The organism is Streptomyces sp. NPDC038213 (genome assembly GCF_055600495.1).
Genome location: NZ_JBVJYM010000035.1, coordinates 1 through 56,548, shown reverse-complemented (window position 1 = coordinate 56,548; position 56,548 = coordinate 1). Strand labels below are relative to the sequence as shown.

The following is a 56,548-nucleotide window of genomic DNA, read 5'->3' as shown; positions in this document are numbered from 1 at the left end:
GGTGGCGGTGCTCGACGGGGTGCCGTACGCCGGTCTGGACAAGGAGCAGCTGGAGCGGGTGGCCACGGACGACTCCGTGCGGAAGTTCGGCCACCGGGACCTCGCCCCCGCCGTGGCGGCCGCCGCCTCCGGCGCCACCACGGTCTCGGCCACGGCCTTCCTGGCCGCGCGGGCCGGGCTGCGGGTGTTCGCGACGGGCGGGCTGGGCGGCGTACACCGGGAGTGGACGCGGTCGCAGGACGAGTCGGCGGACCTGGCGCTGCTGGCCCGCACCCGGATCACGGTGGTGTGCGCGGGGGTGAAGTCCATCCTGGACGTACCCGCCACGCTCCAGCGGCTGGAGACCCTGGGCGTGACCGTGCTCGGCTACCGCACGGACCGGTTCCCCGGCTTCTACCTGGCCGATTCCGGGGAGCCGGTGGACTGGAGGGTCGAGGAGCCCGGCGAGGTGGCCGCGGTGATGGCTGCTCAGGACGCGCTGGGCGGCCCGGAGTCGGCGCTCCTGGTGGCGCAGCCGGTGGCGGAGGCGGACCAGCTCGATCCGCAGCTGCACGACCGGGTGCTGGCCGAGGCCCTCGGAGAGGCCCGTGCGCAGGGGGTGACGGGGCAGGCGGTGACCCCGTTCCTGCTCCAGCGGCTGGTCGCACACACGGAGGGGGCCTCTCTGGAGGCGAACCTGGCGGCCGTGCGCGGGAACGTCCGGCTGGCGGCGCGGATCGCGCGGCACTGGGCCGAGCGGGTTCGGGGGTGAGCGGCGCCCTCCTGGTCGTGGGCGATGTGATCACCGACGTGGTCGCGCGGCATCCGGAGCCGCTGGCCCCGGCGACGGACACGGCGGCCCGGATCCGCACGCTGCCCGGCGGCGCGGGCGCCAACGCGGCCTGCTGGGCGGCCCGCTCCGGGGCGCCGGAGGTCCGCCTGCTGGCCTGCGTGGGCACGGATTCGGCGGACTGGCACGAGCGGGCCCTGCTCCGCGCGGGGGTGCGGCCCCGGCTGGTGGTGCACCCCGAGGAGCCGACCGGCACGGTGGTCTCCCTGGTCGACGGCGCCGCCGAGCGGACCTTCCTGACGGACAGCGGGGCGGCCCTGCTGCTCTCGCCCGCGCACTGGGCTCCGCAGCTCCTGGACGGGGTGGCGCACGTCCACCTGTCCGGCTACCTCTTCTTCGCGGGTCCGAGCCGGGAGCTGGCCCGGCTGGTCCTGGCCGAGGCCGCGGCCCGCGGGGTGCCGGCGAGCGTGGACCCGGCCTCGGCGGGCTTCCTCTCCGGCTACGGGCCGGAACGTTTCCTCGAAGCCGTAGCCGGTGCCCGGGTGCTGCTGCCGAACGCCGACGAGGCCCGGCTGCGGGCCGGGCTGCCGCCGGACGCCGGGGCGGCGCGGGCGGCGGCCGCGCTGAGCCGCCGGGTCCCCCTGGTCGTGGTCACGTGCGGATCCGCCGGGGCCGTGGTGGCGGAGGCCGGGGCGGTGACGGCGCAGGTGCCGGGCGTCCCGGCGGCGGCCCTCGACTCGACGGGCGCCGGGGACGCCTTCACCGGCGGATTCCTGGCCGCGCGGCTCGGCGGCGCGGCCCCGGCGGCGGCCGCCGCGGCCGGGTGCCGGGCGGGCGCGCAGGCGGTGGCGCTGGTGGGCGGCCGCCCGGGCTGAAACGGGGCGGGGCCGGGAGTATGCGGGGGTGGAGGGCGTACGGGACTGGGAGGCGTACGGACTGGAGGTGGACTGGGGGACGTACGGACTGAAGGGCGGACAGGCTGAGGGGCGTACGGAGCGGGTTCGCCTGCCCGGGTGCACTCCGCCCTCCCGCTCCCGGCCGTCAGACCGCGGGGAGCCCCGACCAGGCCGGGTGCCGCGGGTCGTCCGCCCGTACCAGCACGTCGGCTGCCGCCGCCGGGTCCGTCTCGGCCTCGTAGCGCGCGAAGGCGGGGAGGGTCCACTGCGCGTCCCCGTCGGTGCGGCGGGCCAGCGCCCCCGGGGAGAGCCGCACGTGCACGCCCAGGTCGAAGGGGAACCAGTGGCCGAACAGCAGCGGCCCGTGCAGGACCAGCACGCCGTCCGGGGGCAGTTCGACGTACGGGCTGCGGGTGGCGCGGTCGGTGGCGGGGTCCCACAGGTCCGGCAGGACCCGTCCGCTGCCGTCCGGCTCCAGCGGGCCGAAGACCTCGCGCCACAGGGCGGCGGTGTCGTACCAGCCGCCGAGGTAGCTGTCGGCGTCGTGCCGGCCGTGCTCGAAGCGGAGGGAGGCCGGGCGCAGGAAGCCCTCCGCCGCCACGACGAGGACCGGGCGGCCGCGCAGGCGCAGCCGTTCGGCGAGCGCGCGGGCGAGCGCGCCGGTGTCGGCCGCGGGCGCCCCGTCGACCGCCACGCGCAGCCGGGAGCCCGCAGGGGCCCCGGCCCGCACGGGCCCCTCCAGATGGCCGGCCAGGGCCTCCGCCATCCGCTCCCAACTGATCGCCTCCAGCTTCACCAGTCCATTGTCAGTGCTCACCCGTAGCGTTCTCGACGAGGGATCAGCGGCGGGAGAACACCGCCCGCCCGGCCTTGGGGAGGGTTCTGTCATGGCACGAGAGACGACGTACCTGGAGCTGTCGCAGGACGGCGGCGGCGCGCACAAGTTCTACGAGGTGACGGTGGAGGGCACGGAGGTGTCCGTGCGCTACGGGCGCATCGGCGCCGCCGGCCAGCTGCAGAGCTCCTCGTTCGCGTCGGCCGAGAAGGCCCGTGCCGCGGCGGCGAAGAAGCTCGGGGAGAAGGTCCGCAAGGGGTACGCCCCGGCGGTGCAGGGGCAGCGCGCCGCGCGGGCCGTGACCCGGCGCCAGGTGACCGCAGCGCCCTCCACCGCGCGGGCGGTGGCCCCGGTCCTGTGGCGCTTCCGGACCGGCGACGCGGCCTTCGGGATCCACGTGGACGAGGACCGCTGCTGGGTGGGCAACCAGGCCGGCGACGTGTACACCCTCAGCCACGGCGGGGAGGTGCTGGCCCGCTACTCGCTGCCGGACGGGGTCAAGTGCCTGGTGGCGGACGAGTTCTGGATCTACGCGGGCTGCGACGACGGCACGGTGTACGACCTCTCGTCGAAGGTGCCGTTCGGGGCCTACGACATCGCGGCGGACGTGGACATCTTCTGGCTGGACATCCGGGAGGGCGTCCTCAACGTCGCGGACCGCAACGGCGGTCTGACCGTGATCGACCATGAGGACGAGTTCGCGTGGTCGCGCCGCTCGCCGGGGTCGAGCGCCTGGATGGTGCGCGCCGACGACCGGGGCGTGTACCACGGGCACTCGGCGGGCGTGACGGCGTACGCGCCCGACGGCAGCGGGGAGTTGTGGCACACCGCCACCGACGGCGGGGTGCTGTTCGGCTGGCAGGAGGAGCACGCGGTGTACGCGGGCACCGGGCGGAACAAGGTGCAGCGGCTGTCGAAGGCCACGGGCGCCGTCGAGGCCTCGTACCAGTGCGACGCGGCGGTGTACTCGTGCGCGACCTCCCCCGACGGGCGGCACGTGTTCGCCGGGGACCTGGCCTCGTCCGTGTACTGCTTCGACGCCTCGGGCCGGCGGCTGTGGAAGCTGGGCACGGGCGGCGGGGCGGCCCTGTCGATGCAGTACCTGGACGGGAAGCTCTACCTGGTCACCACGGACGGTTCGCTGGTCTGCGTGGACGCGAGCGAGCAGGCCATCGCGGCGGCCCAGGAGGGCACGGTTCCGCAGGCCGTGGACGTGAAGTCCGCCGCGGCGCTGCCGGTGTCGCGGCCGGTGGCCTCGGCCGCCGCGGTGGCGACGGTCTCCGCGGCGCCGGCGGGCGGCGTGGTGGTGGAGTGCGTGCAGGAGAGCGGCCGGCTGCGGGTGCAGGTGGTCTCGGGCGGGTTCGAGACGGGCTGGAAGGTGCAGTTCCCGCGGGGCATCCGGGAGCCCGGTGCGCGGTACGTGGTCGACGGGCTGCACGCCTCTCCGGGGGGCTTCTACCGGGTGCGCGGGGAGATCCGCCGCCTGGTCTGACGGCACGGGCCGCAGTGCTGTGCATCCCCGGTGCGGCGCGACAGGTGAGAGGGGGGCCCGGCAGCGGTATCAACCTGCCATGGAACTGGTCGTGTTCGAAGCGCTGAAGCCGGTCCGGTGCGCCGAGTGCCGGCAGGGACCCCTGGACATGCTCGTCCGCGAGCGGGCGGTGCCGCGCTGCCTGGACTGCGCGGATCTCGGCCACCTCGTCTACCTGCCGCGGGGGAACGCGGCCCTCACCCGGCGGGCCCGCGAGGGCAGTTCGCTGTACGCGGTCGTGGTCCGCTACGAGAAGCGCAGGCGGCGGCACGAGCGGCAGGGGCTGCTCGTGGAGGAGGAGGCGCTGGCCCGCGCGGAGGTGCGGTGCCTGGCGGACTCCGAGGCCCGGGCCCGGCGCCGGGCCCGGGACCGGCTGCGCCGCGCCGCCGAGGACACCGTCTTCACGGCTGCGTTCGCGGCGGAGATACGCCGGCTGTTCCCGGGGATCCCCCCGGAGCGGGCCCGTGCGATCGCGGCGCACGCCTCGGTGCGGGGCAGCGGCCGGGTGGGCCGGACCGCGGCCGGCCGCGCGCTGGACGGGCGCGCGGTCGCGGTCGCGGTCCGGGCTGCCGTGCGCCACGCCGACACGGAGTACGACGCCCTCCTGATGGCCGGGGTGCCCCGGTACCAGGCGCGGGCCCGGCTGGCCCCGCGCATCGAGGCGATCCTCGCCTCCTGGCAGCACCCGGAGGCCGCCTGAGGCAGGGGGCGGCCCGCGCCGGGGCTCCCCGCCCCGCGGTTCAGGCCGCCTGGTCGCCGGGGCGGTAGCGGCGGTAGAGGAGTGCGCCGCCCAGCATCAGCGCCGCGCCGGCGGGCAGGACGTAGCCGAGGCCGCCGGCCCCGGTCTCGGCCAGGGCGGAGGTGCCGGGACGGGCGGGGCGGACCGGCGCGGGCGGCGAGGGCGGCGCCGGGGTGGCGGGCCGGACCGCGGGCGGCTGCGGGGGCTTGGCTCCGCTGCGGGGCGGTTCGGTGCCGTTGACGGAGGTGTTGCCGGTGGAGGGGTTGCCCACGCCGACCACGTTCACGGAGTTCCCGGAGAGGTTGACCGGGATCTCGACCGGGAGCTGGACCGCATTGCCGGAGAGCAGCCCCGGCGAATCCTTTCCGCGCGCCTCGGCCGCGGCGCCCCCGGCCCGCCCGGGTGCCGGTTTGGATCCGTACGGCGTCTTCCTGGGCGCATGGCCCTCGTTGACGCAGGTATTGCCCGCTGCGCTGTTGAGCAGGCCGGTCACGCTGACGGTGTTCCCGCACACGTTCACCGGCACGTGCACGGGCAGCTGGGCGAGGTTCCCGGAGAGCAGTCCGGGCGACCGCTCGGCCGCACCGCCCGCCTCCGCGTCCGCGAACGCGGCACCCGCCGTCCCGGCGAGCGAGAGGGCACCTCCCGCGAACACCGCCGCGATCACGCCGTTCCGACGACTCTGCCGCATCAGTTTCCCTGCCTTCCCGAGGAGTTGGGCGGATGCCCGCCCGCACCGGGACCAACGCGGTAAACCCATACGGGTTATAGAGCCGGTACGCATTTCACTCCATCGTGTACCGGGATCTCCCTACTTCATGATCGTCACCGAAGGGGGCCTGCGGCTCCGTGCGCGGCGGGCCGCTGGGCCACCAGTCCGTGGTCCCCGGGTCCGCGGTGTACGGGTACCAGAGGCCGTCGCGGCCCAGCCTGAGCTGGCGGGTCCCGGAGGTCAGCCGGTTCCGCTCGGGGCGGTACGCGCCCTGGCCCGCGGCCGCAAGTGCCGGCCCGGCCCGGTCGAAGGGCCCCGCGGGCGGGTCCCAGGGCTCCTCGAGGACCGCCAGCCCGGCCCGCCCGCCGAACCGCCAGGCCGAGGCCGCGCGCGCCAGCTCGACCACCGGGCGGCCGGTGGCGAAGGCCAGCTCGCGGTAGAGCGCGCGGGCCGGGCCCGTCAGCCCCGAGGTGGGGTGCGCGGCGGCCAGCCGGACGGCGTCCTGCCAGAGCCCCAGCCCCGCCATGGGGTCGGCGCCCGTGGTGAGCAGGGCGTGGGCGCGGGCGGCCGCGTCCGTCGCCAGCTGGTCCAGGGCGAGCGGGTCGGGGGCCCCGGCCCCCTGCGGATAGCCCGGCGGGTGCGCGGGGGCCGCGGGGACCGGCGGCGGTGCGGGCAGCGGCGGGCGGGTGCGCTCCGCGAGGGCGGCCCGGGCCGGGACCCCCGGGGGTCCGGCGGGGGCGGGGCGCTGCTCGCGGGCGGCATGGGAGGCGTTGCGCCGGGTCAGCTCGGCGGTCAGGCGGCTCTCGCCGCGGCCGCGCAGCAGCAGGAGGACGAAGGGGTCCTGGTCGAGCAGCCGGGCGACGCCGTAGCAGAGCGCGGCGGCGTGCTTGCACGGCGGGCGGACCTGGTCGGGGCAGGAGCAGCGCGGCAGCAGCTCCCCGGGGCCCGGCAGCAGCCCAGCGGCGAGGTGCTGCGGCAGGTCCCTCTCCAGGAGGGCGGCGAGTCCGGCCGGGTCGGCCGCGAGGGCTTCGAGGAGCTCCTCCCACCGCTCCTCGCCGAAGGTCCCGACGACGAGCTCGGTGCGGTACGGCCGGGCCCTGCTGCCCCGTACGTAGGCCACGACCCGCCCGGGGGTGACGGTCACGCCCTCCACGTGCCCCTGCGCTGCGTACGTGCGGCCGCGCTCCAGGCGTCCGGGGTCCCCGGCGGCGGCCTCCAGGGCGGCCGTCCACGCCCGTCCCCACCAGCTGTCCGCGGGTCCGGCGGGCAGGGCGGGGAAGGTGCGGCGCAGATCGTCGCGGGGGGTGATCACGAGGGCCTGCGCAGGGAGACGAGGTCGGACAGTTCGGCGTCGGTGAGTTCGGTGAGGGCGCTTTCGCCGCTGCCGAGGACGGCGTCGGCGAGGGCGCGCTTGGAGCGGAGCATGTCGGCGATGCGGTCCTCGACGGTGCCCTCGGCGATGAGGCGGTGGACCTGCACGGGCCGGGTCTGCCCGATCCGGTAGGCCCGGTCGGTGGCCTGCTCCTCGACGGCCGGGTTCCACCAGCGGTCGAAGTGGACCACGTGCCCCGCCCGGGTGAGGTTCAGCCCGGTGCCCGCCGCCTTCAGCGACAGCAGGAACACCGGCACCCCGCCCGCCTGGAACCGGTCGACCATCTCCTGCCGCCGCGCCACCGGCGTCCCCCCGTGCAGCAGCAGCGAACCGATCCCCCGCGCCGACAGGTGCGCCTCCAGGATCCTCGCCATCGACACGAACTGCGTGAACACCAGCACCGCCCCGCCCTCCGCCAGGATCGTGTCCACCAGCTCGTCCAGCAGGGCGAGTTTGCCCGAGCGGTGCGCCGTGCGCAGCCGGGCCGCGGGCAGGGCGGGGCCGCGGCCCGCCGGGCGGTCCTGGGAGACGGGCTCCTTCAGGTACTGCGCGGGGTGGTTGCAGATCTGCTTGAGCGAGGCGAGCAGCTTCATGACGAGTCCGCGGCGGGCGATGCCCTCGCTGGCCTCGATGCGGGCCATCGTCTCCGTGACGGCGGCCTGGTAGAGGGAGGCCTGCTCGCGGGTGAGCGCGACGGGGTGGTCCGTCTCGGTCTTCGGCGGCAGCTCGGGGGCGATGCCGGGGTCGGACTTGCGGCGCCGCAGCAGGAACGGCCGCACGAGCCGGCCCAGCCGGGCCACCGCGTCCCCGTGCCCCGGGTGCTCCCCCTGCTCGGCGGCGCGGGCGTGCCGGGCGCGGAAGCTGGTCAACGGGCCGAGCAGGCCGGGGGTGGTCCAGTCGAGCAGGGCCCACAGCTCGGAGAGGTTGTTCTCCACGGGCGTGCCGGTCAGGGCGACGCGGGCGGGCGCGGGCAGGGTCCGCAGGGCCTTGGCGGTGGCCGAGTACGGGTTCTTCACGTGCTGCGCCTCGTCGGCGACGATCATGCCCCACTGCTGTCCGGCCAGGGTGGCGGCGGCCGCGCGCATCGTGCCGTACGTGGTCAGCACGAAGCCGCCCGCGGGGGCCCCCGGCGGACCGGGGCGGCCCGGTTCGGCCAGGCTGCGGCTGCTGCCGTGGAAGCGGCGCACCGGGACCCCGGGGGCGAACTTCTCGATCTCGCGCTGCCAGTTGCCCAGCAGCGAGGCGGGGCAGACCACGAGCGTGGGCTCCGGCCGGGCCCGGTGCAGGTGCAGCGCGATCAGGGTGACCGTCTTGCCGAGGCCCATGTCGTCGGCCAGGCAGCCGCCGAGGCCGAGCGAGGTCATCAGGTCCAGCCAGGCCAGGCCCCGCCGCTGGTACCCGCGCAGGACGGCGGCCAGCCCGGGGGGCTCGGGGAGGGGCTCCAGGTCGGCCGTGAGCCGCGTGCGCAGGGCGGCGAGCGCGCCCACGGGGACCGCCTCCACGGTCTCGCCGTCGACCTCCGCCGCCCCCGTGAGGGCCGCGGCCAGCGCGTCGACGGGGTCGAGCAGGCCGAGCTCCCGCTTGCGCGCCTTGCGGACCAGCTCCGGATCCACGCGGACCCACTGGTCGCGCAGCCGCACGACCGGCCGGTGCGCCTCGGCGAGGAGGTCCATCTCGGAGGGTGTGAGCCGGTCCCCGCCGAGGGCCAGCTCCCACTGGAACGCGAACAGCTGCTGCGCGTCGAAGAACGAGGTGCCGTCCGCCGCGGAACCGGGCGCGGGCCGCACCACGGCCTGGGCCGTGAGCGTACGGGCGAACTCGCGGGGCCAGTGCACCGCGACGCCCGCCGCCGCCAGCCGGGTCGCGGCCGTGCCGAGCAAGTCCTCCAGCTCCGGGTCCGAGAGGGCCAGCACGTCGGGTACGGGCTGCTCCAGCAGCCGCAGCAGCGGCGGCCACACGCGGGCGGCCCGGCGCAGCGCGAGCACCGCGTCCACCCGGGCCCGCGGGCCGAATCCGTCGCCCGCGGTCCGCCCCGCCCACAGCAGTCCCGCGTCCGTCACCTGCGTGGGGTCGGCGAGGCTGTGCAGCTGCACGACGGCCGCCCCGGCCCGGCGCGGCCCGGAGGCGGCGCCCGCGCCGCCCCCGCCCTCCCCTGACGCGGTCCCGGCCCCGGGGTCCTCGGAGGGGTCGAACAGCCCGTACGCGGACAGGTCCAGCCGCAGCGAGACCCCGACCCCCTCGTCCGCCCCGGCCGCGACCTGCACGGCCCACTCGCGCAGCTCCGGCACCCGCTGCGGCTCCCGCGCCGCGAAGGGCCGGCCCGCCGCGAAGGGGGCCGCCGGCGTCCGCGGCAGGGTGTCGGCGACGGCGTCGAGGAAGGCCCGCAGAAGCGCCTCGGGCTGCGGGAGCTGGAGGGGCCTGCGGCCGGGCAGGGGGACGGCATGGGCCTCGTACGGCATCGCGGCGGCGATGGCCCGCAGATGGGCCAGGTCGTCGGCGGCCAGCGGTCCGGCCCGCCAGGCGTCCACGCCGTCGGCGCTCACCCCGGGCAGCAGCCGGCCCCGGGCCGCCAGCGCCAGGGCCTGGTGCGCGGCGGCGCCCCAGCAGCGGGCCGCGGGGTGGACCCCAGGCTCCGCGGGCCCGCCCGCACGCACCAGCAGCGGCAGGGCGGCGGCCACGGGCAGCACGACGGCCTCGGCCGTCCGGCTGCGGGCCCCCGCCCCGTACGCCCCCACGACCTTCAGGGGCTCCGCCGCGGCCTCCGGGGGCAGCTCCCCGGGCAGCGGCTCGCCCTCGGGGGACCAGAAGGCGATCCGGCCCTCCCGCGGCACGGCGGCGGGCAGGAACACCGCCGCCCGGCGCAGCAGCCCGCGCCCGGCCCCGGACCCGTCCATCACGACCTCCCTCCCCCGCGCCCACGCCACCGCCACACCCGCGGCGACTACTCACTGCGAGTGTAGGCAGCCCCACCGACAACGGCCCTGACCTGCCCGTACGCCCCGGAGCGGCAAGGCCGTCAGTCCGTGGCCCACCGACCCGACTCCGTGGCGTAACCGTAGGTCGGCCGCCCCGCACCACCGCTGGTGCGGAACGGGCGCCCGCCGTCGTCGACGCGGGTGGTCCCGGAGCGGCCCCCTGCCGTCCAGGCCAGTTCGAGGTACCAGTCGCAGTCGCAGCGCACGGCCGAGGCCTCCACCCGCAGCACCACCGGTTCCTGGGCCGAGACCTTCAGCGGCAGGGCGGGCACGGGCAGCGCGTTCTCCCCGTCGTGCCCCGGCACCGGGCGGGTCACCGGGCGCGGGGCGTCCAGGTTCACCGTGTACGCAGCCGGGGTGAGCGAGCCCCCGCAGCCCTGGGACATGGAGTACACGTTCCACGCCAGCGGGGCCCGCCGCCCCGCCACCCGCACGTGCAGCTCCTGGAGGACCACCGGGACGGAGCCGCGCCCTGTGACCGTGGCCTCGACGATCTGGCGGCCCGCGTGCACCGCGCGCTGCCCCTGCGCCCAGGCCTGCGCGTCCTGCGAGGCCGGCGGCGCGGGCACCTCCGCCGGTCCCCCGCGCACCAGGTAGGACTGGTCGCAGCCGTACAGCCATACGTGCGGGCGCACGCCCAGCGCCAGCGGCTGGGCCGGGACGGGTGCGGCGGAGCCGCCGGGAGCCGTGGGCGCGGCGGCCGACGGGCTCGTGGAGGCCGTGCCGGACGGGCCGCTGCGCGAGGGGCCGGGGCCGGCCGTGGCGCTCGCGGTGGCGCCCGGCGAGGCGCCGGGCGTGCCCGTGCCGGTGGCCGGGGCGCCCACCCCGCCGCCGCCCGGAACCCCGGCGGACGGGGACGCAGGAGCGCGGACGGCGCCCGTACGCGCGCCCGGACCGGAGGGCGCGGTGGCGGCGAGGGCCAGCGCGACCACCACCCCCACGGCCGCCCCGGCCCCGGCCACGGCGGCCGTCCGGCGGCTGCGGTACCAGCGGGCGGGGGCGGCGCCCGTACCCGGCCCGGCCCCGCGGGCCCCCGGGCCGGACCGGCGCGCCGCGTCCGCGGCGGGGAGCCGGGAGACCAGCGGTACGGACGCCTCCCCGCCCGCCCCCGGACCCGCACCACCGCCACCGGTGCGCGCGCCCGAACCCGCATCCGTACCGGCACCGGCACCGGGTGCGACGTCCTCTCCGCCCCCTGCGACCCCGGCCGTTCCCCCACCCGGCTCCGCATCCGGACGCACCTCGGTCACCGGCACGCGCTCCGCGCCCTCCGGCTCCCCCGCGACATCCCCGACCCCCGCCGCCGCCCCCGAAGTCCCCGAAGTCCGCGCACCCTCCACCGCGTCCCGGGCCGCAGCGCGCCGTCGGGCGTCCGCCAGCAGCCAGGCCCGGTGCAGTTCCACCGCCTCGCCCTGCGCCGCCCCGCACGCCCGCGCGAAGCGGTCGACGACCGCGAACTCCGCCGGGACCGCCTCCCCCTTGCAGTAGCGGTGCAGCGTCGACGTACTGGTGTGCAGCTTGCGCGCCAGGACCCCGTAGCTGAGCCCCGAACGCTCCTTCACCTCCCGCATCAGGCGCGCGAACGCCTCCGCCTCCGTGCTCTTCCCCGTCCCGCCCACGGCTCCCCCGTCCCGCCACGCCGTTCCATGCAAAGGGTGTTTCCCCAGCTCACAGCACGTATCTCCGTTCCAGTGTCCCGGATCGGCACCGTTCCATTGTCCGACACCCCGGCACCGGGAAAGTCTGTGGAGGCAGCCCGGGGGACGGGCCGCGACCCGGCACCGGCGAACAGCCCGGGAGCCGGGGACCACGACCTTCCGCACCATCTTTCAACGGGGAGATCCACCGTGTTCAAGCGCACCACCGCCATCGTCGCCGCGACCGCCGCCGCAGCCGCCGTCGCCGCCCTCGCCATCCCCGCGGCCAGCGCCGCCGGACCCGCCGACGCCGTCGCGGCGGCCCCGCGGGCGGTCACCGCACCCGGGTTCCTCAAGGGCACCGACCTCCCGCCCCACCCCTCCTCCCCCTGGTTCGCCGGCCCGGTGAAGAAGGGCCTGCCCGAGGGCGGGGTGTTCTGCCTGGAGAAGGCCCTCCCGACGGCGAACACCTGGCACCGCGTCTTCGGCACCGAGTACGACACGGGCGCCCGCCAGGTGTCCGTGCGGGCCGGCTCCGAGGCCAAGGCCAAGGCGCTCGCCGCCACCCTGGAGAAGCGGGCCGCGGCCTGCGCCGCCGACTGGCTGCGCAGGACTCCCGGCGGGATCGCCTCCTGGCAGGACTACGGCAAGCTCGCCGTGGAGGAGGGCGCACACGTGTACGGGGTCCACACCGGCGTTCCCGAGTCCGAGCACGGGGTGCACCTCTTCGGCATCGGCCGCGACGGCTCCACCGTCACCGTGGTCAGCTGGTCCCAGATGGGCGATCTGACCACGGCCCCCGTCAAGGCCTTCAAGAAGACCACGACCACGGCGGTCAACAAGCTCAACCCGTAATCCGGCAGCAGCCGAACCCGCAGCCGCCGCCCGGGTGTGCTGCGGGCTCAGCCGGGGAGACGATGTACGGAGAGGGCGAGGCGATGGCCCATGCGTACGGGAAACGAACCGGTGAACGCCCGCAGCCCCCTGCGGCTGCGCTTCTGGCTGAGCGTGTGGGGGCTGCTGTGGGCGGTCGCGGGCACCGCGGCCTTCGCCCTGTCCGAGCGGGCGGGCTGGGCGGTCACCTGCGCCGTGCTGACCCTGCTGATCGGCGCCGACCTGATGATGATCGTGCACCGCATGCACCAGGGCGCGCACTACCAGCCCGGCCCCGACGTCCCGCCGTACGAACCGCCCGGGGACCCGGACGGCAGACCACCGCACCCTTGAACCGCCCGGGGACCCGGACGACCCGGACAGCAGAGCACCGCGCCCCGAGGTCGTCCAGGCCCGCTCAGCCCTTGGCCGCGGCGCGCTCCCGCAGCTCCGCCCAGACCTTCGCGACCTGGGGTTCCAGCGCCTCCAGCGGCCCGTCGTTGTCGATCACGAGATCGGCGACGGCGAGCCGCTGCTCGCGCGTGGCCTGCGCCGCCATCCGCGCGCGGGCCTCGTCCTCCGTCATCCCGCGCCGCCCGGTGAGCCGCTCCAGCTGGGTCTGCGGCGCCGCGTCCACGACGACCACGAGCTCGTACAGCGGCGCGAGCCCGTTCTCCGTCAGCAGCGGTACGTCGTGCACGACGATGGCGTCCGGGCCGGCGGCGGCCTCCAGCTCGGCGGACCGGGCCCCGACCAGGGGGTGCACGATCGCGTTCAGGGTCTGCAGCCGCTCCCGGTCGGCGAAGACGACCGCTCCGAGCGCGGGCCGGTCGAGGGTGCCCTCGGGGGTGAGCACGGCCGCGCCGAAGGCCTCGACCACGGCGGCCAGCCCGGGCGTCCCCGGCTCCACGACCTCCCGGGCGATGCGGTCAGCATCGACGATCACCGCGCCATAGCCCGCCAGCAGCCGAGAAACCTCGCTCTTGCCGGCACCGATCCCGCCCGTCAGGCCCACTTTCAGCATGGGCCGAAGCTTAGACGGGGCCCGGCCGCCCGCAGCAGGCGGGCGGCCGGGCCCCGTCCGGTCCGGTCCGCTCGGCTGCGGCGGTGGCTGCGCCCGCCGCGTCCGCGCCCGCGCCTATGCCTCGCCCTCGCGCTCCGCGAGGAAGCGCTCGAACTCGCGCCCGATCTCGTCCGCCGAGGGGATCTCGGCGGGCTCGGCGATCATGTTGCCCCTGGTCTCGGAGCCGGCGGCCGCGTCGTACTGGTGCTCCAGGCCCTGGACGAGGGCGACGAGCTCCTCGTCCCCCTCGCGGATCTGCCGGTCGATCTCGGTCTGCGTCCGGTGCGCCTCCGTGCGCAGCGCGTGGGCCACGCCCGGGAGGACCAGGCCGGTCGCCGCCGTGATGGCCTCGAGCGCCGTCAGGGCCGCGTCGGGGTACGAGGAGCGGGCGACGTAGTGCGGCACGTGCGCCGCGACGCCCAGGACGTCGTGCCCGGCCTGGGCGAGGCGGAACTCGACCAGCGATTCGGCACTGCCGGGGACCTGGGCCTCGTCGAAGGGGCTGCGGTGCCCGGGCATCAGGTCGATGCGGTTGCCGTGGGGGGTGATGCCGACCGGGCGGGTGTGCGGGACGCCCATCGGGATGCCGTGGAAGTTGACCGCGAGGCGGACGCCGAGCCGCTCGACGATCTGCTCGACGGCCTTGGCGAAGCGCTCCCACTCCACGTCCGGCTCCGGGCCGGACAGCAGCAGGAAGGGCGCGCCCGTGGCGTCCTGGACGAGCCGGACCTCCAGGCTGGGCTCCTCGAACTCCGTCCAGTGGTCCTGCTTGAAGGTCAGCAGCGGGCGGCGGGCCCGGTAGTCCACGAGCCGGTCCGCGTCGAACCGGGCCACGGTCTGGTGGGGCAGCGTGTCGAGCAGCCGCTCGACGATCTGCTCCCCGGTGTCCCCCGCGTCGATGTACCCCTCGAAGTGGTAGAGCATGACCAGCCCGGCGGAGTCCTGGGCGAGCGCCAGGTCTACCACCGCCAGACCCTTGGCGTCCCATTCGTACAAACCCTGTGGATCAAGCACCGTCACCACTCCTCCTCGCGTCACTGCGAAGAACGTACGAGCGGCCGCAGCCATTCCCAGCAGGGCGAACACGCCTCGTACGTGCGCACGATGGGAGAACCCGCACGCGGCCGCACGCGCGGCTGAGGGGTCCTGAACCCGGTTCCTGAACGCGGTTCCGGAACGCGATAAGGCCCGCCCCCCTAAGGGGACGGGCCTTACCGTTTCAGCTCAGTTCACGCCGAGGCGTGCTGCTGCGCTGCTGCGATCAGCTCTGGCCGCCGGCCAGCTTCTCGCGGAGCGCGGCCAGGGCCTCGTCGGAGGCCAGGGCGCCGGAGGTGTCGTCCGACTCCGAGGAGTAGGAGCCACCGGAGATGCCCGCACCGGCGTTGCCACCGGCGGCCGGGGCGTCCTCGCCCGCGGCGGCAGCGGCCTCGTCGGCCTCGCGGCTCTTGATGACCTGCGCCTGGTGCTGCTCGAAGCGGACCTGCGCCTCGGCGTACTGGCGCTCCCACGTCTCGCGCTGGGTGTCGAAGCCCTCGAGCCAGTCGTTGGTCTCGGGGTCGAAGCCCTCGGGGTAGATGTAGTTGCCCTGGTCGTCGTAGGACGCGGCCATGCCGTACAGGGTCGGGTCGAACTCGACCGACGCCGGGTCGGCACCGAAGGACTCGTTGGCCTGCTTCAGCGACAGCGAGATCCGGCGGCGCTCGAGGTCGATGTCGATGACCTTGACGAAGATCTCGTCGTTGACCTGGACGACCTGCTCCGGGATCTCCACGTGGCGCTCGGCCAGCTCGGAGATGTGGACCAGACCCTCGATGCCCTCGTCCACGCGGACGAACGCACCGAACGGAACCAGCTTCGTGACCTTACCCGGGACGACCTGGCCGATCTGGTGCGTACGGGCGAACTGCTGCCACGGGTCCTCCTGGGTCGCCTTCAGCGACAGGGAGACGCGCTCGCGGTCCATGTCCACGTCGAGGACCTCGACGGTGACTTCCTGGCCGACCTCGACAACCTCGGACGGGTGGTCGATGTGCTTCCAGGACAGCTCGGAGACGTGGACGAGACCGTCGACGCCGCCCAGGTCCACGAAGGCACCGAAGTTGACGATCGAGGAGACGACGCCGGAGCGGACCTGACCCTTCTGCAGGGTGGTGAGGAACGTCTGGCGCACCTCGGACTGGGTCTGCTCGAGCCAGGCGCGGCGGGACAGGACCACGTTGTTGCGGTTCTTGTCCAGCTCGATGATCTTCGCCTCGAGCTCCTTGCCCACGTAGGGCTGGAGGTCGCGGACACGACGCATCTCGACCAGGGAGGCCGGGAGGAAGCCGCGGAGGCCGATGTCGAGGATGAGACCACCCTTGACGACCTCGATGACGGTACCGGTGACGATGCCGTCCTCTTCCTTGATCTTCTCGATCGTGCCCCAGGCACGCTCGTACTGAGCGCGCTTCTTGGACAGGATGAGACGGCCTTCCTTGTCCTCCTTCTGGAGAACCAGGGCCTCGATCTCGTCGCCGACCTTGACGACCTCGTTCGGGTCGACGTCGTGCTTGATCGAGAGCTCGCGGCTCGGGATCACGCCTTCGGTCTTGTAACCGATGTCGAGCAGGACCTCGTCCCGGTCGACCTTCACGATGACGCCGTCGACGATGTCGCCGTCGTTGAAGTACTTGATCGTCTCGTCGATCGCGGCGAGGAAGGCTTCCTCGTTACCGATGTCGTTGACCGCTACCTGCGGAGTGGTAGAGGTGGTCTCGGTGCTGCTCGTCATGTGGGAAAGGGCTCCGGTTACGGACAGAAAGTCGTAGGTACTGCTACGCCGGGAGCCCTTATCGCGTCTGCCTTAAGCCGGACAGCCAAGGAGGCCTCGAATCCGCCGGGGCGGGGAGGACCTCGAAAACCGAGGGGTTGCAACAGATACGAGCGCAGCCTGCTAGGTCTGAGGAGCACAGGCTCGCAGCGCAACTTGTAGCATACGGGGGCAGCCGGACAGGGTCAATGCGCGAAGGCGCCCACCCCGCCGGAAGACCGCAGGCCCGACCGCAACTCACGTGCGGTTAAAGGGCTGCACGCGGCAACGTGCTGCGAAGACTACGACGGACGGCCCGATGAACCAAGAGGATGACGCCACCGAAGGCGTGTACGAAGTCGCCGGTGCGTTCGGCAGTGGATTCGACCGGGAGACCGGCGGCGGATCCGGTGCGGAATCCGGTGAGGACGCCGCGGCCACCCGCCGTGAGGCGGGCGGGGCGGAGAGCAGCCGCGCGAACCGCGGCTGGTGGGACCGCAACGCCGACGAGTACCAGACGGAGCACGGGGCGTTCCTCGGCGACGACCGCTTCGTCTGGGGCCCCGAGGGGCTGGACGAGGAGGAGGCCGCGCTCCTGGGGCCCGCCGCCTCCCTCAAGGGGAAGAGCGTCCTGGAGATCGGCGCCGGCGCCGCCCAGTGCAGCCGCTGGCTGGCCGCCCGGGGCGCCCGGCCCGTCGCCCTGGACCTCTCCCACCGCCAGCTCCAGCACGCCCTGCGCATCGGCGAGGGCGACGTCCCCCTGGTCCAGGCGGACGCGGGGGCGCTGCCCTTCCGCGCCGGCTCCTTCGACGCGGCCTGCTCCGCCTACGGCGCCCTGCCCTTCGTCGCGGACCCGCTGCACGTGATGCGCGAGGTCCACCGGGTGCTGCGCCCCGGCGGCCGCTGGGTCTTCTCCGTCACCCACCCGATCCGCTGGGCCTTCCCCGACGAGCCGGGACCCGAGGGCCTGTCCGTGTCCGCCTCCTACTTCGACCGGACCCCGTACGTGGAGCAGGACGAGGAGGGCCGGGCCGTGTACGTGGAGCACCACCGGACCCTGGGCGACCGGGTGCGGGACGTGGTGGCGGGCGGCTTCCGCCTCGTCGACCTGGTCGAGCCGGAGTGGCCCGCCTGGAACAGCCAGGAGTGGGGCGGCTGGTCCCCGCTGCGCGGCAACCTCATCCCGGGCACGGCGGTCTTCGTGTGCGAGCGCGAGGACTGAGCCCCCTTGCCGACCCCGCCGAACCCGGCCGCCCCGCCGGCCTCGATACGCGCCGGGGCGCTGGCCGCCCTGCCCGTCCGCAGCGCCCTGCCCGCCCTGGTCCGCGCCCTCGACGGGCACGGCGCGGCCGTGCTGTGCGCCCCGCCGGGCACCGGCAAGACCACGCTGGTCCCGCTCGCCCTGGCCGGGCTCGTCCCCACCACAGGGGACGGGCCGGACGCGGGTGCGGGGGCCGGGGCGTCCGCGTCCGGCCCGGTGCGGCGCGTGGTCGTGGCCGAGCCGCGGCGGATCGCGGCCCGCGCGGCGGCCCGCCGGATGGCCTGGCTGCTGGGCGAGCAGCCAGGCGGCCGGGTCGGCTTCACGGTGCGCGGCGAGCGCGCCGTCGGCCCGGAGACGGTCGTCGAGGTGGTCACCACCGGCGTGCTCCTCCAGCGGCTCCAGCGGGACCAGGAGCTCGCCGGGGTGGACGTGGTCGTCCTGGACGAGTGCCACGAGCGGCACCTGGACGCCGACACCACCGCCGCGTTCCTCCTCGACGTACGGGCCGCGCTGCGCCCGGAGCTGCGGCTCGTCGCCGCCTCGGCGACCACGGACGCGGCGGGCTGGTCGCGGCTGCTCGGGGACGCGCCGGTGGTGGAGGCCGCCGGGGTCTCGTACCCGGTGGAGGTGGTCTGGGCCCCTCCGGTGCGGCCGGTGCGGCCACCGCACGGGATGCGCGTGGACCCGGCCCTGCTGGCCCACACGGCCTCGGTGGTGCGGCGGGCCCTGGCCGAGCAGGAGGGCGACGTGCTGTGCTTCCTGCCCGGCACCGGTGAGATCTCCCGGGTCGCGGCCCAGCTGGCGGGGGTGTCCGCGGAGGTGCTCCAGGTGCACGGGCGGGCTCCGGCGGCGGTGCAGGACGCGGTGCTCGCGGGCGGCTCCGGCCGCCGGGTGGTGCTGGCGACCGCGGTGGCCGAGTCCAGCCTGACCGTGCCCGGGGTGCGGGTGGTCGTGGACGCGGGGCTGGCCCGCGAACCGCGTGTGGACCACGCCCGCGGCCTCGGGTCCCTGACGACCGTACGGGCCTCCCGGGCCTCGGCCCGGCAGCGGGCCGGGCGGGCCGGGCGCGAGGCCCCCGGGGTGGTGTACCGCTGCTGGTCCGAGGCCGAGGACGGCCGGCTGACCGCCTTCCCCGCCCCCGAGATCAAGATCGCGGACCTGGCCGGCTTCGCCCTCCAGGCCGCCTGCTGGGGCGATCCGGACGCCGCCGGGCTCGCCCTCCTCGACCCGCCGCCGGCCGGGGCCATGGCCGCGGCCCGCGAGGTGCTGGCCGCGGTCGGCGCCGTGGACCCGGCGGGCCGCGCCACCCCGCGCGGGGTGCGGATGTCCCGGCTCGGCCTGCACCCGCGGCTGGCCCGCGCCCTGCTGGACGCGGCCCCCCGGGTCGGCGCCCGCCGGGCGGCGGAGGCCGTGGCCCTGCTCAGCGAGGAGCCGCCGCGGGAGTACGGCGACGACCTGGCGGCCGCCTGGCGCGGGGCCCGCCGCGGTGCGGACGCCTACGCGGCGCGCTGGCGCACGGAGGTGCGCCGCCTGGCCGGCGCGGTCCGCGGCGCGGACGGAGACGGCACGGTGGAGCGCACCGGGGACGGCGGCGGGGCAGGGGGCCCGGCCGGGGACGACGCGGTGGCGGGCCTGGTGGCCGCGCTGGCGTTCCCCGAGCGGGTGGCGAAGGCCCGCGGGGGCGGGGCCTACCTCATGGCCTCCGGCACCGGCGCCGAGCTCGCCGAGGGCTCCGCGCTGCGCAGCGCGCCCTGGCTGGCCGTGGCCGTGGCCGACCGCGGTGCGCACGCCGCGTCGGCGCGGATCCGGCTGGCCGCCGTACTCGACGAGGACACCGCGCGCGCGGCGGCCGGGCACCTGCTGGCGTCGGGCGAGGAGGTCCGCTGGGAGGACGGCGAGCTCGTCGCCCGGTCCGCGGAGCGGCTCGGCGCGGTCGAGCTGTCCGTGCGCCCGCTGCGGGACCCCGATCCCGCGCTGGTACGGGAGGCCCTGCTCGACGGGCTGCGCCGGGAGGGGCTCGGGCTGCTGCGCTGGACCCCGGAGGCGGCGGGGCTGCGGGCCCGGCTGGAGTTCCTGCACCGGGTGGCGGGCGGGGGCTGGCCCGAGGTCTCGGACGCGGCCCTGCTGGATCGGGCGGGCGAGTGGCTGGAGCCGGAGCTGTCCCGGGCCAGGCGCCGCGCCGACCTGGGCCGGATCGAGGCCGGCCAGGCCCTCGGGCGGCTGCTGCCCTGGGCCACCGGGGAGGCGCTGCGCCTGGACGAGCTGGCCCCGGAGCGGCTGGAGGTGCCGAGCGGCTCCCGGATCCGCCTGGACTACTCGGCGGAGCAGCCCGTCCTGGCCGTGAAGCTCCAGGAGCTGTTCGGACTGCGGGAGACCCCGCGGGTGGGCGGGGTGCCGGGGGTGCCCGTCCTCGTACACCTGCTGTCCCCGGCCGGGCGGCCCGCGGCCGTCACCGCGGACCTGGCGTCCTTCTGGCGCGAGGGCTACCGGGCGGTGCGGGCCGAGCTGCGCGGCCGCTACCCGAAGCACCCGTGGCCGGAGGACCCGGCGACCGCCGAGGCCACCCGGTACACGAGCGCCCGGCTGCGGCGGGGTTAGACCGTCCCTCCCGGATCCTGGCGGAGGCCCCGGCGGCCGTTGTCGGCGCCCCGCGGGCGGCGGGAGCGGGCCTCCAGCCAGAGGGCCAGGGCGAGGAGGGCGGCTCCGGTGGCGGCCAGGCCGACCGGTGCGTAGGTGTGCAGGACGAGGACCTTGGTGCGGTTCGCGGCCACCAGGTCGAGGGTGTGCCTGATGTAGTCCTCGCGCATCTTCACGTGCCCGTCGAAGACGACGAGCCGCTGGTCGGGGGCGCCCGCCGCGAGCTGTCCGCCGCGCAGCTCCTCGGTGTGGACCTCCTCGCCGTTGACGGGGGCGCCGGTCACCGGCTCCACCCAGAACATCCGCTTGGTCGTGTACCAGCGGGTGGTGCCCATGTTCTTCTCGATGGTCGAGGCGTCGAAGCCGGGGATCGGCATCTTCTTCGGGAAGGGCACCTTGGTCCACGGGATGGTCTGCTCGAAGTAGTAGACGTCCATGCCGCGGAACTTCCGGGGGCCGACGTAGTGGATCGGCGCCGAGGTGCGGGTCTGCGCGTCGAAGTACAGGTAGTCCCGCGGCTCGGTGAAGAAGGGCCACTTGAACTCGATGCCCTCGCGCTTGACCGGGTCCCCGTCGACCATCTCGCCGGTGGCGTGCACCGGGTCCTGGGTGTGCGCGTCGAAGATGTAGCGCTCGGGGATGGAGGAGACCATCTTCCCGTCGGGCCCGATCACGTGCGAGAGGGAGTCCCAGACCACCACGTCCCGGCCGGCGCCCGCCTCGATCTCCTCGGAGCGCTCGACGTTGCCCTTGAGGGTCTGCACGATGGTGATCTTGGGGACCTTCACGGGCTTGAGGGTGGAGTAGTCGAGGAGCGTGGCGGGCTTCGCCTCCAGGACCACCTCCTGGTACTGGCTGGGCGGGATCTTCGCGAAGCCCGGGTACATCCACCAGCGCAGCAGCGGGGCGAGCGCGGTGCAGAAGACCGCGAGGGACAGCAGGACGAGGCTTGCTCTGCGTCGCACGGCCGGACCCCCTCTCTACTGTCCGGGTGCCGCGGGCACGGTGGTGAGCAGCGGTTTGGGCGAGGTGCTGCCCTCGGGCGGTCCGACCGACACGGCGAGGAACACGAGGGCCACCGCGGCGGCCAGCCCGATGGCGGCGGCGACGAGTGCGCGCATGGCGGGGCCTCCCGAATCTGATACGGCGTCAGGGCTGGGGCACCGTAGCAATGCGGGGGCGAGATGAGAACACCGGTGCGCGGGCGTCCGCGCGCAGGCCGGTTCGGGCGTCCGCACGGGCTCTGCGGGACGTCCGTACGGCGCCCGTACGGGCCGCCGCGGGCGTGGTCAGCGGCCTTCGGCGGGGGCGGCGGGGTCCGGGGAGGCGGTGGGGGCCGCGGGCGTGGGGAGGGGGGCGGGGAGGTGCGAGGCGGTGGGGGTGGGGGTGGGGGTCGGGGCCGCGGTGGGGGTGGGCGTGGGGGTGGGCGTGGGGGTCGGGGTGGGCGTAGGTGTCGGGGTGGGCTTCGGCGTAGGGGTAGGCGTCGGCTCCGGGCTGGGGTCCGGCGTAGGCGTGGGGGTGGGGGTGGGCTTCGGCGTGGGCGTGGGCGTCGGCTCCGGGGAAGGCGTGGGCGTGGGCTTCGGGGTCGGGGTCGGCGTAGGCGTCGGCTCCGGGGAGGGCGTAGGCGTCGGCTCCGGGGCCGGGGTGCCCGGGGCCGGGCGGGTGTCCGGGACCTCGTGGGTGCCGTCGGCGTAGTACGCGTACCAGGACCGGACCGTGGCCAGGTAGGCGGACGAGCGGTTGTACGCCAGCACCGCCCGGTCCAGGTCCGCCGCGCGGCCCAGGTCGCGCCCGCCCGCGCACAGGTAGCGGCCCGCGGCGAGCGCGGCGTCGAAGACGTTGCCCGGGTTGCGGGTGCCGTCGCCGTCCCCGTCCTGGCCCCAGCCGGCCCAGGTCGAGGGGATGAACTGCATCGGGCCGACCGCCCGGTCGTACGCGGTGTCCCCGTCGTGGCGGCCGCCGTCGGTGTCGCGGATCAGCGCGAAGCGGGTGCCGTCGAGCACCGGCCCGAGGATCGGCGTGAGCGTGGTGCCCGCGCGGTCGACGAGGCCGCCGCGGGCGTGCCCCGACTCCACCTTGCCGACGGCCGCGAGGAGTTCCCAGCGCAGCCCGCAGCCGGCGTCCCGCTCCGCGACCGTGCGCTCGGCCCGCCGGTACGCGGCCAGGACGGTCGCCGGGATCCCCCGGCCGGCCTCGCCGACCCCGCGGAAGACCTGCTCTGCCTTCGGCGGGGCGGGCCGGACCGGCGGGGCCGGGGGCGGGGAGGCGGCGGGGGCCGGGGCGGGCGGGGCCGGCGGGGTGCCGGGCGGCTCCGGGGAGACCAGCGGCGGCAGGGCGGTGTAGTACGTGGAGCCGCGGGGCGCGGCGGCCGGTGCGGGGGCGGCCTGCTGCCGGGCGCCGGGCCGGTCGGCGGCCGCCGCGGTGCCCGCGTCCGGGCCCCGGGAGGCCGAGACCGCCCCGATGACCAGCGCGGAGACCAGGGCCGCGGCCCCGCCCCGGCGCAGTGCGCGTCCGATTCCGCCTGCCGCCATGGACCGGTCCCTCCCCCTCGAACGGCCGATTCGTCCGCGTGACCCTACGGCAACCGTCCTCCGTCCGACAGCACTTGACCGGCGGATCCCGGCAACTCCCCCGGATCCGCGGGGACCTCCCCGCCGCGTCCTCCGCAGCTTCACCGCTTCGCCACGGGATCCGCCGCCCGCGCATACTGAACTCCGGTGATCCACAGATCCGGTGGTCCACGAAGGGGAGCCCCATGCCGTTCACGCTCAGCCACGCGGCCGCGGTGCTGCCGGGCATCCGCCGCTCCGGCCGGGCGCGCGGCCCGCTGATGGCCTCGGCGCTGGTCGCGGGCTCCTTCGCGCCGGACCTGACGTACTTCGCCGCGAGCGCGGTGCCCGGCGGGATGGCCTTCGGGGACGTGACGCACTCGCTGCCGGGGGTGCTGACCGTGGACGTGCTGCTGACCGCGGTACTGGTGGGGGCCTGGCTGCTGCTGCGCGAGCCGCTGGCCGCGCTGCTGCCCGCCGCCCGCCGGCACCGGGCGTATGCGCTGGCCCGCGGGGAGGACTGGCGGGGGCGGAGCCCGCTGCGGCTGGCCGGCCGGTTCTGGGTGTCCGCGGCGGCGGGCTCGCTGACGCACGTGGTCTGGGACAGCTTCACGCACCACGACCGGTGGGGCACCGACGCCTTCCCGGTGCTGAACCGGACCGTGGCCGGCACCGGCCAGCCGCTGTACGCGCTCGTGCAGTACGGGGGCTCGGCGCTCGCGCTCGGCGTCCTGGGCTGGTTCCTGCTGGGCGCGCTGCGGGCCGTGCCCGCGGGTCCGCCGCCCGCGGCCGTGCCGGAGCCGGGCGGGCGGGTCCGGGCGGCCGTGCTGCTGCTGTGCGGGGCCGGGGCCGTCCTCGGGGCCGTGCAGCGGGTCCGGCTCTGGTACGCGCACAACGACCCGGCCGCGCTCGGCGTGCTCGACCACGTCCCCGCCGTGTGCTTCGGGGCGGGCGCCGGGCTCGGCGCGGTGCTGCTGGGGTACGGCGTGTGGTACCGCCTGCGCCACCGCGGGCCCGACCGCAGCCCGCGTACGCCGGTGCCCGTCCCCCCGCGCTGAGGGGACGGGCACCGCGCGGGGGCCGCCGGCCCCCGCGTACGGATCAGTGCGCCGCGGACTCCCAGTCGGGGCCCACGCCCACCGACACGTCGAGCGGGGCGCGCAGCTGGACGGCGGCCGCCATCTCGCGGCGGACCAGCTCCTCGACCCGCTCGCGCTCGCCGGGGGCGATCTCCAGCACGATTTCGTCGTGCACCTGGAGCAGCATCCGGGAGGCCAGCCCGGCCTCGGCCAGCGCCTTGTCCACGCGCAGCATCGCGACCTTCACGATGTCGGCGGCGGTGCCCTGGATCGGCGCGTTGAGCGCCATGCGCTCGGCGGCCTCGCGGCGCTGGCGGTTGTCGCTGTTGAGGTCGGGAAGGTAGCGGCGGCGGCCGAGCATCGTGGCCGTGTACCCCGTCGCACGGGCCTCGTCGACGACCCGCTGGAGGTAGTCCCGGACCCCGCCGAAGCGCTCGAAGAAGGTCTCCATGAGCCCGCGGGCCTCGGCCGGCTCGATGTTCAGCTGCTGGGAGAGGCCGAAGGCCGACAGGCCGTACGCGAGGCCGTACGACATGGCCTTGATCTTGCGGCGCATCTCGGCGTCGACCTCGGAGCGCTCCACCCCGAACACCTGGGAGGCGACCGTGGTGTGCAGGTCCTCGCCGGAGAGGAAGGCCGCGATCAGGCCCTCGTCCTCCGAGAGGTGCGCCATGACGCGCAGCTCGATCTGGCTGTAGTCGGCCGTCATCAGGGATTCGAAGCCCTCGCCGACCACGAACCCGCGGCGGATGGCGCGGCCCTCGTCCGTGCGGACGGGCACGTTCTGGAGGTTCGGGTCCGTGGAGGACAGGCGGCCCGTCGCGGCCACGGTCTGGCTGAACGTGGTGTGGATCCGGGCGTCGGCGGCGATGGTCTTGACCAGGCCCTCGACGGTCACCCGCAGCTTGGCCTGCTCGCGGTGGCGCAGCATGAGCACCGGCAGCTCGTGCTCCGTCTGCGAGGCCAGCCAGGCGAGGGCGTCGGCGTCGGTCGTGTACCCGGTCTTCGTCTTCTTGGTCTTGGGCAGGCCGAGCTCCCCGAAGAGGACCTCCTGGAGCTGCTTGGGCGAGCCGAGGTTGAACTCGTGCCCCACCGAGGCGTGCGCCTCCTTCACGGCCTGCTGGACGGCGCCCGCGAACTGCTGCTCCATCGCCTCCAGGTGCTCCCGGTCGGCGGCGATGCCGTACCGCTCCATGCGCGCCAGCAGCTCGGAGGTCGGCAGCTCCACCTCGTGCAGCAGCTCGACGGCGCCTACCTCGGCCAGCCGGCCCGCGAAGGCCCCGCCCAGGTCGAGCACGGCGCGGGCCTGCGCCATCAGCGCCTCGGCCTCGGCCTCCTCGTCCGCGCCGAAGGCGAGCTGGCCGTCGCCCGCGGGGGCCTGGAGCTCGCGGCCCAGGTACTCCACGCTGAGCACGTCCAGCGCGAAGGACCGGCGGCCGGGCTTGACCAGGTACGCCGCCAGCGCCGTGTCCATCGAGACGCCCGCGACGGTCCAGCCCTGGTCGGGGAAGACCCGCATGGCGCCCTTGGCGTTGTGCAGCACCTTGGGGCGCTGCGGGTCCGCGATCCACTGCGCGAACGCGCGCTCGTCGGCCTCGTCCAGCTGCGCCGGGTCGAACCAGGCCGCGGCGCCGTCCGCGGCGGCCAGCGCCACCTCGGCCACCCGGCCCGTGCCCTGCGCCCACGTGTCGACCGTGGCCAGGCCGAGCTCGCCGCCCGCGTGCGCCTCCAGCCAGGGGGCCAGCTCGCCCGCGCCCAGCACCGCGCCGTCCAGCTCCACGCCCGCCGCGGGCGGGGCCTCGGCCTCCGCCTCCGCGCCCGGGTCCACGGCCAGCAGCCGCTCGCGCAGCGAGGCGTTGCGGATCTCCAGCACGTCGAGCACGCCGGTGACGGCCTGCCGGTCGTACGGCGCGCGCTCCAGGTCGGCGGGGCCCTTGGGCAGCTCCACGTCCCGGACCATCTCGGTCAGGACGCGGTTCATCTTCACCGCGTCCAGGTGGTCGCGGAAGTTCTGCCCGGCCTTGCCCTTGACCTCGTCGGCCCGCTCGACGAGCTCCGCGAAGGACCCGAACTGCGTGATCCACTTGGCGGCCGTCTTCTCGCCGACGCCCGGGATGCCGGGCAGGTTGTCCGACGGGTCGCCGCGCAGGGCCGCGAAGTCGGGGTACTGCTGCGGGCTCAGCCCGTACTTCTCCTCGACCTTCTCCGGCGTGAAGCGGGTCAGCTCCGAGACGCCCTTGGTCGGGTACAGCACGGTCACCCGGTCCGTGACCAGCTGGAAGGAGTCCCGGTCGCCCGTGACGATCAGCACGTCGAAACCGGCGGCCTCGGCCTGCGTCGCCAGCGTGGCGATCACGTCGTCGGCCTCGAAGCCGTCCACCGCGAACCGCGGCACGCCCATGGCGTCCAGCAGCTCGCCGATCAGCTCCACCTGCCCCTTGAACTCGTCGGGGGTCTTCGACCTGTTGGCCTTGTACTCGGGGAACTCCTGCGAGCGCCACGTCTTGCGCGAGACGTCGAAGGCCACCGCGAAGTGCGTGGGCGCCTCGTCGCGCAGGGTGTTCGCCAGCATCGACGCGAATCCGTAGATCGCGTTGGTCGGCTGGCCGGTCGCCGTCGTGAAGTTCTCCGCCGGCAGCGCGAAGAACGCCCGGTACGCCAGGGAGTGCCCGTCCATGAGCATCAGCCGGGGACGGCTCGCTGCGGTCTCTGCTTCGGTCTTCTTCGCTGCTGTCTCTGCCACGCCCCCGATCCTAGGCGGCCGCGCCGACAATCCCCCCGCGGCCGGGTCCGCCGGGCGTGACAGGATCGGGGGTGTACGCACGAAACGCACCACGCTCGAAGGGGAGCGCCATGGCCGCCAAGCCGCCCGCAGGTGACCCGGTACAGGACGCACCGCAGGTCGCGCCCCCGCAGCACGCCGCCGCGGGCCTGCCCGCCATCGGCCACACCCTCAGGATGGCCCGCGAGCAGATGGGCCTCGCCCGTACCGCCCGCACCCTCCTGAAGGTCAACCAGAAGGACGGCTTCGACTGCCCCGGCTGCGCCTGGCCCGAGGGGGACAAGCGGCACGCGGCCGAGTTCTGCGAGAACGGCGCCAAGGCCGTGGCCGAGGAGGCCACCCTGCGCCGGGTCACCCCCGAGTTCTTCGCCGCCCACCCGGTCTCCGAGCTCGCGGAGCGCTCCGGCTACTGGCTGGGCCAGCAGGGCCGCCTCACCCAGCCGGTGTACCTCCCCGAGGGCGCCGACCGGTACGAGGCCGTCAGCTGGGAGCGGGCCTTCTCGATCATCGGCGAGGAGCTGCGCGCCCTGTCCTCCCCGGACGAGGCCCTCTTCTACACCTCCGGGCGCACCAGCAACGAGGCCGCCTTCCTCCTCCAGCTCTTCGCCCGCGAGTACGGCACGAACAACCTGCCCGACTGCTCCAACATGTGCCACGAGTCCTCCGGCTCGGCCCTCACGGAGACCATCGGCATCGGCAAGGGCAGCGTCTCCCTCGAAGACCTCCACCGCGCGGACCTGATCATCGTCGCCGGGCAGAACCCGGGTACGAACCACCCGCGGATGCTGTCCGCCCTGGAGAAGGCCAAGGCCGCCGGGGCGAAGATCATCTCGGTGAACCCGCTGCCCGAGGCGGGCCTGGAGCGCTTCAAGAACCCCCAGACCCCCCTGGGGATGCTCAAGGGCACCCGTCTGACCGACCTGCACCTCCAGATCCGCATCGGCGGCGACCAGGCCCTCTTCCGCCTGCTCAACAAGCTCGTCCTCGAAGCCGGGGGCGCCGTGGACGAGGAGTTCGTCCGCGAGCACACCCACGGGTACGAGGAGTTCGCCGCCGCCGCGCGCACCGCCGACTGGGACGAGACCCTCGCCGCCACCGGCCTCACTCGCGCCGAGATCGAGGAGGCCCTGGGCCTGGTCCTCGCATCGGAGCGCACCATCGCCTGCTGGGCCATGGGCCTGACCCAGCACAAGCACGCCGTCGCCACCATCCGCGAGGTCGTCAACCTCCTCCTGCTCCGCGGCAACATCGGCCGCCCCGGCGCGGGGGTCTGCCCCGTGCGCGGGCACTCCAACGTCCAGGGCGACCGCACCATGGGGATCTTCGAGCGCCCCGCGCCGGCCTTCCTCGACGCCCTCGACAAGGAGTTCGGGATCACCTCGCCGCGCCACCACGGCTACGACGTGGTCCGCGCCATCGAGGCCCTGCGCGACGGGCGGGCCAAGGTCTTCTTCGCCATGGGCGGCAACTTCGTCGGCGCCACCCCGGACACCGCGGTCACCGAGGCCGCCGTACGGAAGGCCTCCCTCACCGTCCACGTCTCCACCAAGCTCAACCGCTCCCACGCGGTCACCGGCCGGCGCGCCCTGATCCTGCCCACGCTCGGCCGCACCGACAAGGACGTACAGTCCTCCGGCAAGCAGTTCGTCACGGTCGAGGACTCGATGGGCATGGTCCACGCCTCCCGCGGCAACCTCGCCCCCGCGAGCCCGCACCTGCTCTCCGAGCCCGCCATCGTCGCCCGCCTGGCCCGCGCCGTCCTCGGGGAGGGCTCGCGCACCCCGTGGGAGGAGTTCGAGGCGGACTACGCCGCCATCCGCGACCGGATCGCGCGCGTGGTCCCCGGCTTCGAGGAGTTCAACACCCGGATCGCCGCCCCCGGCGGGTTCACGCTCCCCCACGCCCCCCGCGACGAGCGCCGCTTCCCCACGAAGACCGGCAAGGCGAACTTCACCGCCGCCCCCGTCGAGTACCCCGAGGTCCCCGCGGGCCGCCTGCTGCTGCAGACCCTGCGCTCCCACGACCAGTACAACACCACCATCTACGGGCTCGACGACCGCTACCGGGGCATCACCGGCGGCCGCCGCGTCGTGCTCGTCCACCCCGAGGACGCCCGTGAGCTGGGGCTCGCCGACGGGGCGTACACGGACCTCGTCGGGGAGTGGCGGGACGGGGTGGAGCGCCGGGCCCCCGGCTTCCGGGTGGTCCACTACCCCACGGCCCGCGGCTGCGCGGCCGCCTACTACCCCGAGACCAACGTCCTCGTGCCCCTCGACTCCACGGCCGACACCAGCAACACCCCGGCCAGCAAGTCCGTGGTCGTCCGCTTCGAGCCCGCGACCGACCGGCCGGGCTGAGCGCCCGCTCAGGCGGGTGATATGAAGAGCACACGTTAGCGGTCGTTTACGACAGGAGCCGGCCCCATGGGCGAGCAGCAGCACGTGAAGTTCCCTCAAGAGGTCATCGACGAGTACGCGGCACTCGGCGTGGACCTGCCCGCACTCTTCTCCGCCGGGCACCTGGGCGCCCGCATGGGCATCCAGATCAAGGAGGCCTCCGCCGACCGGGTCGTGGGCACCATGCCCGTCGAGGGCAACACCCAGCCCTACGGGCTCCTGCACGGCGGCGCCTCCGCCGTCCTGGCCGAGACCCTCGGGTCCGTCGGCTCCATGCTCCACGGCGGCATCACCAAGATCGCCGTCGGCGTGGACCTCAACTGCACCCACCACCGCGGCGCCCGCTCCGGCCTGGTCACCGGCACGGCCACCCCCGTGCACCGCGGCCGCTCCACGGCCACGTACGACATCGTCATCACCGACGAGCAGGACCGGCGGCTGTGCAGCGCCCGCCTGACCTGCATGCTCCGCGACGTCGGGGCCATGGGCGGCCAGGACGCCGCGGCCGCCGTGGTCGCCCCGTAGCGGCGGCGCGAACCGGCAGTGGCCGCCGCGGACCCCGCGCCGGCCGCCGCGCCGGTTGTGCCGCCGCCCGACGCCCCCTACCTTCCCCTCATGGGGACACCGAGGCACGTCCTGGGCCGGTACGCCGGCAGCGCGCTCCTCCTCGCACTGGCCGCCGGCGGATGCACCGATTCCGCTCCCCGCCCGCCCGTACGGAGCGCCTCCCCTGCGCCGCGGCCCGGCTCACCCGCCGAGGTCTGCACCGCCCTCGTCTCCTACTGGGCCCGCGAAGCGCTCACGGGCAGTTATTGGGCCGGTCTCGACTGGGAGCAGAAGGGCCTCTCGAACGGCCAGTACGAGATCCACGAGACCGTCCTCGCCGAGGCCCGCGCCCTGGAGCGAACACGCGGCCGCCGGGCCGCACTTGAGCTCGCGGACCGCCGCACCCGGGAGCTGTGCACCGAGCGCCGCGGTGCCACCGAGAGCTCCGAGAACTGGCGCCCCCCGGCCTGAACCCGCTCACCGGATTCCGCTCCGCCTGTCCGCCTTCCGGGCACGGCGCCGATCCGGCGCGCCCCGGAGCCGAGCAGCAGGTCGCGGCGGGTCCGGTGTACGGAGCACCGTTCTGCCGGAAGGAAGGGCTCCGCGATGATCTCACTGTCCGTAATCATGTATCGCCATGGAATGCCAGCCTGAACTGGCATTTCACCTTTTCTCCACAGCCGGAACAGCCCCTTTGGGCACGCCCCGCGAGAAAATTGGCCAAACGATCAGCGTCAGGACCATCGAACGCCCAAGCCCCTTAGCGGAACAGGGAATTCTCAGGATGCGGACACCCCGGGGCACCCCCAAAGGCCCGAAATGCCCGTACCTACCGCACACATTCTTGGCCTTGGCATAACAAGAGCGTCACATCCTCCTTTCCCCGCTCCCCGAGCTCGCCACCTCCGGCCTAGAGTCACGGCCAGTCACCGCGCCGCCGGGCGCGTCTCGGCACAGCCGCGTACTCCCATCCGCGGCCCGGCGACACACCGGCACCTCACAGAGGGCGCCGCGCCAGGGAAAGGAAGAATCGTGCGACACCGTTCTTTGCTTGTTCTCACCACCGTGCTCACCACCGGAGCACTCACCCTCACCGCCTGCGGTTCGCGCGACGGGGGCGGCAAGGAGAACAACAACAGTGGCGGCAGCGGCAAGACCGTCGTCGTCATCGGCGTGGACGCCCCGCTGACCGGATCCCTCTCCGCCCTCGGCCAGGGCATCAAGAACTCCGTCGACCTCGCGGCCAAGACGGCCAACAAGAACAACGAGGTCCCCGGGGTCGAGTTCAAGGTCGAGGCCCTGGACGACCAGGCCGTCCCCGCCTCGGGCCAGGCCAACGCCACCAAGCTCGTCGGCAACAAGGACGTCCTCGGCGTCGTCGGCCCGCTGAACTCCGGCGTCGCCCAGCAGATGCAGGGCGTCTTCGAGGCCGCCAAGCTGGTCCAGGTCTCCCCCGCCAACACCAACCCGGCGCTGAGCCAGGGCGACAACTGGGGCAAGGGCGAGTTCAAGCGCCCCTTCACCACCTACTTCCGCACCGCCGCCACCGACGTGGTCCAGGGCAAGTTCGCCGCCCAGTACCTCTTCAAGGACGCCGGCAAGAAGAAGGTCTACGTCGTCGACGACAAGCAGACCTACGGCGCCGGCCTCGCGGCCATCTTCTCCGCCGAGTTCAAGCGCCTCGGCGGCCAGGTCGTGGACACCGACCACGTCACGGTCAAGGAGACGGACTTCTCCTCCACCGCGAACAAGGTCAAGACCTCCGGTGCCGACTCCGTCTACTACGGCGGCCAGTACCCCGAGGGCGGCCTGCTCTCCGACCAGATCAAGAAGACCGGCGCCAAGATCCCCGTCATGGGCGGCGACGGCATCTACGACCCGGCCTTCATCGCCGCGTCCGCCGAGGCCAACGACGGCGACCTCGCCACCTCCATCGGCTACCCGGTCGAGAAGCTGGACACCGCCAAGAAGTTCATCGCGGACTACGCGGCCGGCGGCTACAAGGACCCCTACGCGGCCTACGGCGGCTACTCCTACGACGCCGCCTGGTCCGTGATCCAGGCCGTCAAGGCCGTCGTCGCCGCCAACGGCGGCAAGGTCCCGGCCGACGCCCGCGCCAAGGTCGTCGAGGCCATGGGCAAGGTCGCCTTCGACGGTGTGACCGGAAAGGTCGCCTTCGACGAGTTCGGTGACACCACCAACAAGCAGCTCACCGTCTACAAGGTCGAGGGCGGCGCCTGGAAGGACGTCAAGTCCGCCACCTTCACCGAGTAGGACCGCTCCGGGCCCCCGGGCCTGACAGCCCCGGGCCCGCCGGCCCGGACCGCACCACAAAGAACCAAGCCGCGCGAGGGCGCAAACAGCGCCCTCGCGCGGAGTCTTATCCGACACGCTCATCGGAGGCCCTGCGGTGAACGAACTGCCGCAACAGCTGGTCGACGGTCTGGCCCTCGGTGCCCTTTATGGCCTCATAGCCATCGGGTACACCATGGTCTACGGCATCGTCCAGCTCATCAACTTCGCCCACGGCGAGATCTTCATGATCGGTGGCTTTGGCGCCCTCACCACCTACACCGCTCTCCCGAGCGGAACCTCCCTGCTGGTGGCGATCCCGCTCATGATCATCGGTGGCGCGCTCGCCTCCGTAGCCGTCGCAACCGCCGCGGAGCGCTTCGCGTACCGGCCGCTGCGCAGCGCCCCCCGCCTCGCACCCCTCATCACCGCCATCGGCCTCTCGATCGCGCTCCAGCAGCTCGTCTGGCAGTTCTACCCGGACGCCAAGAAGGCTGTGACCTTCCCCGAGTTCACCGGCGACGCGTACCAGATCACGGACCACCTCGCGATCCAGCGCTCCGACGCCTTCATCCTCGCCCTCGCCCCCCTGTGCATGCTCGCCCTCGGAGTCTTCGTCTCCAAGAGCCGCAGCGGCCGCGCCATGCAGGCCACCGCCCAGGACCCGGACACCGCGAAGCTGATGGGCATCAACACCGACCGCATCATCGTGATGGCCTTCGCCATCGGTGCCGCGTTCGCCGCCGTCGCCGCCGTCGCGTACGGCGTCGACAAGGGCCAGATCAACTTCGAAATGGGCTTCATCCTCGGCCTGAAGGCGTTCACCGCGGCCGTCCTCGGCGGCATCGGGAACATCTACGGCGCCATGGTCGGCGGCGTGGTCCTCGGCCTCGCCGAGGCGCTCTCGATCGCCTACATCGAAGAGATCCCCGGCATGCAGCAGCTCGGCGGAGGCGCCTGGTCCAACGTCTGGGCGTTCGTACTCCTCATCGTCGTCCTCCTCGTCCGGCCCCAGGGCCTGCTCGGCGAGCGCGTCGCGGATCGGGCGTGAGAACCATGACCACCGACAGCACCACGAAGACCACGGCCGCCGCACCCAAGGCAGCCCTGCTCTACTCCGTCCTCGGCGGCAGCGCCGGCACCATCGCCTCCGCCTACCTGGCCTGGACGTGGACCACCGACTTCCCCGGTGACCTCACGATCTACGGCAGCCCCGCCCCCCTCCAGATGCTCAGCCTCGTCGGCGCCCTGCTCACCGCAGCCTTCGCCCTCGCCGCGCTCGGCATCAAGGGCTTCCGCTGGCTCACCCCCACCGGCGCCCGCAAGCCCCTGTGGCTGCTCGCCCTCGGCACCTTCGCCACCACCCTCTTCACGGTGCTCGCGATCGCCGTCGAGCTGGGCGGATTCGCCCACCTGGAGCCCGGCGCCTACCTCGCCCTCGTCGCCTCGGCCGTCCCCGCCGCAGCCGCGTACAAGCTCCCGGACGACACCCGCAAGGCCGCACCCCCGCAGAGCGCCCTGCCCTCCTGGGCCGAACTCCTCGTCATCACCGGAGTCTTCGCCCTCGGCCTCTTCGTGGTCACCTTCGGCATCGACACCGACGACTCGGAACCGCAGCTCTTCATCGCGTACCTGATCATCGTCGGCTTCGCCGCCACCGCCCTCATGAAGTCCGGGCTCATCGACCGCTTCAGCGAGATCACCTCGAAGAACCGCCAGGTGACGATCATCGCCACCATGGCCGCGGCCGTCGCCTTCCCCTTCATCCAGCAGAGCGGCGACACCTACACGCTGATCGCGGTCAACATCCTGATCTTCGCGACCGTCGCCCTCGGCCTCAACGTGGTCGTCGGCCTCGCCGGCCTCCTCGACCTCGGCTACGTCGCCTTCCTCGGCGTCGGCGCCTACGCGGCCGCCCTGGTCTCCGGCAGCACCGCCTCCGCCTTCGGGGTGCACCTGCCCTTCTGGGCCGCCGTCATCGTCGGAGCAGTCGCCTCCCTCGTCTTCGGCGTGGTCATCGGAGCCCCCACCCTCCGCCTGCGCGGCGACTACCTCGCCATCGTCACCCTCGGCTTCGGAGAGATCTTCCGCATCGCCATGGGCAACCTGGACGGAGTCTCCGGCCCCCGGATCACCAACGGGCCCAACGGCATCCCGAACATCCCCCACCTGGAGATCTTCGGGTACAACTTCGGCGAGTCCCACACGGTCCTCGGAGTCGAGCTCGGCGCCTACGCCAACTACTACCTGCTCATGCTCCTCGTGATGGCCCTGGTCATCATCGTCTTCGCCCGCTCCCAGAACAGCCGCATCGGCCGCGCCTGGGTCGCCATCCGCGAGGACGAGACCGCCGCCACCGCCATGGGCATCAACGGCTTCCGCGTCAAGCTGATCGCCTTCGCCCTCGGCGCCACCCTCGCCGGCGTCGCCGGCACGGTCCAGGCGCACGTCAACACCACGGTCGTCCCCGAGAACTACGTCTTCGCCGGCCCCGTGCCCCCGAACTCGGCGTTCCTCCTCGCCGCCGTCATCCTCGGCGGCATGGGCACCATCCGCGGCCCCATCCTCGGCGCCGCACTGCTCTTCCTGATCCCGGCCAAGCTCCAGTTCCTCCAGGACTACCAGCTCCTCGGCTTCGGCATCGCCCTCATCCTGCTCATGCGCTTCCGCCCCGAAGGCCTCATCGCCGACAAGCGCGCGAAGCTCGAGTACCACGACGACACCGCTGACCAGGCCCCCTCGGACCTGGCCACCGCCAAGGCGGGGGCGTGAACACCATGACGACCACCACCACCCAGAGCCCCGTCCTCGCGGCCAGCGGCGTCACGATGCGGTTCGGCGGCCTCACCGCCGTCCGCGGCGTGGACCTCACCGTCAACGCGGGCGAGATCGTCGGTCTGATCGGCCCCAACGGCGCCGGCAAGACCACCTTCTTCAACTGCCTGACCGGCCTGTACGTCCCCACCGAGGGCACCGTCAGCTACAAGGGCACCGTCCTGCCGCCCAAGCCCCACCTCGTCACCCAGGCAGGCATCGCCCGTACCTTCCAGAACATCCGGCTCTTCTCCAACATGACCGTGATGGAGAACGTCCTCGTCGGACGCCACACCCGGACCAAGGAGGGCCTCTGGTCGGCCCTGCTGCGCGGACCCGGCTTCAAGAAGGCCGAAGCCGCCAGCGAGGCCCGCGCGATGGAGCTGCTGGAGTTCATCGGCCTGCAGGACAAGGCCCAGCACCTGGCGAAGAACCTCCCCTACGGCGAGCAGCGCAAGCTGGAGATCGCCCGGGCCCTCGCCAGCGACCCCGGCCTGATCCTCCTCGACGAGCCCACGGCCGGCATGAACCCCCAGGAGACCCGCGCGGCCGAAGAACTCATCTTCGCCATCCGGGACATGGGCGTCGCCGTCCTCGTCATCGAGCACGACATGCGCTTCATCTTCAACCTCTGCGACCGGGTGGCCTGCCTCGTCCAGGGCGAGAAGCTCATCGAGGGCACCGCCTCCGAGGTCCAGGGCGACGAGCGCGTCATCGCCGCCTACCTCGGCACCCCCATGGAGGGCGACCCGGGCGCCGCCGAACTCGCCGAGGTCGAGGCCGCCGAGGCCCACGCCGAAGCGGCCCACACCGAGGCCGCGGAAGCGGCCGAAGAGGCCGCCGAGGACTCCGCCCCGGCGGACGGGGCACCCGCGGACGAGGCCGCACCGGCCCCCGACAGCACCACCGGCACCACCGGCACGGACAAGGAAGGAGAAGCCAAGTGACCGCACTGCTCAAGGTCGAGGACCTCAAGGTCGCCTACGGCAAGATCGAAGCCGTCAAGGGAATCTCCTTCGAGGTCAACCAGGGCGAGATCGTCTGCCTCGTCGGCACCAACGGCGCCGGCAAGACCACCACCCTGCGCACCCTCTCCGGACTCATCAAGCCCCGCTCCGGCAGCATCACCTTCGACGGCCAGCCGCTCAGCACCGTCCCGGCGCACAAGATCGTCTCCCTGGGCCTGGCCCATTCCCCCGAGGGCCGCCACATCTTCCCCCGGCTGACGATCGCCGAGAACCTCCAGCTCGGTGCCTTCCTGCGCACCGACAAGGAGGGCATCGAGAAGGACATCGAGCGCGCCTACGAGATGTTCCCCATCCTGGGCGAACGCCGCAAGCAGGCCGCCGGCACCCTCTCGGGCGGCGAGCAGCAGATGCTCGCCATGGGACGCGCGCTGATGTCCCAGCCCAAGCTGCTCATGCTCGACGAGCCCTCCATGGGCCTCTCGCCGCTCATGATGCAGAAGATCATGGCCACCATCGCGGAGCTCAAGGCCGCCGGCACCACCATCCTGCTCGTCGAGCAGAACGCCCAGGCGGCGCTCTCCCTCGCCGACCAGGCGCACGTCATGGAGATCGGCAAGATCGTCCTGTCCGGCACGGGCCAGGAACTCCTCCACAACGAGGACGTCCGCAAGGCCTACCTCGGCGAGGACTGACCTCCCCGGCACACGACTGAGGCCCGCCTCCGGATCACTCCGGGGGCGGGCCTCAGCCGTACGTCAGGCGGATCGCGGCCGCGCCGCTAGCCCTGCTGCTGCCTGGCCGCGGCGGCCTTCTCCTCGGCGTCCTCGATGACCGCCTCGGCGACCTGCTGCATCGACATGCGGCGGTCCATCGAGGTCTTCTGGATCCAGCGGAACGCCGCCGGCTCCGTGAGCCCGTACTGGGTCTGCAGGACGCTCTTGGCCCGGTCCACGAGCTTGCGGGTCTCCAGCCGCTGCGAGAGGTCCTCGACCTCCTTCTCCAGCGCCTTCAGCTCCGCGAACCGCGACACCGCCATCTCGATGGCCGGCACCACGTCGCTCTTGCTGAACGGCTTGACCAGGTACGCCATCGCGCCCGCGTCCCGGGCCCGCTCCACCAGGTCGCGCTGCGAGAACGCCGTCAGCATCAGCACCGGCGCGATCGACTCCTTGGCGATCTGCTCGGCCGCCGAGATCCCGTCCAGCACGGGCATCTTGACATCGAGGATCACCAGGTCCGGCGTGTGCTCGCGGGCCAGGTCCACCGCCGTCTGCCCGTCCCCGGCCTCACCGACGACGGAGTAGCCCTCCTCTTCGAGCATCTCCTTCAGGTCGAGGCGGATCAGCGCCTCGTCCTCGGCGATGACGACGCGCGTCGTCAGCGGAGGTACGTGCGACTGGTCGGCGTCGACGGGCGTGGGCTCGGGCTCGGCGGCGGTCACGGAAGCTCCTCGTTCAAGGCTGGTTCAGCTCCCACGAGACTACCTAGCTCCTGTATGTTTGTGGCACGGAGGGTCTTAGGTATCCTTCGTTTCGAAGGGGCCCCGGTAGCCCAGCGGTAGAGGCCATGGATTCAAAACCCATACAGCGTCGGTTCGAATCCGACCCGGGGTACTTCTCCTTCGATTCCAAGGTCGCCCTCCTTGATCGGCGATCTTCACCCGTCCCGGTGAAGCCCGCAAAGGCGCCCACCGCACTCGGTGGACGCCCTGCCGGTACCGCTCGCGGGATCAGCCCTCGCTGATCGCCGGGGCCGGGTCGTACTTGAAGTCGGCGGGGCCGAAGTTCTTCTGGACGTACGCGGTCCAGGAGCCGTCCTGGGCCATCTTCTTCAGGGCCGCGTTGATCTTGGCGCGGAGCTCCGTCTCGCCCTTCTTGACGCCGATGCCGTACTTCTCGTCGCTCAGGCTCAGGCCGACCAGCTTGAAGGCGCCCTGGTACTTCTTCTGGGCGGCGTACCCGGCGAGGATCACGTTGTCCGTGGTCATCGCGTCGAGGTAGGTGTCCTTGAGGGCCACGGCGCACTCGGAGTAGCTGCCGAGCTCCATCAGGCCGGCCTTGGGGGCGAGCTTCTCCTTGACGTTCTGGGCCGAGGTGGAGCCGGTGACCGAGCACATCCGCTTGTTGTTGAGGTCCTCGGCCTCCTTGATCCCCTTGTCGCCCGCGCGGACCAGGATGTCCTGGTGGGCGGTGAAGTACGGGCCCGCGAAGTCGACCTTGGCCCGGCGCTTCTCGGTGATCGAGTAGCTGGCGACCACGTAGTCGACCTCGCCGTACTGGAGGAGCAGCTCCCGGTCCGAGCTGGTGACCTGCTTGAACTCGATGTCCGCGGGCTCGTAGCCAAGCTCCTTGGCCACGTAGGTGGCCACGTCCACGTCGAATCCGCTGAAGGTGCCGTCGGGGCCCTTGAGGCCGAGGCCGGGCTGGTCGTACTTGATGCCGATGGAGATCTTCTCCGGCTCGTCGCTCCCGAGGCAGCCGGTGGCGGCGAAGGAGAGGACGAGCACGGCGGCGGAGAGCCCGGCGCGGGACACCATCATGAGGGGGGAGTTCCTTTGGTTCAGCATCGAAAGGAAGTGCACGTCTTCCTCGGCTGCACAGGAACCTATGGAGATTGCCCGCGGGGCGTCATCAGAGTTGAGCGAAACTTGAGGATAACGATCCGGTTCCGCGGAGATCTTCCGGCGGCGCATTCCGGCCACCGGAAGATCATCGGTACGGGATCAGCGCACGGCCTCGCCGATGTGGTGGACGCGGACCAGGTTGGTGGAGCCCGCGACGCCGGGGGGCGAGCCGGCGGTGATGACCACCGTGTCGCCGGGGGCGCAGCGCCCGATCCGCAGCAGCTCCTCGTCGACCTGGGCGACCATCGCGTCGGTGGAGTCGACGTGGGGGCCGAGGAAGGTCTCGACGCCCCAGGTGAGGTTGAGCTGTGAGCGGGTGGCGGGGTCGGGGGTGAAGGCGAGCAGGGGGATGGGCGAGCGGTAGCGGGACAGCCGCCGGACGGTGTCGCCGCTCTGGGTGAAGGCGACGAGGAACTTGGCGTCGAGGAAGTCGCCGATCTCGGCAGCGGCGCGGGCGACGGCCCCGCCCTGGGTGCGGGGCTTGCTGCGCTCGGTGAGGGGCGGCAGGCCCTTGGCGAGGATGTCCTCCTCGGCGGCCTCGACGATGCGGGACATGGTGCGGACGGTTTCGACGGGGTACTTGCCGACGCTGGTCTCGCCGGAGAGCATCACGGCGTCGGTGCCGTCGATGACGGCGTTGGCGACGTCGGAGGCCTCGGCGCGGGTGGGGCGGCTGTTGTCGATCATCGAGTCCAGCATCTGGGTGGCGACGATGACCGGCTTGGCGTTGCGCTTGGCCAGTTTGACGGCGCGCTTCTGGACGATGGGGACCTGTTCGAGGGGCATCTCCACGCCGAGGTCGCCGCGGGCGACCATGATCCCGTCGAAGGCGGCGACGATGTCCTCGATGTTCTCGACGGCCTGCGGCTTCTCGATCTTGGCGATCACGGGGAGGCGGCGGCCCTCCTCGTCCATGATGCGGTGGACGTCCTCGATGTCGCGGCCGCTGCGGACGAAGGAGAGGGCGATGACGTCGGCGCCGGTGCGCAGGGCCCAGCGGAGGTCCTCGATGTCCTTGTCGGAGAGGGCGGGGACGGAGACGGCGACGCCGGGGAGGTTGAGCCCCTTGTGGTCGGAGACCATGCCGCCCTCGATGACGCGGGTGCGGACGCGGGGGCCGTCGACGGCGGTGACCTCGAGGGTGACGCGGCCGTCGTCGACGAGGATGCGCTCGCCGGGGGTGACGTCGGTGTGGAGTCCCTTGTAGGTGGTGCCGCAGGTGTGGCGGTCGCCTTCGTGGTCCTCGACGGTGATGGTGAACTCGTCGCCGCGTTCAAGGAGTACGGGGCCTTCGGCGAAGCGGCCGAGCCGGATCTTCGGGCCTTGAAGGTCGGCGAGGACGCCGACGCTGCGGCCGGTCTCGTCGGAGGCCTTGCGTACGCGCTGGTAGCGCTCCTCGTGTTCGGCGTAGGTGCCGTGGCTGAGGTTGAGGCGGGCGATGTTCATACCGGCTTCGACGAGGGCTTTGATCTGCTCGTACGAGTCGGTGGCGGGGCCCAGGGTGCAGACGATTTTGGCTCGGCGCATGGGCCGAGACTATGGCCTACCGGGCGGTAGTGAATGGGATCGTTATGACTACTCAACAACCTTTTGGTGAAAGGGTGTTGACAAGTCTCGAATGGTTGTGGGGGGTGCTCCGATGAGCACCCCCCACGGGCCCTTCCGGGTCGGCGGGAGGGTCAGAGCGCCGGCGGGGTCATGGTGAAGCGGGCGTTGACGGCGGCGTGGACGGTCTGGCGCTGGGGTTCGAGGTCGAGGGCGGGGGCGCTCTCGGCCTCGGCGGCGAAGGCCATGGAGCGGAAGGCGCCGCCGCCGGGGCGGGCCATCGCGACCGGTACGGGGCCCTCGGCGTCGAGGTCGGCGAGTTCGAGGAGGGCGGTGAGCTGCGCCCCGAGGGCCTCGGCGTACTCGCGGGCACGCTGGACGGCTTCGAGCACGGCCTGGCGGCGGGCCTGGCCGTGGGCGGGCGAGGTGGGGCGCAGGGTCCACCAGGGTCCGTCGACGCTGGTGAGCTCCTGGTCGGCGAGGCGGGTGGTGAGTTCGCCGAGTGCGGTGAAGTCGTTGAGCTCGGCGGTGGTGTGGACGCGGCCGTGGTAGGCGCGGACGTGTTCGCCGCGGCCGCGGCGGGTGAGTTCGGGGGTGATGGAGAAGGCGCCGGTTTCGAGTTTCTCGACGGCGCTGCCGTAGGTCTTGACGAGGTCGAGGACGGCGGCGTTGCGGCGGGTGAGGTCTTCGAGGGCGGTGCGCCGGTCGGTGCCGCGGGCGCTGACGGTGATGCCGATGCGGGCGATCTCGGGGTCGACTTCGAGGTGGGCTTCGCCGCGGACGGCTACGCGGGGGGTCTGGGGGGTTCCGTAGGGCTGGGGCGTGGCGTCCTGTGTCATGCGGTCCACTGTCGCACCGCGCGGGCGGCTGCGGGGCGGGATCGGGTGGCGGGCGGGGGTGTTGGCGGGTGCGGGGAGTGGGTCAGAATCTACGCGCATTGCATTGCCTCACGAGGGAGAAGACATGCCGTTCGATCGCAGGACGTTCCTGGGCACTTCGGCCGCAACCGGTGCCGCGGTGGCCCTGGCGGGTCCGGCCGCTTCCGCTTCCGCCGCCGGGCAGGCCCCGGCGGGCCGTCCGCAGAAGCGGTACGCGTTCACGGTGATGGGGACGACGGACCTGCACGGGAACGTCTTCAACTGGGACTACTTCACGGACCGGGAGTTCGACGACAAGGCGCACAACGACGTCGGCCTGGCGAAGATCTCGACGCTGGTGGAGCAGGTGCGGGCGGAGAAGGGCCGGCGCAACACGCTGCTCATCGATGCGGGTGACACGATCCAGGGCACGCAGCTGTCGTACTACTACGCGAAGGTCGACCCGATCACGGCGCGGCGCGGTCCGGTGCACCCGATGGCGCAGGCGATGAACGCGATCGGCTACGACGCGGCGGCGCTGGGGAACCACGAGTTCAACTACGGCATACCGGTGCTGCGGAAGTTCGAGGAGCAGTGCGATTTCCCGCTGCTGGGGGCGAACGCGCTGGACGCGAGGACGCTGCGGCCGGCCTTCCCGCCGTACAGCATGCACCGGCTGCGGACCCCGTGCGGGCGGGACGTGAAGGTGGCGGTGCTGGGTCTGACGAACCCGGGGGTCGCGATCTGGGACAAGCTGAACGTGCAGGGGAAGATGGTGTTCCCGGGGCTGGAGGAGCAGGCGGCGAAGTACGTGCCGCGGCTGCGGTCGATGGGTGCGGACGTGGTGATCGTCTCGGCGCACTCGGGGTCGAGCGGTACCTCCTCGTACGGCGACCAGCTCCCGTACATCGAGAACGCGGCCGCCCTGGTGGCGGAGCAGGTGCCGGGGATCGACGCGGTCCTGGTGGGGCACGCGCACACGGAGATCCCCGAGTACCGGGTGAAGAACAGGGCGACGGGCAGGGACGTGGTGCTGTCGGAGCCGCTGAAGTGGGGCCAGCGCCTGACGCTGTTCGACTTCGAGCTGGTCTGGGAGCGGGGCCGCTGGTCGGTGGCGGGCGTGTCGGCGAAGGTGCTGAACTCGAACACGGTGCCGGAGGACCCGAAGATCGTGCGGCTGCTGGAGGACGAGCACCGCAAGGTCGTGGCGTACGTGAACCAGGTGATCGGCACCTCGACGGCGGCGATGGCCTCCGCGGAGGGTCCGGTGAAGGACGTGCCGATCATCGACCTGATCAACCACGTGCAGGCGGAGACGGTGAAGGCGGCGCTGGCCGGTACGGAGTGGGCGGCGCTGCCGGTGCTCTCGCAGGCCTCGTGCTTCTCGCGGACGGCGGCGATTCCGGCGGGGCGGGTGACGATCCGGGACGCGGCGGGCCTGTACCCCTTCGAGAACACGCTGGAGGCGCGGCTGCTGACGGGTGCGCAGCTGAAGGACTACCTGGAGTACTCGGCGAAGTACTTCGTGCGGACGGCGCCGGACGCGGTGGTGGACCCGGCGGCGCTGACGAACGCGGAGGGGACGCCGGACTACAACTACGACGCGGTGTACGGGCTGTCGTACGGGATCGACATCGCGCAGCCGAAGGGGTCGCGGATCACGGGGCTGTCGTTCGGGGGGCGGCCGGTGGATCCGGCGGCGCAGTTCGTGCTGGCGGTCAACAACTACCGGGCCTCCGGCGGCGGGGCGTTCCCGCACGTGGCGCAGGCCCGGCAGGTGTGGGCGGACTCGGACGAGATCCGGAACACGATCATCAGCTGGGTGAAGGCGAAGGGGACGGTGGACCCGGCGGAGTTCGCCTCGGTGGACTGGCGTCTGACGCGGGCGGGCGTGCCCGTGTTCTAGCGTCCCGGCGGCCCGGTCCTCAGGGCTGTTCGACGAGTGGGAGCAGCTCCCCCGCGGTGCGCGGGCGGGGCTGTTCCCGTGTCTGGAGGCCGAAGGTGGTGAAGGCGGTGCGGTCGGGCAGGGGGTAGGGCCCGGTGCCGGTGAGGGTGTTGAGGATGTGGGCGCTGCGCCAGGCGGTGAGGCCGAGGTCGGGGGCGCCGACCCCGTGGCTGTGGCGTTCGCCGTTCTGCACGTAGACGGCGCTGCCGGTGGCGGAGATGGCGGGGTCGAGGCTCATGCGGTAGCGGGTGTCGATGCGGGGGCGGCCGGCGGAGTCCTTGCGGATGTAGGGGTCGAGTCCGGCGAGGAGGCGGCCGAGGGGGCGCTCGCGGTAGCCGGTGGCGAGGACGACGGCGTCGGTGGTGAGGCGGGTGCGGGTGCCCTGCTGGACGTGTTCGAGGTGGAGCTCGATCTTGGTCGTGGCGATGCGGCCGGCGGTGCGGACGCTGACCCCGGGGGTGAGGACGGCGTCGGGCCAGCCGCCGTGCAGGGTGCGCCGGTAGAGCTCCTGGTGGATGGCGGTGATGGTGTCGGTGTCGATGCCCTTGTGGAGCTGCCACTGGGCGGGGATGAGGCGGTCGCGGACGGGTTCGGGGAGGGAGTGGAAGTACTGGGTGTAGTCGGGGGTGAAGTGCTCCAGGCCGAGCTTGGAGTACTCCATGGGGGCGAAGGAGGGGGTGCGGGCGAGCCAGGTGAGGCGTTCGCGGCCGGCGGGGCGGGAGCGCAGGAGGTCGAGGAAGACCTCGGCGCCGGACTGCCCCGAGCCGATCACGGTGACGTGGTCGGCGCCGAGGATGCGGGTGCGGTGGTCGAGGTAGTCGGCGGAGTGGATGACGGGGACCGTGGGGGCGTCGGCGAGGGGTTTGAGCGGGTCGGGGATGTGGGGGGCGGTGCCGATGCCGAGGGCGAGGTTGCGGGTGTAGGTGCGGCCGAGGGCCTCGGCTTCGCCTTCGGCGTCGAGCTGGGTGTAGTCGACCTCGAAGAGGGCGCGTTCGGGGTTCCAGCGGACGGCGTCGACCTGGTGGCCGAAGTGGAGGGTGGGGAGGCTGCCGGCCACCCAGCGGCAGTAGGCGTCGTACTCGGCGCGGTGGATGTGGAACTGCTCGGCGAAGTAGAAGGGGAAGAGCCGTTCCTTGTGCCGGAGGTAGTTGAGGAAGGTCCACGGGCTGGCGGGGTCGGCGAGGGTGACCAGGTCGGCGAGGAACGGGACCTGGAGGGTGGTGCCCTCGATGAGGAGTCCGGGGTGCCAGCGGAACTCGGGGCGCTGGTCGTAGAAGGCGGCGGCGGGTCCGTCGGGGATGCCGTGGGCGAGGGCGGCGAGGGAGAGGTTGGAGGGGCCGATGCCGATTCCGACGAGGTCGCGGGGGGCTTCGGGGTGCGCGGTCATCGGTGGGTGCTGCCTTCCAGGAGTTCCAGGAGCTGTGCGAGGTCTTCGGGGGTGGTGTGGGGGTTGAGGAGGGTGGCCTTGAGCCAGAGGCGGCCGTCGGCGGTGGCGCGGCCGAGGACGGCGGTGCCCTGGTGGAGCAGGGTGCGGCGGAGGGCGGCGAGTTCCTCGTCGCTGGTGTCGGCGGGGCGGAAGAGGACGGTGGTGATGGTGGGGGCTGCCTGGAGTTCGAAGCGGGGGTGGGCTTCGAGGAGCGCGGCGAGCCGGGCCGCGTTGGCGCAGGTGCGGTCGATGAGCGCGGCGAGGCCGTCGCGGCCGAGGGCGCGGAGGGTGACGGCGATCTTGAGTACGTCGGGGCGCCGGGTGGTGCGCAGGGAGCGGCCGAGGAGGTCGGGGAGGCCGGCCTCGGTATCGTCCTCGGCGTTGAGGTAGTCGGCCTGGTGGGCCAGGGGGGTGAGCAGGCGCCGGTCGGGGACGGTGAGCAGGCCGGCCGCCACCGGCTGCCAGCCGAGTTTGTGCAGGTCGACGGTGATGCTGGTGGCGTGCTGGAGGCCGGCGAGCAGGTGGCGGTGGCGGGGGCTGAGGGTGAGGAGCCCGCCGTAGGCGGCGTCGACGTGGAGGTCGGCGCCGTGGGTGCGGCAGACGGCGGCGATCTCTTCGAGGGGGTCGATGAGTCCGGCGTCGGTGGTGCCGGCGGTGGCGGCGACGAGGTGGGGGCCGGGGTGCGCGCGCAGGGCCCGGTCGAGGTCGGCGGGGTCGAGGGTGCCGCGGGGGGTGGCCAGGGCGAGGGGGGCGGGGAGGCCGAGGAGCCAGGCGGCGCGGGGCAGGGAGTGGTGGGCGTTGGCCCCGTGGACCAGGCGCAGGGGGCCGGCGCCGCGGTGGCGTTCGCGGGCGAGGAGGAGGGCCAGTTGGTTGGCCTCGGTGCCGCCGGTGGTGACGAGGGCGTCGGGGACGGCGTCGGGGGCGGTGTCCGGGGCGCCGCCGGGACCGGGGGCGGGTCGCGGGCCGTGGAATTCGCGGGCGAGGGTGCGGGTGAGCTCGGCTTCGAGGGCGGAGGCGGCGGGGGCCTGGTCCCAGGAGTCGAGGGAGGGGTTGAGGCAGGAGGCGGCGAGGTCGGCGGCCGCGGCGAGGGCGAGCGGCGGGCAGTGCAGGTGCGCGAGGCAGTGCGGGTGCGCGGGGTCGGCGGCGCCTTCGGCGAGGGCCCGTACGAGGGTGCCGAGGGCCTCGGCGGCGCCGGTGCCGCGGTCGGGGAGGACGGGGCCGAGGGCGGCGCGCAGGCGGGGGCCGACGGTGTCGGGGCCGCCGGCGGGGAGGGGGCCGCCGCGGGTGCGGGCTCCGGTGTCCAGGGCGTCGAGGACGGTGCCGAGGAGGGGGCGCAGGGCGGCGGGGCCGCCGGTGCCGCCGGCGAGGGGCGGGAGTGGGGGGTGGGGGGCGGGCGGCGTGGTCATGCGGTTCCTCACGGGCTGTCCGGGAGCGGGGGGTGCTCCCGGACAGCTCAACGATCAGACCCGAATGGGGTAACCGCGGGGGTGCGGTGTCAGACGGTTTTCGGCCGCGGAGGGGCTGATTCCGGCAGCTGGGGGCCGGGGGTCGGGGGCGGGTGGGGTGTCAGTGCCGGGTGGTGCGTACGTGGAGGGCGCGGGCGAGGTCGTCGAGCTGGTCGACGAGCTTGCGGCGCAGGGCGGGGATCATCTCGGCCTCCTCCAGGTGCCCGCGCCCGGCGGCGAGGGCCTCGGAGGTGATCTCGTGGGCCGGGAAGGCGTGGCGGCCGGCGGCTTCGGCGAGGGCGGGGCCGCGGCGGTCGGCGAGGGCGGTGGCCGCGGGGTAGTAGCGCCCGGTGTAGGGGGCGAGGAGTTCGGCCTGCTCGGGCTGCCAGAAGCCCTGGGCGGTGGCGGTGAACAGGTAGTTGGAGAGCTCGTCGGTGTCGAACATGGCCGCCCAGGCGGCCTCCTTGGCGGCGGCCTCGGGCAGGGCGGCCCGGCAGCGGGCGGCGCCCTCGCGGCCGGCCGCGGTGGGGTCGCGGTCGAGTTCGGCGGCGATGCGGGCCTCGTCGGCGGCGCCGAGGACGGAGAGCCGGGCGAGGATGCGCCAGCGGAGCTCCGGGTCCAGCTCGGGGCCGCCGGGGACGGTGTCGTCCTCGAGCCAGGAGGCGATGGCGTCGGGCTGGGTGGCGCTGTCGATGAAGGCGCGTACGGCCGTCAGGCGCAGGCCCGCGTCGTTGCCGCCCGCGGAGCCGCCGTCGTGGGGGCGGCCGTTCCAGTCCTCGGCGGTGAGGCCCTCGGTGCGGCGGATCAGGGTGCGGGCGAGGCTGGTGAGGAGGGCGAGGGCGGCGGGGCGGTCCCCGGCGGGGAGGTAGCGGTCGGCGATCTGCTGGCGGGCGAAGCCGAGGACGCCCTGCACGATCGCGAGGTCGGTCTCCTCGGGCAGGTGGGTGTGGGCGGTCTCCAGGTAGGCGGCCGGGTCGAGCTGGCCGTCGCGGACCATATCGCGCAGGGTGTTCCAGATGACCGCGCGGGTCAGCGGGTCCGGTACGGCGGACAGGGAGCGCAGCGCGGTCTCCTCCGAGGCCCCGTCCAGGCGGATCTTGGCGTAGGCCAGGTCCTGGTCGTTGAGGAGCAGGAGGGCGGGGCGGGGGCCGGCGGCGGAGAGGACCTCGTCGGTGGGGATGTCGAGGGGGAGCCGGTCGCGCAGTTCGAGGCCGCCGTCGGGGGTGCGGTCGTAGAGCCCGGCGAGGAGGTGGTGGGGGCGGCTGCCGGCGTGGTCGACGGTGAGGGTCCAGCCGCCGGGGCTCTCCTCGGTCTTGGGGGTGAGGGTGTCGGTGCCGGTGGTGCGCAGCCAGGTGTCGGCCCAGGTGTGGACGTCGCGGTCGGTGTGGGCGGCCAGGGAGTCGACGAAGTCGGCGAGGGAGGCGTTGCCGAAGCGGTGGCGCGCGAAGTGGGTGTTGATGCCGGCGAGGAAGTCCTCCTCGCCGAGCCAGGCGACGAGCTGGCGCAGGGCGGAGGCGCCCTTGGCGTAGGAGATGCCGTCGAAGTTGAGGAGGGCGGCGGCGCTGTCGGGGACGTCCTCGGGGGCGGGGGCCACGGGGTGGGTGGAGGGGCGCTGGTCGGCGTCGTATCCCCAGGCCTTGCGGGTGACGGCGAACTCGGTCCAGGTGCCGGTGAAGCGGGTGGCCTCGGTGAGGGTCTGGTAGCCCATGTACTCGGCGAAGGACTCGTTCAGCCAGATGTCGTCCCACCAGCGGAGGGTGACGAGGTCGCCGAACCACATGTGGGCCATCTCGTGGGAGATGACCATGGCGCGGGTCTGGCGCTCGGTGTCGGTGACGGCCGAGCGGTAGACGAACTCGTCGCGGAAGGTGACGAGGCCCGGGTTCTCCATGGCGCCGGCGTTGAACTCGGGGACGAAGGCCTGGTCGTAGGAGTCGAAGGGGTACGGCTCCGCGAACTTCTCGTGGTACCGGTCGAAGCAGGCGGTGGTGAGGGCGAGGATCTCGTCGGCGTCGGCGTCGAGGTGGGGGGCGAGGGAGCGGCGGCAGTGGATGCCGAAGGGCAGTCCGGCGTGCTCGGTGCGGATGCTGTGCCAGGGGCCCGCGGCGACGGCGGCGAGGTACGTGGAGATGACGGGGGTGTCGGCGGCCTGCCAGATGCCGGCTCCGTCGGCGCGCTCGCCGGTCTGCTCGGTGACGGCGTTGGCGAGGACGGTCCAGCCGGCGGGGGCGGTGACCCCGATCGCGAAGACGGCCTTGAGGTCGGGCTGGTCGAAGGCGGCGTAGACGCGCTGGACGTCGTCGAGGAAGAGCTGGGTGTAGACGTACGCCTCGCCGTCCGTGGGGTCGGTGAAGCGGTGCATCCCCTCGCCGGTGCGGGAGTAGCGCATCCGGGCGTCGATGCGCAGCTCGTGGGGGCCGGCGGTGAGCCCGGTGAGGGGCAGCCGGTTGTCCTGGAGGGCGCCGGGGTCGAGGGGGTGTCCGTCGAGGACGGCGGAGCGCAGCTCTTGGGGTTTGAGTTCGACGAAGGTGTCGCCGTCGCTCCGGGCGGTGAAGCGGATGACGGTGGTGGAGTCGAAGGACTCGTCGCCGGTGGTGAGGTCGAGGTCGATCGCGTAGCGGTGGACCTCGAGGAGCTGGGCTCGGAGCTGCGCTTCGTTGCGCGTCAGTGCGGACATGGGCCCCATGCTGCCTGATGGGGCCCGTCGGCTTAAGGGTTCTGGTCTTCGCCCGCAGCGATCGTCTCGTGGTGGCGGATCACTTCGGCGATGATGAAGTTGAGGAGCTTCTCCGCGAAGGCGGGGTCGAGCTTGGCCGCTTCGGCGAGCTGGCGCAGCCGGGTGATCTGGTTGGCTTCGCGCTGGGGGTCGGCCGGGGGCAGGTGGTGCTTGGCCTTGAGGTGGCCGACCTGCTGGGTGGCCTTGAAGCGTTCGGCGAGCATGTGGACCACGGCGGCGTCGATGTTGTCGATGCTGTCCCGCAGCCGGGAGAGCTCGGCACGGACGCTGTCGTCGATCTCGCTGGTGTTCATGGGGTGTGAGCTTAGTGGGCGCGGTGCGGTCGGATCATCGTGTGGTCGGACGGTGAGACGCGATCCTTTCGGTGTGGCCGGATCGGGTCCTGACCGCGGGGACGGTACGCGGTCCGGGGCGGGGCCGGGGTCAGAGCGGCAGGCGGGCGGTGACGAGCCAGCCGCCCCCGGGGGCGGGGCCGGCGGTGAGGGTGCCGCCCATGGCCTCGGCGCGCTCGGTCATCCCGGCGAGTCCGTAGCCCCCGCCGCGGGCCTGCTCGGAGAGGCGGGCGGGGCGGCCGCCCTCGTTGGCCACGCGGATTTCGAGCCCCTCGGGGACCGTGCGCAGGCCGACGCGGACGGCGCGGGCGCCGGCGGCGTGCTTGGTGATGTTGGTGAGGGATTCGAGGACGATGCGGTGCGCGGTGGCGGCGACGTCCCCGGGGAGCCTGGTGTCGAGCCCCGGCTCGGTGTGGAGGGCCGTGGGCGGTCCGGTGGCCGCGAAGCGCTCGACCAGTTCGCGGATCTCGGCGAGGCCGGCGACGGGGCTGGTGGCGGGGGCGGTCTTCGGGCCCGGGGGTCCCGCGGGGTTCTCGGGGTGCTCTCGGTTCTCGTCCTCGCGCAGGACGCGGACGAGGCGGCGCATGGCGCCGAGGGCCTCGTCTCCGGCGGTCTCGATGCGGGCGAGGGTTTCGGCGGCGCGCTCGGCGCCGACTCCGGTGAAGCGGGCGGCGCGGGCCTCGACGACGATGCCGGTGACGTGGTGGGCGACGAGGTCGTGGAGTTCGCGGGCGAGGTCGAGGCGTTCGGCGGTGCGTACGGCGCGCAGTTCGCGGACCCGCTGGACGGCCTGGAGGCGCAGGACGAGGGAGTAGGCGCCGACGACGACGGTGAGCACGGAGAAGAGGAGGGTGAAGCGCCCGGGGTCGGCGTCGCGTACCGGCACGGCCATGCAGCCGAGGCCGAGGAGGGGGCCGAGGACGGCGGCGGTGCGGGCGGGGGTGCGCAGGAGGACCTGGCTGAGCAGGACGAGGAGGGCGAGGGCCTCGCCGCCGCCCCAGACCTTGAGCGGCGGGTCCCCGAAGATCAGCAGGCAGGTCGCGGTCCAGGTCACGGCGGCGGCGAACCAGGCGCGGGCGACGAGCGGGATGCGCGGCCAGGGCGCGGCCGCGAGGCAGACGAGGATGCCGGAGAACCAGACGACGGCGTGCGGGAGGGTGGGCTGCCGGGCGAGGACGACCCCTTCGAAGCTGACGAGGCCGAGGAGGGCGAGGGAGAGGGCGGCCCGGATGAGGTCCGCACTGCGGGGGTGGCGGCGCGCCCAGCTCGCCAGGGGGCTCACGGGCTGCTCGTGGCGAGGCCGCTCTCCCAGGCCCAGGCGGCGATCTCGACGCGGTTGCGGGCGTCGAGCTTGGCCTGGACGTTGGCGAGGTGGGTCTTGACGGTGGAGAGGGAGACGTAGAGCTCGGCGGCGATCTCGGCGTTGGTCATCCCGCGGGCGAGGCAGCGTACGACCTCCGTCTCGCGGTCCGTGAGGGGTTCGGCGGGGCGGCGGGCGGCGGCCGCGGAGGCGGCCCGGGGGGCCATCTCGCGCAGCAGGCGGACGGTGATGGCGGGTGAGACGAGGGAGTCTCCTACGGCCGCGGCGCGGACGGCCTCAACCAGCATGGCGGGGCTCGCGTCCTTGAGGAGGAAGCCGGACGCGCCGCCGTGGAGGGCCGCGTGGACGTACTCGTCGAGGTCGAAGGTGGTGACGATGACGATGCGGGGGCGGTCGCGGCCGGCGAGGCGCCGGGTGACTTCCGGTCCGTCGAGCTTCGGCATCCGGATGTCGAGGAGGAGCACGTCGGGCCGGTGGGCCTCGACGGCCTCCAGGGCGGCCTGCCCGTCGACCACGTCGGCGAGGACCTCGATGTCGGGCTGGCTCTCCAGGATCATCCGGAATCCGGTCCTGACCATTTCCTGGTCGTCCGCGATGACCACGGTGATCGTCATGGGTTGCCTGCCCCTGGGTAGCCCGCCGGTGGGTCCCTCCCATGGGACCGGGGGCCGGGGCGGTCCGCAACCGGGGGGCGGGCGGCCGGGAGCGGGGCCTCCCCCTCCCGGCCGGTGGTGGCCCGGCCGGGAGGGGGAGGGGTGTGCGTCCGCGGGTGCGGGTCCGTCCGCGGGTGCGGGCGCGGCGCGCCGTACGGGCAGAGGGGCGCCGGTACGGTCTGCTGCCGCGCCCGCGGGATCACATGCTCGCGGCCGCGGACTTGATCGCGGCGGCGAAGGTGGACACCTCGGTGTAGACCCCGGGGTAGCCGGCGCGGGCACAGCCCTCGCCCCAGCTGGTGATGCCGACCTGGACCCAGGCGTTGGCGTTGTCGCGGCGGAACATGGGGCCGCCGGAGTCGCCCTGACAGGTGTCGACCCCGCCCTGGGCGTAGCCGGCGCAGATCTCCTCGCCGGGGACCAGGGAGCTGCCGTAGGCGCGCTGGCAGTCGGCGTCGGAGACGAAGGGCACGTTGGCCTTCAGCAGGTAGCGCTGCTGGCTGCCGCCCTCGCGGGCCGCGCCCCAGCCGGCGACGGTGAAGGTGCCGGTGTTGTACTGCGTGGTCTCGGCGATCTTGATGGTGGGCAGGTTGATGGGCTGGGCGAGTTTGATCAGGGCCCAGTCCTTGCCCGTGCCGTTGTAGCCGGGGGCGCGCAGGACCTTGGTGGAGCGGACCTTGATGGCGCTGGAGCTGTTGAGGTCGACGACGCCGGCGGTGGCGGTGATCGAGGTGGTGTTGCCGGAGGCGCCGACGCAGTGGGCGGCGGTCAGGACGATCTGCTGGGTGTACAGGGTGCCGCCGCAGCCCATGGAGAGGCGGACCATCCAGGGGAACTCGCCCTGGGCGGCGCGGGTGCCGCCGACGACGGGGGCGGGGGCCGCGGTGGCGGGGGCGTGCAGGCTGATGGCCGCGAGGGTGACGGCTGCGGCGGCGACGGTCCGCTTGAGGAAGCGGGCGGTACGGCTGCCGGTGCGGCGTGCGGGCTGTTCGTGGGTGGACAGCACTGTCAACACACTGCCTTTCGTGGGGGGTGGGGCGTGCGTCTGGCGCGTACATGTCACAGCAGCGGGCGCGGTCCGAACAAGATGGCGTTTTCGGCCAAGTTTGCGGCGGGAGTGGCGAAATGACGGACGAAGGGGCCCGCAGGAGCCCGGTCGCGCACGGATTTCCGCACCTCGGCACGGTCCGCTCCGCCGTCACGGCCCTCTACCGGCGGCTCACCCCCGACGGGGTACGGGCCTACGGCACCCCCTTCTCCCCCGCCGACGCCGCGATCGGCGCGGACGAGGACCCGTACCTCGGGGCGCAGCGGGTGGCCGGGGCGCTGGTGCGCCACCTGCGGCTGCCGCAGGCCCGGATGGTGGTCTCCTTCCGGGCCATGGCGGAGGCGGCGCGCGTGGAGCTGGCTGCCGGGCCGGAGTACTTCGTGGAGCTGAACGACCGCTTCCGCGTCCCCGGGCACCGGCGCGACATCGCTGCGGCGCTGGCCCACGAGGCCACCCACGTGCTCCTGCACCGGCTGGACCTGCGCTTCCCCGGGGCGGCCGAGGACGAGATCCTGACCGACACCGTCTGCGCGTACCTCGGCGCGGGGTGGCTGCTGCTCGACGCCTACCGCGAGGACGCGGTCTCGCTGCAGAAGCTGGGGTACCTGACGCCGGAAGAGTACGGGTACGTCCTGGCCCGGCGGGCCATGGCCTTCGGCGAGGACCCCTCGCCCGCCTTCACCAGCCCGCAGGCCTACGAGGCGTACGTCCGCGGCCGCACCGAGGCCCGCCGGGAGCTCCGCCGGGCACCGCTGGCGGCGGCGGGCGCCGTGGAGCGGGCGCGGTATGCGCGGGCACGGCGGGGGGCGGGTGCCGGTACGGGGGCGGGCCCCGGCTACTGGTTCGAGGGCGGCGGGCCCGAGGGGTTGCGGGTGTGCTTCCGCTGTCCGGTCTGCGGCCGGGGGCTGCGGTTGCCGGTGCGCCGCCGGGTGCGGGCGCGGTGCGGCCTGTGCCGCACGGAACTGGACTGCCACACCTGACCCGCTGCGCGGGGCCTTCCCCTACCCGCCCCTTCCCGAAGCGGGGGCTCCGCCCCCACACCCCCACACCCCCGCGCCTCAAACTCCCCCAGACTTCGTCCGGGGGGACCCCCTGGCGGGGCTGGAGGTATCCAGCCCGCGCGGCGTTTGAGCGCACCGGGCGCGCAGCGCACGGAACGGGGTCCGGGGCGGAGCCCCGGGATCGCCAGGACGCAGATGAGGAGGGGGGCAAGGGCGAGGTAGAGGATGCCCGCGCCGAGCCCGTCCTCCGTCGCCTGCCAGTGAGGGTTCACCGCTATCGCGATCAGGACCGCCCAGGTCAGTACGCACAGCGCCGCTCCCGCCAGCGCCCACTTCAGTCTCCGCCGCCCCCTCACCGGCCCCCTCCCCCGACTGCGCCCCGCACGGCGGCGTCCGGACGGCTCCTTCCCGTGGCGTGCCCGCTCCGGGGTGGGCGGAACACCTGACTCCGTCACCCGTCCGACCGGTCGTGCGCTCGATTGGGCGAATATCCTGCGCGGATTGCGGTTGAGCGGACCGGCGGTGTGGGTAAGTACGCCTCGTCGCACGAGTTACGGATCCGGGCCCGACCTCCCGCCAGGGGGCCGGGCCCGGTCCGTGTCCGGACCCCGGTCAGCGCGCCCCGTACACCCCGCCCGGGGGCTGCGCCGCGGCCAGCAGTTCGAGGGCGGCCTCCCCGGCCTCCGCCGGACTCCAGCGGGCCCCGCGGTCCGCGCCCGGGCCCGGCCGCCAGCCCTCCATGACGGTGATCCGGCCCGCCTCGGCCTCGAAGACCCGGCCGCTGACCCCCGCGGAGGCCTCCGCGCCCAGCCACACCACCAGCGGGGACACGTTCTCCGGGGCCATCGCGTCGAACTCCCCCGCTGCGGGCGCCGCCATCGTCTCCGCGAAGGTCCGCTCCGTCATGCGGGTGCGGGCCGCGGGGGCGACGGCGTTGACCTGGACCCCGTACCGGCCCATCTCGGCGGCCGCCACGAGCGTCAGCCCGACGATCCCGGCCTTGGCCGCGCTGTAGTTGCCCTGGCCCACCGAGCCCAGCAGGCCCGCGCCCGAGGTGGTGTTGACCACCCGCGCCGCGACCCGGCGCCCCGCCTTGTCCTCGGCCCGCCACCAGGCGGCGGCATGGCGCAGCGGCAGGAAGTGGCCCTTCAAGTGCACCCGCATGACCGCGTCCCAGTCCTCCTCGTCGAGGTTGACCAGCATCCGGTCCCGCAGGAAGCCGGCGTTGTTGACCAGGGTGTCCAGCCGTCCGAAGGAGTCGAGGGCGCAGGCGACGAGGGAGGCGGCGCCGGCGGTGGTGGCGATGTCCCCGCCGTGCGCCACGGCCTCCCCGCCCGCGGCCCGGATCTCCGCCACCACCTCCGCGGCCGGCCCCGAGGGGCCGGGGGCCCCGTCGAGCCCCACCCCGAGGTCGTTGACCACGACCCGGGCGCCCTCCGCGGCGAAGGCCAGGGCGTGGGCCCGGCCCAGCCCGCGGCCCGCACCGGTGACCGCGACCACGCGGCCCTCGCAGATTCCGGCCATGTCAGCTCTCCTTCTCGTCCTGGGGCGGGGGTTCCGCCGTGCCGCCGGTGCTCTCCGCCGCGCCCGCTGCCGTGTTCGCCGTGGCCGCGCCGAGGAAGGCCGGGCGCTCGCCGCCCCCGTGCAGGAGCAGCCCGGCCCCGCTCACGTACGCCGCCCGCTCCGAGGCGAGGAACACGGCGGCCGCGCCCACCTCGGCCGGTTCGGCCAGCCGCCCGAGCGGGACGGTCCGGCCGACCGCCGCGACCCCCTCCGCGTCCCCGTAGTGCAGGTGGGACAGCTCCGTGCGCACCATGCCGAGGACCAGGGTGTTCACCCGTACCTCCGGGGCCCATTCGACGGCCATGGAGCGGGCCAGGCTCTCCAGCCCGGCCTTGGCCGCGCCGTAGGCCGCCGTGCCCGGGGAGGGCCGGGTGCCGCTGACGCTGCCGACCATCACCACCGAGCCGCGCGCGGCCCGCAGGTACGGGTAGGCGGCGAGGGAGGCGGTGAGCGGGGCGAGCAGGTTGAGCTCGACCACGCGCGCGTGGCGGGCCGCGCCGCCCTCGCCGAGCAGCCGGTACGGGGTCCCGCCCGCGTTGTTGACCAGGCAGTCCAGCCGCCCCCGCTCCCGTACGACCCGGGCGAGGGCCTCCTCGACGGCCTCCGGGTCGCGCAGGTCCACGGGCAGGTGGACGGCGGTGCGCCCGCCGCTTTCGAGGGGTTCGTCCGGCGGGCGGCGGGCGAGGACGTGGACCTGGGCGCCGGCCGCGAGGAACTCCCGCGTGATGCCGGCGCCGACTCCGCGCGTGCCGCCGGTGACGACCGCGACCCTCCCGTCGAGCTCCATGGGCTGCTACCTTCCTCACCTAACAAATGTTTGGTGGAAAGGTAGCTGATCCGCACATGGGTGTCTCCACCTCACGCCCGGACAAGGGCGTAGCCCTCGTCACCGTCGACTTCCCGCCCGTCAACGCCCTGCCGGTCCAGGGCTGGTACGCGCTCGCCGACGCCCTGCGCGCGGCGGGCCGCGACCCCGACGTCCGCTGCGTGGTCCTCGCCGCCGCCGGCCGGGGCTTCAACGCCGGGGTGGACATCAAGGAGATGCAGCGCGACAGCGGGCACACCGCCCTGCTCGGCGCCAACCGCGGCTGCTACGAGGCCTTCGCGGCGGTGTACGAGTGCGAGGTGCCGGTGGTCGCCGCCGTGCACGGCTTCTGCCTCGGCGGCGGCATCGGCCTGGTGGGCAACGCCGACGCCATCGTCGCCAGCGAGGACGCCGTCTTCGGCCTGCCCGAGCTCGACCGCGGGGCCCTCGGCGCCGCCACCCACCTGGCCCGGCTCGTCCCCCAGCACCTGATGCGGGCCCTGTACTACACCTCGCGGACCGCGACCGCGGCCGAACTCCACGCCCACGGCTCCGTGTGGCGGGTGGTCCCCGCGGCCGCGCTGCACGCCGCCGCCCTGGAGCTGGCCGCGGAGATCGCCCGCAAGGACGGCACCCTGATCCGGCTGGCCAAGGCCGCCATCAACGGCATCGACCCCGTCGACGTGCGCCGCAGCTACCGCTTCGAGCAGGGGTTCACCTTCGAGGCCAACCTCAGCGGGGTGGCCGACCGCGTCCGCGACACCTTCGGCACCCCCCGGGAGGAACGGCCGTGACCGACAAGACGCTCACCCCCGACGAGGCGGCCGCCCGGCTGCGCAGCGGCATGACGCTGGGCATCGGCGGCTGGGGCTCCCGGCGCAAGCCGATGGCGCTCGTACGGGCCCTGCTCCGTACGGAGGTCACCGACCTGACCGTCGTCGCGTACGGCGGCCCCGACGTGGGCATGCTCGCCGCGGCCGGCCGGATCCGGCGGCTGGTCGCCCCCTTCGTCACCCTCGACTCGATCCCGCTGGAGCCCCACTTCCGCGCCGCGCGCGAGAGCGGGTCCATCGAGATGACCGAACTCGACGAGGCCATGTTCATGTGGGGCCTGCACGCCGCCGCGAACCGGCTGCCGTTCCTGCCGGTCCGCGCGGGCCTCGGCTCCGACGTGCTGCGGGTCAACCCCGGGCTGCGGACCGTCCGCTCCCCGTACGGGGACGGCGAGGAGTTCGTGGCCGTACCGGGACTGCGGCTGGACGCGGCCCTCGTCCACCTGAACCGCGCCGACCGGCAGGGCAACGCCCAGTACCTGGGCCCCGACCCGTACTTCGACGACCTGTTCTGCGAGGCCGCCGAGACCGCGTACGTCTCGTGCGAGCAGATCGTGGAGACCGCCGAACTGGCCAAGGAGGCCGCCCCGCAGACCCTGCTGGTCTCCCGGCACGCGGTCACCGGCGTGGTCGAGGCCCCCGGCGGGGCCGACTTCACCTCCTGCGCCCCCGACTACGGCCGGGACGAGGCCTTCCAGAAGCTGTACGCCACCACCCCCTGGGCCGAGTTCTCGGCCCGCTTCCTGTCCGGCGCGGGCGAGGCGGACTACCGCCGCGCCGTCCGGGCCTGGCACGAGGAGCAGCATTGACTCCTCCCCTCCCTGAAGGGAGGGGATTCCTAGCTCACTTCGCCTGACCGTCAGCGACGGGCAGGTCCTACAAGATCAGCGCTAGCCGGGT

The 56,548-nt window shown here is 73.9% G+C and carries 46 protein-coding genes and 1 tRNA gene (1 of these 47 cut by a window edge); 22 read left to right on the top strand and 25 right to left on the bottom strand.

Features of this window, described 5'->3' with window-relative positions; genetic code table 11:
* Positions 1-751, top strand: the 3' portion of a protein-coding gene (locus ACZ7JZ_RS31555; RefSeq protein WP_470945440.1) for a pseudouridine-5'-phosphate glycosidase. The gene continues 185 nt to the left of window position 1, outside the view; 751 of the gene's 936 nt are visible here — the last part of the coding sequence; its start codon lies beyond the left edge, outside the window; the stop codon is at positions 749-751.
* Complete coding sequence (locus tag ACZ7JZ_RS31550; RefSeq protein ID WP_470945438.1) at positions 748-1,644, top strand: carbohydrate kinase family protein; 897 nt, start codon at positions 748-750, stop codon at positions 1,642-1,644. Before ACZ7JZ_RS31555 ends, ACZ7JZ_RS31550 begins: the two co-directional genes overlap by 4 nt.
* 166 nt (positions 1,645-1,810) lie before the next feature.
* Here ACZ7JZ_RS31550 and ACZ7JZ_RS31545 read toward each other — a convergent pair whose 3' ends face one another.
* Positions 1,811-2,461 carry a nucleoside/nucleotide kinase family protein gene (locus ACZ7JZ_RS31545; RefSeq protein ID WP_470945471.1) on the bottom strand — a complete coding sequence of 217 codons (651 nt, stop codon included), beginning with the start codon at positions 2,459-2,461 and terminating at the stop codon, positions 1,811-1,813.
* 91 nt (positions 2,462-2,552) lie between these two features.
* Here ACZ7JZ_RS31545 and ACZ7JZ_RS31540 point away from each other — a divergent pair, with 91 nt between their 5' ends.
* Both ACZ7JZ_RS31540 and ACZ7JZ_RS31535 read left to right on the top strand, forming a co-directional pair.
* Positions 2,553-3,992, top strand: coding sequence for a WGR domain-containing protein (locus ACZ7JZ_RS31540; RefSeq protein WP_470945436.1), 1,440 nt, complete (start codon positions 2,553-2,555; stop codon positions 3,990-3,992).
* A 79-nt stretch (positions 3,993-4,071) separates the two neighbouring features.
* On the top strand, positions 4,072-4,731 hold the full coding sequence (locus tag ACZ7JZ_RS31535) for a DUF2293 domain-containing protein (RefSeq protein ID WP_470945434.1): 660 nt from the start codon (positions 4,072-4,074) through the stop codon (positions 4,729-4,731).
* A gap of 40 nt (positions 4,732-4,771) precedes the next feature.
* Here ACZ7JZ_RS31535 and ACZ7JZ_RS31530 read toward each other — a convergent pair whose 3' ends face one another.
* The 4 genes from ACZ7JZ_RS31530 to ACZ7JZ_RS31515 all read right to left on the bottom strand — a co-directional run bounded on the left by ACZ7JZ_RS31530 (position 4,772) and on the right by ACZ7JZ_RS31515 (position 11,448).
* Positions 4,772-5,461, bottom strand: a complete 690-nt coding sequence (locus ACZ7JZ_RS31530; RefSeq protein WP_470945432.1) for a chaplin — start codon at positions 5,459-5,461, stop codon at positions 4,772-4,774.
* A 94-nt stretch (positions 5,462-5,555) separates the two neighbouring features.
* Positions 5,556-6,794: an SWIM zinc finger family protein gene (locus ACZ7JZ_RS31525; RefSeq protein ID WP_470945430.1), complete on the bottom strand. Its 1,239-nt coding sequence runs from the start codon at positions 6,792-6,794 to the stop codon at positions 5,556-5,558.
* A complete protein-coding gene (locus ACZ7JZ_RS31520) occupies positions 6,791-9,748 on the bottom strand; it encodes a DEAD/DEAH box helicase (RefSeq protein WP_470945428.1) in 2,958 nt (985 codons plus the stop codon). Before ACZ7JZ_RS31520 ends, ACZ7JZ_RS31525 begins: the two co-directional genes overlap by 4 nt.
* Positions 9,749-9,870: 122 nt before the next feature.
* Positions 9,871-11,448 (bottom strand): helix-turn-helix domain-containing protein, encoded by a 1,578-nt coding sequence (locus ACZ7JZ_RS31515; RefSeq protein WP_470945427.1) that lies wholly within the window; start codon positions 11,446-11,448, stop codon positions 9,871-9,873.
* 228 nt (positions 11,449-11,676) lie between these two features.
* On the opposite strand from ACZ7JZ_RS31515, the gene ACZ7JZ_RS31510 reads away from it, so the two are divergent.
* Positions 11,677-12,321: a hypothetical protein gene (locus ACZ7JZ_RS31510; RefSeq protein ID WP_470945425.1), complete on the top strand. Its 645-nt coding sequence runs from the start codon at positions 11,677-11,679 to the stop codon at positions 12,319-12,321.
* Positions 12,322-12,411: 90 nt separating this feature from the next.
* Positions 12,412-12,693 carry a DUF6343 family protein gene (locus ACZ7JZ_RS31505; RefSeq protein WP_470945423.1) on the top strand — a complete coding sequence of 94 codons (282 nt, stop codon included), beginning with the start codon at positions 12,412-12,414 and terminating at the stop codon, positions 12,691-12,693.
* A gap of 64 nt (positions 12,694-12,757) precedes the next feature.
* Here ACZ7JZ_RS31505 and coaE read toward each other — a convergent pair whose 3' ends face one another.
* The 3 genes from coaE to rpsA form a co-directional block, all read right to left on the bottom strand.
* Positions 12,758-13,363 carry a dephospho-CoA kinase gene (gene coaE / locus ACZ7JZ_RS31500; protein WP_470945422.1) on the bottom strand — a complete coding sequence of 202 codons (606 nt, stop codon included), beginning with the start codon at positions 13,361-13,363 and terminating at the stop codon, positions 12,758-12,760.
* Between the two features lie 114 nt (positions 13,364-13,477).
* Positions 13,478-14,416 carry a PAC2 family protein gene (locus ACZ7JZ_RS31495; RefSeq protein ID WP_470945421.1) on the bottom strand — a complete coding sequence of 313 codons (939 nt, stop codon included), beginning with the start codon at positions 14,414-14,416 and terminating at the stop codon, positions 13,478-13,480.
* Positions 14,417-14,663: 247 nt separating this feature from the next.
* Positions 14,664-16,172, bottom strand: coding sequence for a 30S ribosomal protein S1 (gene rpsA / locus ACZ7JZ_RS31490; RefSeq protein ID WP_470945420.1), 1,509 nt, complete (start codon positions 16,170-16,172; stop codon positions 14,664-14,666).
* Between the two features lie 337 nt (positions 16,173-16,509).
* On the opposite strand from rpsA, the gene ACZ7JZ_RS31485 reads away from it, so the two are divergent.
* Positions 16,510-17,412, top strand: a complete 903-nt coding sequence (locus ACZ7JZ_RS31485) for a class I SAM-dependent methyltransferase (protein WP_470945418.1) — start codon at positions 16,510-16,512, stop codon at positions 17,410-17,412.
* Positions 17,413-17,418: 6 nt separating this feature from the next.
* The gene (gene hrpB, locus ACZ7JZ_RS31480) at positions 17,419-20,049 is read left to right on the top strand and encodes an ATP-dependent helicase HrpB (protein ID WP_470945416.1); all 2,631 of its coding nucleotides are present in this window, start codon (positions 17,419-17,421) and stop codon (positions 20,047-20,049) included.
* Here hrpB and pgfA read toward each other — a convergent pair.
* The 3 genes from pgfA to ACZ7JZ_RS31465 all read right to left on the bottom strand — a co-directional run bounded on the left by pgfA (position 20,046) and on the right by ACZ7JZ_RS31465 (position 22,619).
* On the bottom strand, positions 20,046-21,053 hold the full coding sequence (gene pgfA / locus ACZ7JZ_RS31475) for a cell envelope lipid trafficking protein PgfA (protein ID WP_470945415.1): 1,008 nt from the start codon (positions 21,051-21,053) through the stop codon (positions 20,046-20,048). The genes hrpB and pgfA overlap by 4 nt on opposite strands.
* Positions 21,054-21,068: 15 nt before the next feature.
* A complete protein-coding gene (locus tag ACZ7JZ_RS31470) occupies positions 21,069-21,209 on the bottom strand; it encodes an SPW_0924 family protein (protein WP_470945414.1) in 141 nt (46 codons plus the stop codon).
* A gap of 168 nt (positions 21,210-21,377) precedes the next feature.
* The gene (locus tag ACZ7JZ_RS31465) at positions 21,378-22,619 is read right to left on the bottom strand and encodes a lytic transglycosylase domain-containing protein (RefSeq protein WP_470945412.1); all 1,242 of its coding nucleotides are present in this window, start codon (positions 22,617-22,619) and stop codon (positions 21,378-21,380) included.
* A gap of 224 nt (positions 22,620-22,843) precedes the next feature.
* Here ACZ7JZ_RS31465 and ACZ7JZ_RS31460 point away from each other — a divergent pair, with 224 nt between their 5' ends.
* Positions 22,844-23,695, top strand: coding sequence for a DUF4184 family protein (locus tag ACZ7JZ_RS31460; RefSeq protein WP_470945410.1), 852 nt, complete (start codon positions 22,844-22,846; stop codon positions 23,693-23,695).
* A gap of 43 nt (positions 23,696-23,738) precedes the next feature.
* On the opposite strand, the gene polA is transcribed toward ACZ7JZ_RS31460, so the two are convergent.
* Positions 23,739-26,459 carry a DNA polymerase I gene (gene polA, locus ACZ7JZ_RS31455; protein WP_470945409.1) on the bottom strand — a complete coding sequence of 907 codons (2,721 nt, stop codon included), beginning with the start codon at positions 26,457-26,459 and terminating at the stop codon, positions 23,739-23,741.
* A 110-nt stretch (positions 26,460-26,569) separates the two neighbouring features.
* Between polA and ACZ7JZ_RS31450 the strand changes: the two genes are divergently transcribed.
* The 8 genes from ACZ7JZ_RS31450 (at position 26,570) to ACZ7JZ_RS31415 (ending at position 36,206) form a co-directional block, all read left to right on the top strand.
* Complete coding sequence (locus ACZ7JZ_RS31450; RefSeq protein WP_470945406.1) at positions 26,570-28,855, top strand: FdhF/YdeP family oxidoreductase; 2,286 nt, start codon at positions 26,570-26,572, stop codon at positions 28,853-28,855.
* A 66-nt stretch (positions 28,856-28,921) separates the two neighbouring features.
* The gene (locus ACZ7JZ_RS31445; protein WP_470945404.1) at positions 28,922-29,419 is read left to right on the top strand and encodes a PaaI family thioesterase; all 498 of its coding nucleotides are present in this window, start codon (positions 28,922-28,924) and stop codon (positions 29,417-29,419) included.
* Between the two features lie 90 nt (positions 29,420-29,509).
* A complete protein-coding gene (locus ACZ7JZ_RS31440) occupies positions 29,510-29,911 on the top strand; it encodes a hypothetical protein (protein ID WP_470945402.1) in 402 nt (133 codons plus the stop codon).
* A 561-nt stretch (positions 29,912-30,472) separates the two neighbouring features.
* Positions 30,473-31,714, top strand: a complete 1,242-nt coding sequence (locus ACZ7JZ_RS31435; protein WP_470945400.1) for a branched-chain amino acid ABC transporter substrate-binding protein — start codon at positions 30,473-30,475, stop codon at positions 31,712-31,714.
* A 136-nt stretch (positions 31,715-31,850) separates the two neighbouring features.
* Positions 31,851-32,783 (top strand): branched-chain amino acid ABC transporter permease, encoded by a 933-nt coding sequence (locus ACZ7JZ_RS31430; RefSeq protein WP_470945398.1) that lies wholly within the window; start codon positions 31,851-31,853, stop codon positions 32,781-32,783.
* A 5-nt stretch (positions 32,784-32,788) separates the two neighbouring features.
* Positions 32,789-34,504 carry a branched-chain amino acid ABC transporter permease gene (locus ACZ7JZ_RS31425; RefSeq protein WP_470945469.1) on the top strand — a complete coding sequence of 572 codons (1,716 nt, stop codon included), beginning with the start codon at positions 32,789-32,791 and terminating at the stop codon, positions 34,502-34,504.
* Positions 34,501-35,493: an ABC transporter ATP-binding protein gene (locus ACZ7JZ_RS31420; protein ID WP_470945397.1), complete on the top strand. Its 993-nt coding sequence runs from the start codon at positions 34,501-34,503 to the stop codon at positions 35,491-35,493. The genes ACZ7JZ_RS31425 and ACZ7JZ_RS31420 overlap by 4 nt, the downstream gene beginning before the upstream one ends.
* Positions 35,490-36,206, top strand: coding sequence for an ABC transporter ATP-binding protein (locus ACZ7JZ_RS31415; protein ID WP_470945395.1), 717 nt, complete (start codon positions 35,490-35,492; stop codon positions 36,204-36,206). The genes ACZ7JZ_RS31420 and ACZ7JZ_RS31415 overlap by 4 nt, the downstream gene beginning before the upstream one ends.
* Positions 36,207-36,292: 86 nt before the next feature.
* Here ACZ7JZ_RS31415 and ACZ7JZ_RS31410 read toward each other — a convergent pair whose 3' ends face one another.
* A complete protein-coding gene (locus ACZ7JZ_RS31410) occupies positions 36,293-36,955 on the bottom strand; it encodes an ANTAR domain-containing response regulator (protein ID WP_470945393.1) in 663 nt (220 codons plus the stop codon).
* 99 nt (positions 36,956-37,054) lie between these two features.
* Between ACZ7JZ_RS31410 and ACZ7JZ_RS31405 the strand changes: the two genes are divergently transcribed.
* Positions 37,055-37,127 (top strand) — tRNA-Leu (locus ACZ7JZ_RS31405).
* A 116-nt stretch (positions 37,128-37,243) separates the two neighbouring features.
* Here ACZ7JZ_RS31405 and ACZ7JZ_RS31400 read toward each other — a convergent pair.
* The 3 genes from ACZ7JZ_RS31400 to ACZ7JZ_RS31390 all read right to left on the bottom strand — a co-directional run bounded on the left by ACZ7JZ_RS31400 (position 37,244) and on the right by ACZ7JZ_RS31390 (position 40,521).
* Positions 37,244-38,053, bottom strand: coding sequence for a glutamate ABC transporter substrate-binding protein (locus tag ACZ7JZ_RS31400; protein ID WP_470945391.1), 810 nt, complete (start codon positions 38,051-38,053; stop codon positions 37,244-37,246).
* Between the two features lie 183 nt (positions 38,054-38,236).
* Entirely contained in the window at positions 38,237-39,664 is a 1,428-nt protein-coding gene (gene pyk / locus ACZ7JZ_RS31395) for a pyruvate kinase (RefSeq protein WP_470945389.1), read from the bottom strand.
* A 152-nt stretch (positions 39,665-39,816) separates the two neighbouring features.
* Positions 39,817-40,521 (bottom strand): SIMPL domain-containing protein, encoded by a 705-nt coding sequence (locus ACZ7JZ_RS31390; RefSeq protein ID WP_470945388.1) that lies wholly within the window; start codon positions 40,519-40,521, stop codon positions 39,817-39,819.
* 124 nt (positions 40,522-40,645) lie between these two features.
* Between ACZ7JZ_RS31390 and ACZ7JZ_RS31385 the strand changes: the two genes are divergently transcribed.
* Positions 40,646-42,445 (top strand): bifunctional metallophosphatase/5'-nucleotidase, encoded by a 1,800-nt coding sequence (locus ACZ7JZ_RS31385; RefSeq protein ID WP_470945385.1) that lies wholly within the window; start codon positions 40,646-40,648, stop codon positions 42,443-42,445.
* Positions 42,446-42,464: 19 nt separating this feature from the next.
* Here the strand turns inward: ACZ7JZ_RS31385 and ACZ7JZ_RS31380 are convergent, their stop codons facing one another.
* From ACZ7JZ_RS31380 to ACZ7JZ_RS31350, 7 genes are all read right to left on the bottom strand, one after another.
* Positions 42,465-43,871, bottom strand: coding sequence for a lysine N(6)-hydroxylase/L-ornithine N(5)-oxygenase family protein (locus ACZ7JZ_RS31380; RefSeq protein ID WP_470945383.1), 1,407 nt, complete (start codon positions 43,869-43,871; stop codon positions 42,465-42,467).
* Positions 43,868-45,316: a pyridoxal phosphate-dependent decarboxylase family protein gene (locus ACZ7JZ_RS31375; protein WP_470945381.1), complete on the bottom strand. Its 1,449-nt coding sequence runs from the start codon at positions 45,314-45,316 to the stop codon at positions 43,868-43,870. The genes ACZ7JZ_RS31380 and ACZ7JZ_RS31375 overlap by 4 nt, the downstream gene beginning before the upstream one ends.
* Before the next feature lie 160 nt (positions 45,317-45,476).
* The gene (gene pepN, locus ACZ7JZ_RS31370; RefSeq protein ID WP_470945379.1) at positions 45,477-48,041 is read right to left on the bottom strand and encodes an aminopeptidase N; all 2,565 of its coding nucleotides are present in this window, start codon (positions 48,039-48,041) and stop codon (positions 45,477-45,479) included.
* Between the two features lie 23 nt (positions 48,042-48,064).
* On the bottom strand, positions 48,065-48,385 hold the full coding sequence (locus tag ACZ7JZ_RS31365) for a chorismate mutase (protein ID WP_470945377.1): 321 nt from the start codon (positions 48,383-48,385) through the stop codon (positions 48,065-48,067).
* A gap of 130 nt (positions 48,386-48,515) precedes the next feature.
* On the bottom strand, positions 48,516-49,706 hold the full coding sequence (locus tag ACZ7JZ_RS31360; protein ID WP_470945375.1) for a sensor histidine kinase: 1,191 nt from the start codon (positions 49,704-49,706) through the stop codon (positions 48,516-48,518).
* Positions 49,703-50,359: a response regulator gene (locus ACZ7JZ_RS31355; protein WP_470945372.1), complete on the bottom strand. Its 657-nt coding sequence runs from the start codon at positions 50,357-50,359 to the stop codon at positions 49,703-49,705. The genes ACZ7JZ_RS31360 and ACZ7JZ_RS31355 overlap by 4 nt, the downstream gene beginning before the upstream one ends.
* 238 nt (positions 50,360-50,597) lie before the next feature.
* Positions 50,598-51,413, bottom strand: a complete 816-nt coding sequence (locus ACZ7JZ_RS31350) for a serine protease (RefSeq protein WP_470945370.1) — start codon at positions 51,411-51,413, stop codon at positions 50,598-50,600.
* A 110-nt stretch (positions 51,414-51,523) separates the two neighbouring features.
* On the opposite strand from ACZ7JZ_RS31350, the gene ACZ7JZ_RS31345 reads away from it, so the two are divergent.
* Entirely contained in the window at positions 51,524-52,426 is a 903-nt protein-coding gene (locus ACZ7JZ_RS31345) for a hypothetical protein (protein ID WP_470945367.1), read from the top strand.
* Positions 52,427-53,059: 633 nt separating this feature from the next.
* On the opposite strand, the gene ACZ7JZ_RS31340 is transcribed toward ACZ7JZ_RS31345, so the two are convergent.
* Both ACZ7JZ_RS31340 and ACZ7JZ_RS31335 read right to left on the bottom strand, forming a co-directional pair.
* Positions 53,060-53,971 (bottom strand): SDR family oxidoreductase, encoded by a 912-nt coding sequence (locus ACZ7JZ_RS31340; protein WP_470945365.1) that lies wholly within the window; start codon positions 53,969-53,971, stop codon positions 53,060-53,062.
* A gap of 1 nt (position 53,972) precedes the next feature.
* A complete protein-coding gene (locus tag ACZ7JZ_RS31335; protein WP_470945363.1) occupies positions 53,973-54,797 on the bottom strand; it encodes an SDR family oxidoreductase in 825 nt (274 codons plus the stop codon).
* A gap of 56 nt (positions 54,798-54,853) precedes the next feature.
* On the opposite strand from ACZ7JZ_RS31335, the gene ACZ7JZ_RS31330 reads away from it, so the two are divergent.
* Both ACZ7JZ_RS31330 and ACZ7JZ_RS31325 read left to right on the top strand, forming a co-directional pair.
* A complete protein-coding gene (locus ACZ7JZ_RS31330; protein WP_470945361.1) occupies positions 54,854-55,609 on the top strand; it encodes an enoyl-CoA hydratase family protein in 756 nt (251 codons plus the stop codon).
* A complete protein-coding gene (locus ACZ7JZ_RS31325; RefSeq protein ID WP_470945360.1) occupies positions 55,606-56,457 on the top strand; it encodes a CoA transferase subunit A in 852 nt (283 codons plus the stop codon). Before ACZ7JZ_RS31330 ends, ACZ7JZ_RS31325 begins: the two co-directional genes overlap by 4 nt.
* Positions 56,458-56,548: the final 91 nt, after the last annotated feature.

Coding starts and splice junctions, on each gene's coding strand:
- pyk (WP_470945389.1), bottom strand. CDS start 39,664: ATGCGCCGAGCCAAAATCGTCTGCACCCTGGGCCCCGCCACCGACTCG.
- ACZ7JZ_RS31535 (WP_470945434.1), top strand. CDS start 4,072: ATGGAACTGGTCGTGTTCGAAGCGCTGAAGCCGGTCCGGTGCGCCGAG.
- ACZ7JZ_RS31520 (WP_470945428.1), bottom strand. CDS start 9,748: ATGGACGGGTCCGGGGCCGGGCGCGGGCTGCTGCGCCGGGCGGCGGTG.
- ACZ7JZ_RS31385 (WP_470945385.1), top strand. CDS start 40,646: ATGCCGTTCGATCGCAGGACGTTCCTGGGCACTTCGGCCGCAACCGGT.
- ACZ7JZ_RS31485 (WP_470945418.1), top strand. CDS start 16,510: ATGAACCAAGAGGATGACGCCACCGAAGGCGTGTACGAAGTCGCCGGT.
- ACZ7JZ_RS31380 (WP_470945383.1), bottom strand. CDS start 43,871: ATGACCGCGCACCCCGAAGCCCCCCGCGACCTCGTCGGAATCGGCATC.
- ACZ7JZ_RS31450 (WP_470945406.1), top strand. CDS start 26,570: ATGGCCGCCAAGCCGCCCGCAGGTGACCCGGTACAGGACGCACCGCAG.
- ACZ7JZ_RS31530 (WP_470945432.1), bottom strand. CDS start 5,461: ATGCGGCAGAGTCGTCGGAACGGCGTGATCGCGGCGGTGTTCGCGGGA.
- ACZ7JZ_RS31425 (WP_470945469.1), top strand. CDS start 32,789: ATGACCACCGACAGCACCACGAAGACCACGGCCGCCGCACCCAAGGCA.
- ACZ7JZ_RS31345 (WP_470945367.1), top strand. CDS start 51,524: ATGACGGACGAAGGGGCCCGCAGGAGCCCGGTCGCGCACGGATTTCCG.
- ACZ7JZ_RS31355 (WP_470945372.1), bottom strand. CDS start 50,359: ATGACGATCACCGTGGTCATCGCGGACGACCAGGAAATGGTCAGGACC.
- ACZ7JZ_RS31445 (WP_470945404.1), top strand. CDS start 28,922: ATGGGCGAGCAGCAGCACGTGAAGTTCCCTCAAGAGGTCATCGACGAG.
- ACZ7JZ_RS31540 (WP_470945436.1), top strand. CDS start 2,553: ATGGCACGAGAGACGACGTACCTGGAGCTGTCGCAGGACGGCGGCGGC.
- ACZ7JZ_RS31465 (WP_470945412.1), bottom strand. CDS start 22,619: ATGGCGGCAGGCGGAATCGGACGCGCACTGCGCCGGGGCGGGGCCGCG.
- ACZ7JZ_RS31390 (WP_470945388.1), bottom strand. CDS start 40,521: ATGACACAGGACGCCACGCCCCAGCCCTACGGAACCCCCCAGACCCCC.
- ACZ7JZ_RS31375 (WP_470945381.1), bottom strand. CDS start 45,316: ATGACCACGCCGCCCGCCCCCCACCCCCCACTCCCGCCCCTCGCCGGC.
- ACZ7JZ_RS31470 (WP_470945414.1), bottom strand. CDS start 21,209: ATGCGCGCACTCGTCGCCGCCGCCATCGGGCTGGCCGCCGCGGTGGCC.
- rpsA (WP_470945420.1), bottom strand. CDS start 16,172: ATGACGAGCAGCACCGAGACCACCTCTACCACTCCGCAGGTAGCGGTC.
- ACZ7JZ_RS31365 (WP_470945377.1), bottom strand. CDS start 48,385: ATGAACACCAGCGAGATCGACGACAGCGTCCGTGCCGAGCTCTCCCGG.
- ACZ7JZ_RS31460 (WP_470945410.1), top strand. CDS start 22,844: ATGCCGTTCACGCTCAGCCACGCGGCCGCGGTGCTGCCGGGCATCCGC.
- ACZ7JZ_RS31440 (WP_470945402.1), top strand. CDS start 29,510: ATGGGGACACCGAGGCACGTCCTGGGCCGGTACGCCGGCAGCGCGCTC.
- ACZ7JZ_RS31330 (WP_470945361.1), top strand. CDS start 54,854: ATGGGTGTCTCCACCTCACGCCCGGACAAGGGCGTAGCCCTCGTCACC.
- coaE (WP_470945422.1), bottom strand. CDS start 13,363: ATGCTGAAAGTGGGCCTGACGGGCGGGATCGGTGCCGGCAAGAGCGAG.
- ACZ7JZ_RS31400 (WP_470945391.1), bottom strand. CDS start 38,053: ATGATGGTGTCCCGCGCCGGGCTCTCCGCCGCCGTGCTCGTCCTCTCC.
- ACZ7JZ_RS31340 (WP_470945365.1), bottom strand. CDS start 53,971: ATGGCCGGAATCTGCGAGGGCCGCGTGGTCGCGGTCACCGGTGCGGGC.
- ACZ7JZ_RS31505 (WP_470945423.1), top strand. CDS start 12,412: ATGCGTACGGGAAACGAACCGGTGAACGCCCGCAGCCCCCTGCGGCTG.
- ACZ7JZ_RS31335 (WP_470945363.1), bottom strand. CDS start 54,797: ATGGAGCTCGACGGGAGGGTCGCGGTCGTCACCGGCGGCACGCGCGGA.
- pepN (WP_470945379.1), bottom strand. CDS start 48,041: ATGGGGCCCATGTCCGCACTGACGCGCAACGAAGCGCAGCTCCGAGCC.